Source organism: Anabaena azotica FACHB-119 (genome assembly GCF_014697625.1).
Classification (GTDB): Bacteria; Cyanobacteriota; Cyanobacteriia; order Cyanobacteriales; family Nostocaceae; genus Trichormus; species Trichormus azoticus_A.
In genome coordinates, this window is sequence record NZ_JACJSG010000059.1 from 1 (window position 1) to 45284 (window position 45284).

The 45284-nt window shown below is 41.0% G+C and carries 30 protein-coding genes and 2 pseudogenes; 11 read left to right on the forward strand and 21 right to left on the reverse strand.

Annotation, left to right across the window (positions count from 1 at the left end; translation table 11 throughout):
* The coding region (locus tag H6G83_RS35640) for a diguanylate cyclase domain-containing protein (RefSeq protein ID WP_313937401.1) at positions 1–234 on the reverse strand (234 nt) is incomplete at its 3' end.
* 431 nt (positions 235–665) lie between these two features.
* Here H6G83_RS35640 and hpsE point away from each other — a divergent pair.
* On the forward strand, positions 666–1628 hold the full coding sequence (gene hpsE / locus H6G83_RS29780; RefSeq protein ID WP_190478842.1) for a hormogonium polysaccharide biosynthesis glycosyltransferase HpsE: 963 nt from the start codon (positions 666–668) through the stop codon (positions 1626–1628).
* 173 nt (positions 1629–1801) lie between these two features.
* Positions 1802–2896 (forward strand): polysaccharide pyruvyl transferase family protein, encoded by a 1095-nt coding sequence (locus H6G83_RS29785; RefSeq protein ID WP_190478844.1) that lies wholly within the window; start codon positions 1802–1804, stop codon positions 2894–2896.
* A gap of 263 nt (positions 2897–3159) precedes the next feature.
* Here H6G83_RS29785 and H6G83_RS29790 read toward each other — a convergent pair.
* A pseudogene (locus tag H6G83_RS29790) lies at positions 3160–3567 on the reverse strand (fosfomycin resistance glutathione transferase); the annotation flags it as partial.
* A 371-nt stretch (positions 3568–3938) separates the two neighbouring features.
* On the opposite strand from H6G83_RS29790, the gene ppsA reads away from it, so the two are divergent.
* On the forward strand, positions 3939–6425 hold the full coding sequence (ppsA, locus tag H6G83_RS29795; protein WP_190478847.1) for a phosphoenolpyruvate synthase: 2487 nt from the start codon (positions 3939–3941) through the stop codon (positions 6423–6425).
* Between the two features lie 129 nt (positions 6426–6554).
* Here ppsA and H6G83_RS29800 read toward each other — a convergent pair whose 3' ends face one another.
* Complete coding sequence (locus H6G83_RS29800; RefSeq protein ID WP_190478850.1) at positions 6555–6881, reverse strand: hypothetical protein; 327 nt, start codon at positions 6879–6881, stop codon at positions 6555–6557.
* A gap of 149 nt (positions 6882–7030) precedes the next feature.
* Complete coding sequence (locus H6G83_RS29805; RefSeq protein WP_190478852.1) at positions 7031–7990, reverse strand: orange carotenoid-binding protein; 960 nt, start codon at positions 7988–7990, stop codon at positions 7031–7033.
* Positions 7991–8738: 748 nt separating this feature from the next.
* Here H6G83_RS29805 and H6G83_RS29810 point away from each other — a divergent pair.
* Entirely contained in the window at positions 8739–10193 is a 1455-nt protein-coding gene (locus H6G83_RS29810; RefSeq protein WP_190478853.1) for a dolichyl-phosphate-mannose--protein mannosyltransferase, read from the forward strand.
* Between the two features lie 186 nt (positions 10194–10379).
* Here H6G83_RS29810 and kdpC read toward each other — a convergent pair whose 3' ends face one another.
* The 4 genes from kdpC to kdpA all read right to left on the reverse strand — a co-directional run bounded on the left by kdpC (position 10380) and on the right by kdpA (position 15461).
* Entirely contained in the window at positions 10380–10988 is a 609-nt protein-coding gene (gene kdpC / locus H6G83_RS29815; protein WP_190478855.1) for a K(+)-transporting ATPase subunit C, read from the reverse strand.
* On the reverse strand, positions 10988–11200 hold the full coding sequence (locus H6G83_RS29820) for a potassium-transporting ATPase subunit F (RefSeq protein WP_190478857.1): 213 nt from the start codon (positions 11198–11200) through the stop codon (positions 10988–10990). The genes kdpC and H6G83_RS29820 overlap by 1 nt, the downstream gene beginning before the upstream one ends.
* Positions 11201–11515: 315 nt before the next feature.
* Positions 11516–13642 carry a potassium-transporting ATPase subunit KdpB gene (gene kdpB / locus H6G83_RS29825; protein ID WP_190478859.1) on the reverse strand — a complete coding sequence of 709 codons (2127 nt, stop codon included), beginning with the start codon at positions 13640–13642 and terminating at the stop codon, positions 11516–11518.
* Between the two features lie 82 nt (positions 13643–13724).
* Complete coding sequence (gene kdpA, locus H6G83_RS29830; protein ID WP_190478861.1) at positions 13725–15461, reverse strand: potassium-transporting ATPase subunit KdpA; 1737 nt, start codon at positions 15459–15461, stop codon at positions 13725–13727.
* A 678-nt stretch (positions 15462–16139) separates the two neighbouring features.
* Between kdpA and H6G83_RS29835 the strand changes: the two genes are divergently transcribed.
* The 5 genes from H6G83_RS29835 (at position 16140) to H6G83_RS29855 (ending at position 22119) form a co-directional block, all read left to right on the forward strand.
* The gene (locus H6G83_RS29835) at positions 16140–17255 is read left to right on the forward strand and encodes a sensor histidine kinase (RefSeq protein WP_190478896.1); all 1116 of its coding nucleotides are present in this window, start codon (positions 16140–16142) and stop codon (positions 17253–17255) included.
* Positions 17245–17931 (forward strand): response regulator transcription factor, encoded by a 687-nt coding sequence (locus tag H6G83_RS29840; protein WP_190478863.1) that lies wholly within the window; start codon positions 17245–17247, stop codon positions 17929–17931. The genes H6G83_RS29835 and H6G83_RS29840 overlap by 11 nt, the downstream gene beginning before the upstream one ends.
* A gap of 239 nt (positions 17932–18170) precedes the next feature.
* Complete coding sequence (locus tag H6G83_RS29845; protein ID WP_190478867.1) at positions 18171–20477, forward strand: sensor histidine kinase; 2307 nt, start codon at positions 18171–18173, stop codon at positions 20475–20477.
* Positions 20422–20868: a response regulator gene (locus tag H6G83_RS29850; RefSeq protein ID WP_190478869.1), complete on the forward strand. Its 447-nt coding sequence runs from the start codon at positions 20422–20424 to the stop codon at positions 20866–20868. Before H6G83_RS29845 ends, H6G83_RS29850 begins: the two co-directional genes overlap by 56 nt.
* A gap of 96 nt (positions 20869–20964) precedes the next feature.
* Positions 20965–22119 carry a hybrid sensor histidine kinase/response regulator gene (locus H6G83_RS29855; RefSeq protein WP_190478871.1) on the forward strand — a complete coding sequence of 385 codons (1155 nt, stop codon included), beginning with the start codon at positions 20965–20967 and terminating at the stop codon, positions 22117–22119.
* 295 nt (positions 22120–22414) lie between these two features.
* On the opposite strand, the gene H6G83_RS29860 is transcribed toward H6G83_RS29855, so the two are convergent.
* From H6G83_RS29860 to H6G83_RS29890, 7 genes are all read right to left on the reverse strand, one after another.
* Positions 22415–23239, reverse strand: coding sequence for a Uma2 family endonuclease (locus H6G83_RS29860; RefSeq protein WP_190478873.1), 825 nt, complete (start codon positions 23237–23239; stop codon positions 22415–22417).
* Between the two features lie 240 nt (positions 23240–23479).
* Positions 23480–23998 (reverse strand): P-loop NTPase family protein, encoded by a 519-nt coding sequence (locus H6G83_RS29865; protein ID WP_190478874.1) that lies wholly within the window; start codon positions 23996–23998, stop codon positions 23480–23482.
* Between the two features lie 611 nt (positions 23999–24609).
* Positions 24610–27273, reverse strand: coding sequence for a non-ribosomal peptide synthetase (locus H6G83_RS29870; protein ID WP_190478875.1), 2664 nt, complete (start codon positions 27271–27273; stop codon positions 24610–24612).
* 103 nt (positions 27274–27376) lie between these two features.
* The gene (locus H6G83_RS29875) at positions 27377–28753 is read right to left on the reverse strand and encodes an ATP-grasp domain-containing protein (protein WP_190478877.1); all 1377 of its coding nucleotides are present in this window, start codon (positions 28751–28753) and stop codon (positions 27377–27379) included.
* A gap of 109 nt (positions 28754–28862) precedes the next feature.
* Complete coding sequence (locus tag H6G83_RS29880) at positions 28863–29693, reverse strand: O-methyltransferase (RefSeq protein ID WP_190478879.1); 831 nt, start codon at positions 29691–29693, stop codon at positions 28863–28865.
* A 207-nt stretch (positions 29694–29900) separates the two neighbouring features.
* Positions 29901–31133, reverse strand: a complete 1233-nt coding sequence (locus tag H6G83_RS29885) for a sedoheptulose 7-phosphate cyclase (RefSeq protein ID WP_190478881.1) — start codon at positions 31131–31133, stop codon at positions 29901–29903.
* Between the two features lie 1569 nt (positions 31134–32702).
* Positions 32703–34625, reverse strand: coding sequence for a heavy metal translocating P-type ATPase (locus H6G83_RS29890; protein WP_190478898.1), 1923 nt, complete (start codon positions 34623–34625; stop codon positions 32703–32705).
* A gap of 162 nt (positions 34626–34787) precedes the next feature.
* On the opposite strand from H6G83_RS29890, the gene H6G83_RS29895 reads away from it, so the two are divergent.
* Positions 34788–35186, forward strand: a complete 399-nt coding sequence (locus H6G83_RS29895) for a DUF2141 domain-containing protein (protein ID WP_242044933.1) — start codon at positions 34788–34790, stop codon at positions 35184–35186.
* 729 nt (positions 35187–35915) lie between these two features.
* Here the strand turns inward: H6G83_RS29895 and H6G83_RS29900 are convergent.
* From H6G83_RS29900 to H6G83_RS29920, 5 genes and pseudogenes are all read right to left on the reverse strand, one after another.
* Positions 35916–36140 (reverse strand): annotated as a pseudogene (locus H6G83_RS29900) (KGG domain-containing protein); the annotation flags it as partial.
* A gap of 305 nt (positions 36141–36445) precedes the next feature.
* On the reverse strand, positions 36446–36976 hold the full coding sequence (locus tag H6G83_RS29905; RefSeq protein ID WP_190478888.1) for a hypothetical protein: 531 nt from the start codon (positions 36974–36976) through the stop codon (positions 36446–36448).
* 239 nt (positions 36977–37215) lie between these two features.
* The gene (locus H6G83_RS29910; RefSeq protein WP_190478890.1) at positions 37216–38487 is read right to left on the reverse strand and encodes an LbetaH domain-containing protein; all 1272 of its coding nucleotides are present in this window, start codon (positions 38485–38487) and stop codon (positions 37216–37218) included.
* Positions 38488–38673: 186 nt separating this feature from the next.
* Positions 38674–38922 (reverse strand): hypothetical protein, encoded by a 249-nt coding sequence (locus tag H6G83_RS29915; RefSeq protein WP_190478893.1) that lies wholly within the window; start codon positions 38920–38922, stop codon positions 38674–38676.
* A 682-nt stretch (positions 38923–39604) separates the two neighbouring features.
* Entirely contained in the window at positions 39605–40801 is a 1197-nt protein-coding gene (locus H6G83_RS29920; RefSeq protein WP_190478895.1) for an acyl-CoA dehydrogenase family protein, read from the reverse strand.
* Between the two features lie 491 nt (positions 40802–41292).
* Here H6G83_RS29920 and rpaB point away from each other — a divergent pair, with 491 nt between their 5' ends.
* Positions 41293–42027, forward strand: coding sequence for a response regulator transcription factor RpaB (gene rpaB / locus H6G83_RS29925; protein ID WP_190478900.1), 735 nt, complete (start codon positions 41293–41295; stop codon positions 42025–42027).
* A gap of 256 nt (positions 42028–42283) precedes the next feature.
* On the opposite strand, the gene H6G83_RS29930 is transcribed toward rpaB, so the two are convergent.
* A partial coding sequence (locus H6G83_RS29930) for a hybrid sensor histidine kinase/response regulator (protein ID WP_242044935.1) occupies positions 42284–45284 on the reverse strand: 3001 nt, incomplete at its 5' end.

The following is a 45284-nucleotide window of genomic DNA, read 5'->3' on the forward strand; positions in this document are numbered from 1 at the left end:
CCCACAGAGAGTATTTCTCTGGAAGAATAACTGTAAAAGGCGAAGAGGCACGGCTTTAGCCTGCCTCGTAGCAACAGTTTGAATCACCGTGGCTTTAGCCCGGTGAGAGTCAAGCCCAAACTGATTATTAATTTGTTTAAATTCGTCCACATCGACATAAGCTAATGTTAAAGGGTCTTGATGTCTCAGTGACTTTTCAATCTCATGATTGACTATATCTAAAAAAACTTCTATTGTTTAAACCTATTAGATCATCTGTTCTAGCTAATTTCTCTAAGTTTTTTTAATGTAGCTCTTAGTTGATAAAGCTGATGATTAACAAATAACAAGAAAGTTAACATTAGCAGTGCATTTCAATTATGGGGTGGGGAATATGGCGATCGCTATATTCACGACTTGGCAGGCTTCATCTTTTAATAGATATTTATGTATTTGCACGTATTTGGTCAAAAATTCACAATTCCTTTACCTAAATCAATAAATTTAATGAGAAGATATACTGAAAGCTAATTTGTGAAAAGGATATTAAGGATATACCATTACTTTACTTAGTAAGGTCTTAAGTCAGTGAATACTGATTTTTATTGACTAAAATCCTTAAAAACTTCATAAAACTATTAGTTTAGTTTATGAATTAGCTCTGAATTTTTACCTTTAAAAAAATAATGCTTGATTTTACTGTCGCTATATGCACTTACAACGGTGCTGCTCGTTTACCTCTGGTTTTAGATAAACTCAAAGAGCAAATTCATACAGAAAACTTTCAATGGGAAATTATTGTTATCGACAATAACAGTACAGATAACACATCACAAATTATATTTGACTATCAAGCCAATTGGCCATTATCCTGCTCTCTTAATTATTTCTTTGAGCCAAAGCAAGGGTTAGCCTATGCTCGACAATGTGCAGTAGAAAAAGCCACAGGAAAATTAATCGGATTTCTGGATGATGATAATCTACCAGATGCTAATTGGGTGGCATCTGCTTATGATTTTGGTTGTAAACATCCTCATGCTGGAGCATATGGTGGTCGCATCCTCGCTAACTTTGAAAAGAACCCTCCTAAAGACTTTAAAAGAATATCATTATTCCTGGCGTTGATTGATCGTGGAGGAAATGCTCATATTTATGAGCGTTCTAAAGGTGTACTGCCGCCAGCCGCAGGATTAGTAGTTCGTAGAGAAGTATGGTTAAAAAATGTACCCAGCAAACTATTTCTAGTAGGCAGAGTTAACAAATCTATGCTGGCTAGTGAAGATTTAGAAGCACTAGTATATATTCAAAATGCTGGTTGGGAAATTTGGTATAATCCCAATATGCTGATGTATCATCAAATACCAAATTGGCGATTAGAAAGACAATATCTCATATCCTTAGTACGTGGTATTGGATTAGCTAGACATCATATTCGGATGCTTCGTTTGCAAGTCTGGCAAAGACCTTTATTTAGCATTATCTATCTAATTAATGATATCAGGCGTTTACTAATTCATTTATGGAAGTATAAAGGAGACATCAAGAATAATCTAATTGCTAGTTGTGAATGGGAATTTCTCTTCAGTAGTCTTATTAGCCCATTTTACATTTTATGGATACATAAAAATCAGCAAGAAAGGTATTCTTAATCAAGTGTCTTGTTCAAATTACTGGCAGAATTTAAGATTGAGTAAAAAGACTGGTTGAATATATCAGTCTTACTTTTGACAGGCGAAAAATAGCGTATAATTTGAGTTAACATCTGCAAGGTGGGTGTCATCTACTATAGATACAAAATTAATCTAAGATCAAGGCTTAAAAGATGAAAACTGTCTCCAGCGCAGAACAAATTAGAGAGTCGCTACACCATGCTTTAGGAAAGATAGAAAGCTTTAAAACCTGTGCATTACTGGATTATCCTTCTCATCCTAATATTGGTGATCACTTAATATGGCTTGGCGGTGTAATCTATCTGACCAATGTCATGAAAACAGAAATTAAATATACTTGCAGTATGTATAACTTTTCTGCAAGCACCCTAGAAAAAAACATTGGTAAATCACCTATAGTGTTTCATGGAGGCGGCAATTTAGGAGATTTATGGAGCGAACAGCAGAAATTTAGAGAAAATGTCATATCTAAGTACCGCGATCGCCCAATCATTATCTTACCCCAAAGTATATATTTTAAAAATCAAAATAATTTAGAGAAAACGGCAGAAATATTTAATTCTCATCCTGATTTAACCATATTTGTTCGTGATGATTACAGCTATAAAATAGCTAGCGGAGCCTTTGATAAATGCCGAGTAATTAAAGCACCTGACATGGCTTTGCATATGACCGATTTACAAGATATTTTAGATATTAAAAATCCCCAAGAATCAATACTATATCTTTGTAGGAAAGATAGAGAAATTAATGAAACACAATTAGAAAATAGTTTTGATATACCTAATTTAGTAGTTGAAGATTGGATTACATATCAGTGGAAATTTGGTCATCATAAAAATAAAATGGCGCAGTATCTTGCTAATATGTATAGAGAGGTATGGCAAAGAGGATTAGCTACTCCTCATGAATGGATTTCTAGACAAAAATGGCAAAATTCCTATCCATACGAAGTTAATTTTAATCATGTATATCAACCCTCTATACATAAACTATCATGGGGTTTGATGCACAGTGGAGTTTATCAGTTAAAGCAGCATAAGCTGGTGATCACCAACCGCTTACACGCACATATCATCTGTGTACTTTTCAAGATACCTCATATCTTTTTACCAAACAGTTATTACAAAAATGAGGCTTTCTACGAGGCTTGGACAAAAGAAATTCCATATTGTAAATTTATTAAAGATATTTCTCAAGTAAAAGTTGCTGTACAAGAGCTATTACTATCTGCAAAAATACTTTGATACTCCTGTTCTAAAATCCATTTACCCATAGAAAAGGTAACAGCTTCTAATTCAAAATCTAAGGTTTATACATAATTTTTAAAATACTCACATCTTGCACCTTCTCAATAAGCAGGTGGTGGGCAATGCCCACCCTACGAAATAATAAGGTTTTTGGGCTTCGATTTTCGAGTGGAAGGTAATGGTGCAAGATATAAGAATAGAACCATTCTATCATTTGCGTTTAAATACGTATCATACTTTGGTGTTAAATTGCAATTTTTATCAAAAAACTCCATCCCTTCATAGGGTGCTTTTTTAGTAGCCGCAAGTCGAGATTGGAGATCACCCACATGAAGTTCTAACTTGTGGTTATCTGGGTCGAGAATATACATTGAATCGCCTTCACTCGTATTTGTTTTCCATTGTTTAACACCCAAATTTATCAGGCGATCGCTATATTCCTGAAATTTATCCTCTGGTACACTGAAAGCAATGTGACTATACTCTTGTAGCGGACTTGTACTTGTTTGTGGATCTAAAGATAGACACAACCAAATATTATCAGCTAGCAAATAAGCACCCCTTTGCCATTTAGCGATCGCTTTGCAACCTAAAATGTCTGTGTAAAATGCGAAAGATTTTTCTAGGTCGCAAACAGATAAGGTAATGTGGTTAATACCTGTAATCATTTTTTTATCCTATAAATAATACAAAACCTTAAATTATGTAACAAACTTTTAAAATAAACATCTCTCAGCAGAGGTAAATTTGTTGTAGCTGCCAGATGTTTACCACCGAAGAATCAGATATATCTTGAATTATTTACAACAGATTTACACAATTTCTATAATTTTGGTTTGTTGAGAATCATGAATAGATAGCATAAGAAACCAAAACCGAGTTTTTTTTGCTATCGTGATCCCAACGGAATTATTAAGTATACAGCGAAGATGAAAATACGAGTCTTAGCAGATATTTACCTGTGATTGGCAAAATAACAAAAATAAATCCCAAAAAGTTTAATTCTTAATAAACAGAGCATTAATAGGGGGTAATACTGATGGTGACAGTATCTCAAAACACTTTTACACAATTATCTAAAGAGAAATCGCTAGTTCTCTGGTTTGATGAGGTTGGTATTAAAGATATTGGCTTAGTGGGGGGGAAAAATGCTTCATTAGGAGAAATGATTCAGCAGTTGACACCAAAAGGCGTGAACGTACCGACAGGATTCGCCACAACAGCCTATGCTTATCGTTATTTCATCCAATCGGCTGGGTTAGAAGCCAAATTGCGGGAATTGTTTGCGGACTTGGATGTGGAAGATGTGACAAACTTGCAAGAACGGGGACTAAAAGCGCGATCGCTCCTCATGCACACCCCATTTCCCTTAGAATTACAAGCAGCGATCGCCACAGCCTACCGCAGCCTGTGTGACCAGTACAACCCCGATACAGATGTCGCCGTCCGTTCCAGCGCCACCGCCGAAGACCTCCCCGATGCAAGTTTTGCTGGACAGCAAGAAACCTATCTCAACGTAGTCGGTGTAGATGAAGTATTAACAGCTTGTCATAAATGCTTCGCTTCCCTATTTACAGACCGCGCCATTTCCTATCGTCACACCAAAGGGTTCGACCATTTTAGCGTCGCCTTAGCCGTAGGTGTACAGAAAATGGTACGTTCTGACCTCGCCACCTCTGGAGTCATGTTTTCCATTGACACAGAGACAGGCTTTAAAGATGCAGCATTAATTACAGCCGCCTATGGTTTAGGTGAAAACGTTGTTCAAGGTGCAGTAAATCCAGATGAATATTATGTTTTCAAACCAACATTAAAAGCAGGTTTTAAACCAATTCTTGATAAAAAATTGGGCAGCAAAGAATTAAGAATGGTCTATGACCAAGGTTCCCAATCAACTAAAAATGAACCTGTATCAATCCCAGAACAAAATAAATTTGCTCTCAGTGATGAAGAGATATTACAACTAGCCCATTGGGCTTGTTTAATAGAAGACCATTATTCCCAAGCCCACAATAGCTATACCCCAATGGATATTGAATGGGCAAAAGATGGGATTACTAACCAACTTTTTGTAGTCCAAGCACGTCCCGAAACCGTCCAGTCGCAGAAGAATGGTAACGTGTTGCGGAGTTATCGGTTAGGACAGGGGACAGGGGACAGGGAACAGGGGACAGGGAACTTACTTACTCCTCATTCCCTACTCCCCCTTGTGACTGGACGTGCTATTGGTGAAGCGATTAGCCAAGGGAAAGCAAGGGTCATTTTAGACCCTAAACAAATAGCACAATTCCAAGCTGGGGAAGTTTTGGTGACAGAGAGAACTGACCCCGACTGGGAACCAATTATGAAACGTGCTAGTGCCATTATTACTAATTCTGGTGGTCGTACCTGTCATGCCGCAATTATTGCACGGGAATTGGGTGTGCCGGCGATCGTTGGCTGTGGTAACGCTACGCAAGTGTTAACCACTGGTCAAGAGGTGACGGTTTCTTGTGCGGAAGGGGAAGAGGGGAAGGTTTATCCAGGGTTATTACCTTTCGAGGTCGAAGAAATAGCTTTGGAGAACTTACCCCGCACCCGTACCCAAATCTTGATGAACGTGGGAAATCCCCAAGAAGCCTTTAGTTTATCTGCTATTCCTAACGATGGTGTTGGTTTAGCACGTACAGAGTTTATCATTGCTAATCAAATCCAAGTTCATCCTTTGGCGTTGATACATTATGACAAATTGAAGGATGTAGAAGAAAAGGCTAAAGTTACGGCAATTACAGCCATGTATGATGATAAACCCCAGTATTTTGTCGATAAATTAGCCCAAGGTGTGGGGAGAATTGCGGCGGCTTTTTATCCCAGACCTGTGATTGTGCGAATGTCAGATTTTAAGAGTAATGAATATCGCAATCTTGCTGGCGGGTCACAGTTTGAACCAGAAGAGGAAAACCCGATGCTTGGTTGGCGGGGGGCTGCACGTTACTATGATGCTGGTTATAGAGAAGGCTTTGCTTTAGAATGTCATGCTATCAAGCGAGTACGGGATGAGATGGGTTTAACTAACGTCATTCCCATGATTCCTTTCTGTCGCACACCAGAGGAAGGACGCTTGGTTTTAGCCCAGATGGCGCAACATGGTTTGCAACAAGGTGTTAATGACTTACAGGTTTATGTCATGTGTGAGTTACCAAGTAATGTCATCTTAGCTGAACAGTTCGCTGAGGTGTTTGACGGCTTTTCCATTGGTTCCAATGACCTGACTCAGTTAACACTGGGGTTAGATAGAGATTCGGCTTTGGTAGCCAGATTATTTGACGAACGTAGCCCGGCTGTGAAACAAATGGTGAAAATGGCGATCGCATCTGCCAAAAAACAGCACCGCAAAATCGGTATCTGCGGACAAGCACCCAGCGATTATCCAGAATTTGCCCAGTTTTTAGTAGAAGAAGGCATCGACTCTATTAGTCTTAATCCTGACTCTGTATTAAAGACGATGTTGGAAATAGCCAAGGTAGAACAACAAATGTCAAGTTAACACACAATACAGTAGCGTCACCGGGCTAAAATATTGCACCAATAAACTATACATATCAACAGTATAAGAAATTCATGCAAGAAATTAGTCTGGTGACACTAACAAATTGTCTATAATGACAGTAAGAAACTACATCCTTGCCAAAGCTGCAACTTTGGATAGTTTGTCTTTACCTAAACCTTCAAGTTCTTGCAGATGCAGCCAACCATCTTTAACTAATCCAGCGAAGACGAACAGCAAAGCTGAGTATTGGTAATTATATTTACCCTCAATTTCGTGCCTTCTAGCACTTAAAAAATCATGTAATTGCCAAAGATCGTTCAACTCTTGGAGCGAACAAACCTCCTGTTGAACTTGTTTTAGTAAAGCCTCAATCTCTCGCTTATAGGCTTGATCAAAGGCAGTCTTGGCTATATTTTTCTCGATATCAGTCCACTCAGCTTCACTCACTTGCATGATCCAATCTAAAATTTGTTATTAATTGGTTAGGATTTTTTGCTTAGGATAATTGAGCGCCCTTGATTAAAAGAGCGCTCAGTGCGATGGGCTGCGCCCCGCCGTAGGCGATCGCTAGCTATTTAGTTACTGGAAATTACCTTATTTCCCTAACGAACCAAGTTCAACAGTTCTTTGGGAGAGGCTAGCAAGTCAATGGCTACAAAGAAGATTTTACCTTCAGGGTTGATCAGGAACCGCCAAGCCATGTTCATACCTACTGCAGCACCAAACCAAGGAGTCTGAACTTTACCTGTCACTTTCACCTGAGTGTAACCATCCTCGGCGGGTTCAGCTACACCGCGCTCTGGGAGCAAATTGAGGTTCTGACACTCTTCGCGGAAGAACCGCAGAATTGCATCTTTGCCAACAATTGGTCTTTGGAAAGGAGGTTGTAAAGCCCCGTCTTCCACAAACAACTTGATCAGTTCATCAAAGTCGTTAGCGTTCAAGTTGTTCATGTAATTCAACACGGTGGAATTGTTAATCCCCTCGATTTTGACTTGATTGCGCTGGGAAATATCTTTAGGTGCAACGACTGGTTCAGAAATTCTAGTGTAACCGCCTAATTTACCTGCATCATACCCCATATCTACAACAGAGCTTCTCAAGACGGTAATCTGTTGTCCTTGATCAAGAGTTTTCAATGTTTCTAATACTGCATTAGCATTGGCTGAAAGCTGATAACCAGCAGGAATTGGTGCAACAACGCCTTGCTCCATCCATTCACCAAGTTGATTCCAAAAGCCTAGTTTGATGTTAGCCGACCATGTAGCATAGGTACGACAAATAGGCGTATCTGTATGGTTTGCTAGATCGCACATCACCTGAGTTTGCTCCTCAAAGGTCATTTGCTTGATCTCATTCAGGATTGCTTCTGCAAACTGCATACTGGCTGCACCAGGAGCAGCCACTGTAACGGTTTTACCCATCTCTAAGAAAGCGAACCATGTCCACGCCAGTTGATCCTCAGCACTCAGTTGGTTGAATCGTGCAATCAAAGCTGGCACAGCATCCGCCTGTAGTGTGTTAGGAAAAATCCGACGAGCGGAATCGATACTAATTGCCATACAGAGGGCTACCTTGCGAAGTTTTTACCTGAGAAAAGGCGAAGCAAAAGGTCTTTGAAGATACATTTTTGCTCCTGTGTTTAAAGTATCACAAAAGTTTGCATAATTTAAACAAAGTTTACATTTTTCAGTAATTTGACTTTGTTAAGGGCTGTGATCCATTAGGAATCTACTTTACAGGGATAGTTCAAAATATGAGCGACATAGTAAATTATAAGAGTTTAGTTACATTTATTGACAGATGAAGGTAAATATTAAGCTGTAGGGTGTGTGACGCTACAGAAAATATTTGAACGTAGTCACCAGACTTGTAGCGTCACGCACCAACCACCAATTGTGACACTTGCGTAAGTCCTGTTATTGACAGATGAAGGTAAATATTAAGTTATCTCACGGTTAAAACAGTTATCAGTTATCAGTTATCAGTTATCAGCCTGACGGCGTATGGTGGGGGATAAACAAGGGCCATCCTACGCCTTCCACCAATTGATGTGGTGTTTCACCAACGTATTTAACTGATAACTGTTTACTGTTCACTGTTGAGGTGGCAAAGTGGGCAATAGAAGCATAACAAGCTATGGTGATATACGGATTTAATTGCTATCCTCTTTGTTGATCAATCTTTGCGGGAAGACCCCATGCGAAACTGAGTGGAGCTAGGCATGGGAGAGCAAAGCCAAAGTCTATGGCACTTAACTAATTGACTCGAATTGGATAAGTATTGTAACGCCGATAAAACTAATGACTAATGACTAAAAACCTTTATCGAATTGGCTTATTGACTATCTTTTTGCTGTCCCTGTCTTTACGGTTTTGGGGACTGTGGAGATTTAATACTCTGGTATTCGATGAAATTTACTACGCTAAATTCGGTCAAGACTATCTTAACCATTTACCCTTTTTTGATGGTCATCCACCTTTAGGTAAGTATATGATTGCTTTGGGGATGTGGCTGAGTAGCTATATTCCTTTTTGGCAAGAGGGAGTCAATGGGTTGACTGGTGCATTGCGATCGCCTTGGAGTTATCGTTGGATGAATGCCCTGTGTGGCTCATTTATTCCCATATTTACTGCTAATATTGCCTATCAAATCAGTAACCGTCCCGGATTTGCTTTACTTGCTGGTTTATTTACGGCTCTTGACGGTCTGTTTCTGGTTGAATCTCGTTACGCACTCATCAATATTTATATCGTCATATTTGGCTTATTAGGGCAATGGTTATTCTTATTAGCATTAGCTCATCAAAGACAAAAACGTAATTTGTATTTACTACTAGCTGGTGTGGCTTTTGGTGCTTCAATTGCCACAAAATGGAATGGATTATTTTATTTAGTCGGGATTTATTTAATTTGGGTTTTTGCTTGGATTTGGCAGTTAATTACAGGTAAGAATCAATCAACGGATGAGCAAATAGACAATACATCTAGTATATCATCCCTGCACAAACTTACACAAATAAATATTAGGCAAATTATCCTATTCTTAGGCATTATTCCTACTGTAATTTATAGTTTAATTTGGATTCCTCATCTACAAATAAATCCCAAATACAACTTTATCCAAGTTCATAAAGAAATTCTAGCTTTTCACGAACGCCTGGGTGGTAATACTGCACAAGTACATCCTTATTGTGCTGCTTGGTATAAATGGCCGTTGCTGACTAGACCAATGGCATATTATTATCAAACGGCTCAAAGTGTTAATGACCCATTACCCGTATTGGGGCCGCCTTTACCTAGCGGTGCAGGGAAAGTCATTTATGATGTTCATGCAATGGGTAATCCTTTTTTATGGTGGTTTAGCGTTGCAGCTTTATTATTTCTGTTGGGGATGCTAATAGCAAAAGTGGCGATTCCTTTAAGCAAACAACAGCCTCTGACTTTGCCAAGAAAACTTTCTCTTGATACTTGGATTGCTATATATATAGTGTTGAATTATGCTGTTAATTTATTACCTTGGACTAGGGTATCGCGGTGTGCGTTTATTTATCATTATATGACGGCTGTAGTGTTTGCATTTTTAGCGATCGCTTGGTTTGTGGATCAATGTCTCCGTAGTTATCATCGCCCATTGCGGATTGCAGGTGTGACGATTTCCTTTATAATTATCGCTGCGTTTATTTTTTGGCTACCTGTTTATTTAGGTTTACCGATTTCTCCTGAAGGTTATAACATAAGGATGTGGTTTAGGTCTTGGGTGTAGAAGAAAATCCCCAACTTGTTAAAAGGTTTTGGTAATGGGTAATAGTGGATAGATAATTGCTTTGTGCCATTACCAATTACCAATTACCAATTACCAATTACCCATTACCCATTCCCAATTACCAATTACCAATTACCAACCCCCAAGATATAGTCAGTGTTTAAGCGGAAATGATATAAATAAGAATTATTTAGGCTTCAAGCTATCCAAAGCTAAATTTAATTGCAAAACATTGACTCCAGGTTCACCAAAAATGCCCAGAAAGCGGCTATCAGTATTTTGAGTAATTAAAGTTTCTAGCTGTTGGGGTGGGAGTCCGCGCACTTTGGCGATGCGGGAAACTTGCGCTCTGGCAGCTTGTGGGGTAATGTGGGGGTCAAGACTGGAAGCAGATGTGTAGACTAAATCAGCAGTTGGCTGGATACCAGATGTTTGTAAACGGTTTAAATCTTCAGCTTTGATGCGTTCTGTTAATTGGGGATTACTAGGAGCCAAATTACTAGCACCAGAAACCCCTGTTTGTAAAACTAGATTATCATCTTTGTTGGGGTTAGCTGTGCTGTAGGCAGTTGTGCTGGGGCGGGAGTTAAAATAGCGATCGCTACTAAATGGTTGACCAATTAAAGCAGAACCCAAAACTTGACCCCGACTATCCCTAATTAAACTACCATTTGCCTGATGAGGAAATACAAACTGCCCAACAGTAATCATCAAAAAAGGATAAATCACAGCAGCAATTACCCAGAGTACAAAAGTAGAACGAATTGCTCTGCTAGCTTCGCGTGCAAAACTCATTAGAATTTCTCCGGTATAAACATCACAAAAAATAGATAAATAGAAACACCCAACGTTGCTATTCCTAAAAGCCCCAAAGCCCAAGCCTGTGTCCGGGAAAACTCATCACCAGTAGCTGCATAAACAACAGGCGCAACCACAAGATTAAAACACATCCCCAAAAATATATACAAAGGCAACCGATACCTACCAAAAACCAAATACCTGCTCATATTTTTATTCCTCAAATCAGTTATCAGTTATCAGTTATCAGTTTGGTATGGTGTTTCACCAACCTATTTAACTGATAAATGTTCACTGTTCACTGTAAAAAAACGTGAGTTCGACAAGTTTTTTTGACCTCTCCCCCAACCCCTCTCCGACGCGGAGAGGGGAGTATGGAGTATGAGATATCAACGAAAAATTAGGCTTTTAAAGCCTCTCTCCTTGTAGGGGAGAGGTTTGGAGAGGGGTTTTTTCCAGCCGTCGAACTCACGTTAAAAAAACTCCGCGCTAACCTCTGCGTCCCTCTGCGTTTCCACACCCTATTAAGAAAAAGGCAAAATTACATCAATCAACTTAATCGCAATAAAAGGCGCAACCACACCACCAAGCCCATAGATAAAGATGTTCCTTCTCAATAATTGGTCTGCTGTTAGAGGTCGAAATTTCACACCCCTAAGTGCTAACGGAATCAATACCGGAATGATTAAAGCGTTATAAATCAACGCCGAAATAATGGCAGATTGAGCGCTTTTTAAACCCATAATATTCAGTGCGCTAATACCAGCCGCCCCAAAGATAGTAGGCAAAATCGCAAAATATTTAGCGATATCATTAGCAATAGAAAAAGTTGTCAAAGCACCACGAGTAATTAACAATTGTTTACCAATTGTCACTAAATCAATTAACTTAGTAGGGTCAGAATCTAAATCCACCATATTAGCCGCCTCTTTAGCAGCTTGCGTTCCAGAGTTCATCGCCACACCAACATTAGCTTGAGCCAGGGCTGGTGCATCATTCGTACCATCGCCAGTCATGGCGACTAACTTACCCTGAGATTGTTCTTTACGAATAACATCAATCTTGTCTTCCGGTGTGGCTTCGGCGATGAAATCATCAACTCCTGCTTCTTTGGCTATGACTTCCGCCGTAATGCGGTTGTCACCTGTCAGCATAATGGTCTTCACACCCATACGTCGCAATTGATCAAACCTTTCTCGCAAACCGGGTTTGACAATATCTTTGAGATAGATTACCCCAAAAATTTGGTTATCTTGACAGACAGCTAAAGGTGTGCCTCCTAACCGGGAAACACGCTCATAGGCTGCATCCAGGTCAGGAGGAACCGCACCACCACGAGAACGGACAAAACCCTTAATCGCATCTACTGCACCCTTGCGGACTTCCTTCCCGTTGGGTAAATTTGTGCCACTCATGCGAGTTTTGGCGGAAAATTCCACACCTTCGGCTTGGCTGAGGTGAAAATCTGCGGTAATTTCATATCTTTGTGCAAGTTTGATAATTGATTTACCTTCGGGTGTTTCATCAAACACACTAGCAAATTGTGCAACTCTGGCTACATCTTCCACTGTATAGCTATTTACAGGGATAAACTCATCAGCCATACGGTTGCCCAAGGTGATAGTACCTGTTTTATCTAATACTAGACTATTGATATCACCGCAGGCTTCTACTGCTCGTCCAGAAGTGGCGATGACGTTAAATTGCGCGACTCTATCCATACCGGCGATGCCAATGGCACTCAGCAAACCGCCGATGGTTGTGGGAATCAAAGCTACTAATAGAGAAATCAGTATAGCTATACTTGCACCTGCGCGTAAACTATTTGCCGCCTCTACCCCGAAGACAGTGCTGATGAAGTTAGCAATGTAGTTGACAAAAGAGGGCATAGTTGCAACTACGATTAAGAAAACCTGCGTTAGTACGGCTAACAATACTGTTAAAGCAATCTCATTGGGCGTTTTAGAACGTTCTGCGCCTTCTACAAGGGAAATCATCCGGTCAATAAAACCCTGACCAGGGTCAGCCGTAATGCGAATGATTAATTCATCGGAAAGTAGGCGTGTTCCTCCCGTGACAGAACTGGCAATATCTGTACCTGGTTGCTTAAGAACAGGGGCAGATTCGCCTGTAATGGCTGACTCATCCACCGCACCAATACCTTGTATGACTTCTCCATCGGCGGGAATCAGATTATTAGCAACTACTTTGACTAAATCGCCTCGTCGCAGTTGGGTAGAATTGACTTGTTCTATAGAACCATTGGGTAAGACTTTGTGGGCGAGGGTATCAGAACGTGTAGCCCTTAAGGTATCTGCTTGGGCTTTACCGCGTCCTTCGGCTACGGCTTCTGCGAAGTTAGCAAATAGGACTGTGAAAAATAAAATTAGGGTAATCAACCCGTTAAGTAGACGTTGTTGGTTGATATTTGCCTGTACTGTGCCGAATAAATTGGGGTTGAGAGTGACTAGAAAGGTGACAATTGTCCCTAGCCAGACAACAAACATCACGGGGTTTTTGACGGCTATTTGGGGATGGAGTTTGACAAATGACTCTTTAATCGCTCTTTGATAGAGTCCGCGCATATCTGCTTTTGGAGTATGTTTGCGCGAGTCACGAGTTCCATGAGGGAGATGAGATAGCGATCGCATAAAATTAGTTGACAGTTGACAGTTGACAGTTGACAGTTGACAGTTAACAGTTAACAGTTAACAGTTAACAGTTAACAGTTGACTATTTCCCAATCCAAAAAGCTTCACCGATGGGGCCGAATGCTAATACAGGGAAGAATGTTAGTGCGCCGAGGATTAAAATTACCCCGGCTGTTACGCCTGTAAATAGTCCTGTGTCGGTTCGCAATGTTCCAGTTGTCAAGGGGACTGGTTGTTTACGGGATATACTATCAGCAAGGAATAGTAAGCCGATGATGGGGATATAACGCCCGGCTAGGATACTAAAGCAGGTGCTGAGGTTCCACCATAAGGCGGTGATTGTTGGTTGTGCGCCAGATGCTACTGCTATTGGTGATGGTTGACTATCTCCTAGTCCTTCAAATCCTGAACCGTTGTTGGCGGCGGCGGAAGCATATTCATAAATGACTTGGGCAAAACCGTGAAAGCCTGGGTTACTAATTCCTGCTAACTGTTGGCTGAAGGCGAAGGTGATAGCTGAGGGAATCATGATGGCTATGGGGTGAACTAATAGAATCAGAAAGCTTGCTAGCACTACCTCGCGCTTTTCTATTTTGCGTCCGAGAAATTCCGGTGTGCGTCCAACCATTAAACCTGTGACAAATACTGCTAAAATCAGGTATGCAAACAAGTAAGCTGTTCCGGTTCCTTGTCCACCCCAAACAATTTGTAGGAACATATTAGATAGGGTGACAAAACCCCCGTTGGGCATAAATGAGTCATGCAAACTGTTGACAGCACCGCACATGGTGGCGGTTGTACTCACGGCAAATAGTGCAGACTGCGCCCAACCAAACCTGACTTCTTTACCTTCTAGGTTGGGTTGTGTACTTCCCAGTAGGGCGTTTACGGCTGGGTTGCCGTGATATTCACCAATGGCAGTGATGATAATAAAAGCTATATAGATGACACCTAGCATGCCATAGACTAACCAAGCTTGTTTGATGTTGTTGGCAAATAAGCCGTAGGTGTAAATCAAGGATGTGGGAATTGACAACATCGCCACAATTTCAATTAAATTGGAAAACCCGTTAGGATTTTCCAAGGGATGTGCTGAGTTGATGGCGAAAAAGCCGCCGCCGTTTTCTCCTAATTGTTTGATGATTTCGTAATGGGCAACAGGGCCAAGTGCGATCGCCTGACTAATGTTAGAATTTTCTAAAGTGGGTATGACAACTGGCCCGGCTAATGTTTCCGGTACACCCGCAGCCATGAGCGCCACACCACCCACAATACAAATAGGTAACAAAATTCTGGTGATGGTGCGGGTTAAATCTACATAGAAATTACCTAATGCTTTACCTGTTAACCCACGAATAAAGGCAATGGCTACGGCTAACCCTGTGGCGGCTGAGGTAAACATATGATATCCCAGTCCGAACATTTGGCTACCATAGCTCAAATAGGTTTCGCCTGAATAGTGTTGTTGGTCGGTATTGGTAATAAAGGATATAACTGTATGCAGTGCTGTATCCCAAGTTGGTGCGCCTATTTTTGTGGGATTGAAGGGCAACCATGCTTGATTTATAATCAGCAAAAATACTAACGATGCCATGACGAAGTTGCTATACAAAATTGCTCTTGCATACTGCCAACCTGTCATGTTTTCTCTAGTTTGAACACCAATTAAGACGTAAATTAATCGCTCAACTGGATTTAGAATTGGGTCAAGTATGGTGCGTTGTTCTTGATAAACCCGCGCCATGTATCGTCCGAAAACAGGTGTAATTGCTACTACAATCAGTAGCGTTAAGGCGATTTGTATCCAGCCTTGTAACATTGGTATTTGTGATTTATGACGTAATGTTAATTACATCATGTCCGGCTAATTACTTATAATATGGTTGCTAGGGTCGGTAATGGGTAATGGGTAATGGGAGAACACAATTACCAATTACCCATTACCAATGACCAACCCTGACGATATGATAAGTATTTAAGCGGACATGATATTACATCATTGTTTGATTTGCTGGGGAAAGCAAGGGATAGATGGATATAAAATTTACTTAATTTTTGATATACCGTGTTTAGTTGTTAATCTATATCTGTGTTTATATCTTTCTAAACGCTGAGTATTATATGATGAATGATATCGAGTCTGGTTAATTACTAAGGATATGGTTGGTTTAGTCGGTAATTGGTAATTGGTAATTGGTGATAGGCTTCTACCATTACCCATTACCCATTACCAACCACCAAGATATGTTGAGTGTTTAAGTAGACATGATATATAGTTTTTATCGTAAATAAAAGGGTTTAAGACCCCTACGTCTATACGTAGTATCATTTTCAGTCGGGGTTTAAATCCCCGACTGTTCGCGTAGCGTGCCGTAGGCAAAATGTCTTTAATGCGCGAATTTTGAATTGTTAATACCCCAGTCAGGTTGATACAAGAATAAGAGAACGCAGATGCACGCAGATGCACGCAGATAAATTTTTATTTCAGCAGATGTCAATGCTACTCCGGCAAAACAAATTACTATCTCAAAAGTCACTTTTGGTAAAAGCCTCTATCATTTTCGGGCTATTTATCGCTGTATTATCTATGGAGTTGGCTACGCCTACAGAATATGTGTTTGGCTATCTTTATACTGGGGCAATTCTGTTAGCAAATTACTGGTTTGGACGCATCGCCACTTTAGTGACGACATTGATAGCTGTATTTTTGACAATTCTGAATCTCTGGGTTCCTGGGGATGAAGTAATTAAGTTTTCTACTGTTGCTAGTCGGACGATCGCTTCTATGTCCTTGATTGTAACGGGAATTTTAAGCGATCGCCTGCGTCGTTCTCAAGAGGCGATCGCTCTCACTCGTGCTAAACTGGAATCACAAGCAGATTTAGTCAGACTGCGGGAAGATTTTGCTTCGACACTCACCCACGATTTAAAAACGCCGCTTTTGGGTGCGATTGAAACTCTCAAAGCTTTTCAACAAGAAAAATTTGGGGTGGTATCATCAGCACAGCAGCCAGTGTTAGCCACGATGATCCGCAGCCATCAAACTTCGCTACAACTCCTAGAAACTTTATTAGATATCTACCGCAATGATACAGAAGGTTTGCAGTTAGATTTAATGACTGTAGATTTAACTACCTTAGCAGAAGAAGCAGCAAGTACGCTGATTGATTTGGCAGCCAGTCGGCGAGTTCACATATCGTTTAATTATGATAACTCTGATTGGCGGCGATCGCTGTGGGTGAAAGGTGATCCTCTGCAACTGCAACGAGTGTTGTATAATCTGTTGGTGAATGCGATTAATCATTCACGAAGAGGCGATCGTATAGAGGTTGTGTTAGAAACTCAGGCTGCTTATCAGGTAGTGAAAATTGCCGATACAGGCGCAGGTATCCAACCAGAAGAGTTTCCCTATTTATTTGAACGATTTTATCAAGGGCATAGTCAACGCCAAGCTAAAGGTTCAGGTTTAGGACTTTATTTATCTCGGCAGATTATCGCCGCACATAAGGGTATAATTTGGGCAGAGAACAGAACGCCTACTGGTGCAATGTTTGCATTCAAATTGCCTGTTTTACCCTTTGATTCCTCTTTACCCACCTCAGATGGCTTCTAACCCTGTAAAAATTCTGTTGGTTGAAGATGATGAACTCTTTCGCTTGGGTTTACTTGTGCGCTTGCAACAAGAAACAGGTTTAGAAATTATTGCTGAGGCTGAAGATGGGGAAACAGCCCTAGATTTTATCAAGCAAAAGTCAGTAGATGTGGTGTTATTAGATGTAGGATTACCTGGGTTGGGGGGAATAGAAACTTGTAAGCAAATTAAACAGCAAAATCCACAACTACCTATTTTAATTTTAACATCTCATTCCCAAAAACCTTTAATTTCTAAATTAATTGCCGCAGGCGCACAAGGATACTGTCTTAAAGGAATTGCCGCCGAAAAATTAGTATTGGCACTGCGTTCTGTAGCGGCTGGGGCTTCTTGGTGGGATGAAACTGCAACTAGAGAAATTCGTTCTTCCATTGCTGCTAGCGAGTCTCAACCGTCAGTAGAGAATTTGACAAAATCTGATCATCATTTAACTGGGCGGGAATTAGAAATTTTATCTCTATTAGCCCTGGGTAAAACTAATCAAGAAATTGCTACAACACTTTACATTACCCCTGGAACAGTGAGAGTTCATGTCCATGCTATTTTACACAAGTTAGAAGTTAGCGATCGCCATCAAGCTGTAGTAGTTGCTTTACAGAAAAGTTTGATTAAAAATCATGCGGTCGTAGAAGAGTAGGGAAGACGTTGACGATATTTACTATTATATTTTGTTTACATAGCTAAATATATACGGTTTAATCAATCACCGTTTTTTCACATTTCTTATCTCTATGTATCTTTGCTGACTGTTAGACTGTTAGCGCAAGCAATCAGTAATGTGTAATTTATATTTTAAGGAATGTAAATATTTAATTCCTTAGCTTAATAATATACAACTCTAATGTTAATGATTCGAGAGAATCAAAGAGGATAGTGATGAAAATAGACCTAGAATCACACACAATTAATATAACTAGCTTAAAAGAAGCACCTATTCATCTTTCTGCACAAATTCAACCGCATGGGTTACTTCTGGTATTAGAAGAACCTGAGTTAAAGATATTACAAGTTAGTAATAATACCTGGAATATTCTAGGCATCACTGCTGAAAATATATTACAGAAAAAGTTAGAAGACTTACTCGATTCCTTCCAAATAGAAAGGATTCAAGCAGGCTTATCTTCTGGAAATCTGGAATTTATTAATCCGACAAAAATTTGGATACGCAAAAAGGGCGATGATTATGCAGTATTTGATGCTGTGTTTCATCGCAATGCAGAAGGCTTTCTGATTGTCGAGTTAGAACCGACGATTACACAAGAAAATATTCCCTTTCTCAGCTTTTATCATCTAGCTAAAGCTTCTATCAGTCAATTGCAGGAAACAGCTAATCTCCGGGATTTTTGCCAGATAATTGTCCAAGAAGTGCGGAAAGTCACTGACTTTGACCGGGTAATGTTATATAAATTTGATGATGATGGACATGGTTCAGTCATCGCGGAAGATAAGCTAGATAATTTAGAACCATATTTAGGATTGCATTATCCAGAATCGGATATTCCTAAACCTGCAAGAAAATTATTTACTTCTAATTCTATCCGGGTAATTCCTAACGCTCATGCTCAAGCTGTACAGATGATACCATCTGTAAATCCAGTGAGCGATCGCCCGGTTGATTTAACTAACTCAATTCTCAGAAGTGCGGCTACTTGTCACCTGGAATATTTACATAATATGGGTGTTGGTGCTTCCCTAACTATCTCATTAATTAAAGACAATAAACTCTGGGGATTAATAGCTTGTCATCACCAAACACCGAAATTGATTTCCTATGAATTGCGGAAAGCCTGCGAATTTTTAGGACGAGTAATATTCAGCGAAATTTCCGCCAGAGAAGAAACGGAAGATTACGATTATCGGATGAATCTGACCCATATTCAATCATTGTTGATTGAATATATGTCGCAAGAAGATAACTTTGTCGATGGTTTAGTCAAACATCAGCCGAATATTTTGGATTTAACAGGCGCACATGGTGCGGCTGTATGTTTTGGTGAGGATTTTACATTAATAGGTGAAACTCCCAAAGAAGAAGATTTAATTTTCTTAGTCCAATGGTTAAAGAATCATCTTGAGGAAGAGGTTTTCTACACTGATTCTTTACCACAAATTTATCCAGATGCGGAAAGATATAAAAATGTCGCTAGTGGTTTATTAGCAATTCCTATTTCCCGACGCAATTACGTTTTGTGGTTTCGACCGGAAGTAATTCAAACTGTAAATTGGGGTGGTGATCCTCACAAAGCTTTTGAAGTTAATCAGTCAGATGGAAATGTCCGTCTGTGTCCCCGCAAATCTTTTGAATTGTGGAAAGAAACGGTACGTCTGACATCTTTACCTTGGAAATATGTAGAAATTAAAGCTGCTTTAGAATTACGCAAAGCTATTGTGAATATTGTTCTACGTCAAGCTGATGAATTGGCTCAATTAGCGCATGATTTAGAAAGTTCTAACGCCGAACTGAAAAAGTTTGCTTACGTTGCATCCCACGACTTACAAGAACCGCTTAATCAAGTGGCGAATTATGTACAGTTGTTAGAGATGCGCTATCAAGAAGAACTAGATGAAGATGCGAATGAGTTTATCACCTTTGCGGTTGAGGGTGTGAGCTTGATGCAGACCTTGATAGATGATGTGCTGGCATATTCTAAAGTAGATACACAGGCGATCGCATTTCAACTCACCGAAGTAGAAACAGCCTTAGAAAAAGCCTTGGGTAACTTGCGCCAACGCATCGCCGAAACAGGCGCAACCATAACTCACGACCCCTTACCAACGGTAATGGCTGGTAGCACCCAACTCATGCAGCTATTCCAGAACCTGATAGCCAACGCCATCAAATTCCGCAGTGAGGAAGCACCACAAATTCATATCGGTGCAGAAAGATTAGAAGATGAATGGCTATTTTCCGTTAAGGATAACGGAATTGGCATTGAGCCGCAATTTAGCGATCGCATTTTCGTCATCTTCCAACGCCTACACACGCGGGACGAGTATCATGGTACAGGCATGGGTTTAGCAATTTGTAAAAAAATTATCGAATGCCACCGTGGGCGAATTTGGGTAGAATCTCAACTTGGTCAAGGTGCTACCTTCTACTTTACAATACCAGTTGGAGGTCGAGAGCGTGAGCGTAGAAACGGAAGAAAAACACAAAACCATCTTTTTAGTCGAGGACAATAAAGCCGACATCCGCCTCATCCAAGAAGCATTCAAAAATAGCCAACTACCGCACGAAGTGGTAACAGTTAGGGATGGGGTGGATGCAATGGCTTATCTGCGCCAACAAGGAGATTACACCCATGCACCACGTCCAGACCTGATTCTGTTGGATTTGAATTTACCCAGAAAAGACGGTAGAGAAGTGCTAGCGGAAATTAAAGCTGACCCCGTGCTTAAACGGATACCAGTAGTAGTGTTAACAACATCCAGAAACGAAGACGACATCTTTCACAGCTACGACCTACACGTTAACTGCTACATCACCAAATCCCGCAACCTCACTCAACTCTTCCAAATCGTCAAAGGAATTGAAGATTTCTGGCTGTCTACCGTCACTTTACCACCGGAGTAATCAGTTATCAGTTATCAGTTATCAGGTGATTTTCACTGTTCACTGATAACTGTTAACTGACACACCCAGTCCCCAGTCCCCAAAAACCAGAAAACTATGGTTGGACACTCAGTCAGGATTTTACTAATTGAAGATAGCCTTGCAGAAGCTCGGTTATTGCAGGAATATTTACATCAAGCTGAGTCCAAGCAATTTGTTCTGGTTCATGTGAAGCGATTACAGGAAGCACTCAATGAACTAAGACAGAACAGCTATGATGTAATTTTGTTAGACCTTACCTTACCTGATAGTCAAGGGTTATCATCCTTACCCTTATTGATAGCTTGCGCTCCTAGTATACCGATTGTGGTGCTGACAAATACTAACGATGAAGATTTAGCGATCGCCGCAGTTAGACAGGGAGCGCAAGATTATCTCGTCAAGCGACAGGTAAATGTGAATGTATTGGTGCGTGCTGTCTGTTATGCGATCGAGCGTAAACAAGCATTGGAAAGTTTACGCTCACTCAATACAACGTTAGAACACCGAGTGGAAGAACGCACTGCGGAACTAGTGAAAGCGCAAGAAATCAACCAGTTTAAATCTGAGTTCGTCTCCATGCTTTCCCATGACATCCGTAACCCTTTAAATACTATTTTGTTAGCTGCTGGTTTATTACAAAACAACGAAGACAAATTAACCCAAGAAAAGAAACGTTCTCATTTACAAATGATTCGCGTTGCTATCAAAAATATGGCACAAATATTAGATGAAGTGTCATTAATAGGTAAAGCCGATTCTGGTAAACTTGAGTGTGAACTCATCTCCATAGATTTAGAAGCATTCTGCCGCCAACTATTACAAGAAGCGCAATTAACTATCAATGAAAAGCAACTAAATGTAATTTTTACCTCTAATAAAACCATAGACGAAGCTTTATTAGACGAAAGCTTATTGCGACACATTTTAGCTAATGTGCTAGGCAACGCCATTAAATATTCCCTACCCGGTGGTACAATCAAATTTGAATTAACTGCTCAAAATCATGCAGTTATGTTTAAAATTCAAGATTCGGGAATTGGTATTTCTCAAGAAGACCAAAAGCAACTATTTCAGCCTTTTCATCGCGGAGAAAATGTCGGAGGAATTGCAGGTACAGGCTTAGGACTAGCTATTGTCAAAAAATGTGTTGATGCTCACGGCGGCGAAATTATCGTCAGCAGCGAAGTTGGCGTAGGTACAACCTTTACTGTCATCCTGCCATTAATATAACATTTAATATACAATGTTAGTTTAGTTTGGGAACTTAATCATATCCTAAATATTGGTAATAGGTAATAGCGAATAATATCCAGTTCGGCTAATTACTTATAATATGGTTGTTTTGTTCGGTAATTGGTAATAGCTAATAGGTAATTGTTGTGAGCCATTACCGATTACCGATTACCGATTACCAGCCCCCAATATATGATAAGTATTTAAGCAGACATGATATAAGTAATTGTGTTTGATGATGACCAATTACCAATTACCGATTACCAATCACCAAATTTACACTTCTCCCATCCTAAATATACAATGCCTCTATTTCAGATGCAGTTAAACCTGTAATGCTAGCTACCTGTTCTACAGTCATACCTGTTTGCAGTAAATTACGTACAGTTTGTTGTAATTGTAACTCTGCTCTTTGAGCGCGTTGACGTTCCTGTTCAGCCCGTTGACGTTCCTGTTCAGCCCGTTGACGTTCTTGTTCCGTGAATGAACGTTCTTTTTCCTCCGCCGTGGGTAACAACTCTCCTGTCAAAGTAGCCCAGCGTAACCAAGTTGTCTCAACGCCTTTGTAATTTCCTTGCCAACGTAACAAAGCTAAACCTAACGCTTGACTGACTAAGAGATTTTCGGCATTCGGTGCGATCGCCTGATAAACTCCACCAACCAGAGAAAAACCTGCCCAATCATCAGGGTTAAAAGGATCATACCAGAAATAGTCCGGGACGCGCATCTGATTTTGATAAATCAGCTTTTTCTCATTTTTATCATTAGCAGCCGTCCGGGGCGAGAGTAATTCAATCACAACATCAGGCCCTTTACCTTCTTCCCAAACAACCCAACTGCGACGTTCACCTTTAGGAACTCCCAACACAGCAAAAAAATCAGGGCCTCTAAAGTCTTGGTTTTTTAGTTGCGCCAGACTGAAGTAGACCAACATATTCCCACTTGCATAACCATCTTCTCGGTCTTCCAACCATGTACCAAAGGTATCAATTAACAATTCCATCTGCATTTTATGCCGTTGGCTTTCCATTGGTACACCGTCATCATAAGGTAGTTCTGCTTGGGTGGGAGGTGCGTTGACCTCTGTTGCTGGTGGGGTAGTTTCTAAGGTTGACATAATGTCTACTCTCTGGGGATTGTAAATTAATTTTTTGCCAGAATGAATTGATTATAGCGATCGCTCATCGATTAACAAATTTCCTGTGCTGTAAGTAGAACGGTCTAAATAAATCAAGGTTCGTAGTAAGGACTTTAGTCCTGAAAAAAGGACTAAAGTCCTTACTACGAACCAAATTGTAATAAATTTACATTATTTAACATACTTTGATTTATTTTTGACGACTTACTTATCTGTTGCTTAATTTTGCACAATTGATGTCAAAAATTGGGCAATCTCTTGAGTTGAGCGCAGGTGATAAACGCTCTTGGTGTTTTGCGCCTGCTTGACATACTCCCGATATCTTGGGGTCAAAAGTTTGTCACATAACCAAAGCACACGGTAGCTTCTCAGCGAACCCTCCAAGATAGGACTATTTTCCGGCCACCCTTCAGGCAGTTTAAAGTAACCTGTAATTAGTCGTTTAGTTACCTGCCAGAAATGCACATATAATGGTAAATCGATATATATTAGTGTATCCGCCTCGTCCAGTCTTGGCCAGAGAGTTTCCATACTACCGAACCCATCAATAATCCATTGGTCAGTAGCTAAGATTTGCTGATGGGTACGCTGATATTCTACCTGGGAAACCTCAGCACCCCCTGGTTGATATTTAATCTTGTCCAAGGGGTAAAGTGGTAAACCAGTAATTTGGGATAGTCTCTTGCTTAATGTTGATTTACCGCCTCCAGCATTGCCAAACACTGCTACTTTTTTCATTGCTAATCTCCTTAACAATGGCAAACCACTCAGGGTAACTAATACGCTGAAACCCTCATAACCAATTACTACAATAGGTAATTGAATATTTCCGAGATAGTTGGCATTTATTAATAGAGCAATAGGGTATAACTATATTTTGCTTGACGATGGTTTGCGTTAGTAAATATTAAGTAGTAGCGCGACCGGACTAAAATGCGGCATTAGATGGGGAAAAAATCGAACGCAGATGAACGCAGATAAACGCAGATAAACGCAGATGAACAAGATGATAGATTGTTTGCTAATGCACAAAATTAGTCCGGTCACGCCAGTAGTAGCGCGACCGGACTAAATTAGTGCAATAAAAATAAATCTTGTAGTGTGGGCATCTTGCCCGCACCGGACGGGCAAGATGCCCATCCTACAACAAAGGAATAATGCAACATTTTAAGCTTGCCACGCCAGTAGTGGACTGGCAAGGCTAAAATGTGGCAATAGGTTTGGATAAATTTGAACGCAGATGAACGCAGATGAACGCAGATGAACGCAGATGAACAAGATGATAGATTTTTCGCTAATGCACAAGTTTAGGCTTGCCACGCCACTAGCTAGTGGCTGTTGCAGATTAATTACGAATTAATCAAGCATTCTTTTAAACGTTGTGCTAACACCTGTACATGAGGTTCTAATACAAACGAATAATGGTGTCCGGGTACATCAATAATGTTAATTTCCTCAGCCGCCATCACAGAAAATAACTCTACCCAAACTAAAGTCGGATCAGGAGCCATGATATGTTTTTCTCTAGCTCTAAATACAGTAACTTTTCCTGGGTATGGTTTTCTTGTGTAGGAATAAGTTGCTTTGAGAGTCCCAACTAAAACATCAAGAATGCGGCGATTATTTTGACGTTCTACCCCTGGAGGAAATATCCCGGCTTTTCTCGCTTTATTAATAATGTAATCGATTTTTTCTTCTAACTCTAAATCTTCTATTTCTTCAGGTGTTACTAAGTTATCTAAACCAAACATTCCCCCAAACACTCTAGAAAGCACACCCACCAAATAAACATCATCAATTGGCTTTTGTTTATCTAGTAATATGGGGACATAAGAATCTAATATCGCCAGCAAAGACACCTCTTGTCCTTGTCTACGCAACTGCTGTGCAACTTCATAAGCGACAACTCCACCAAATGACCAACCACCAAGACGATAAGGCCCTTGAGGCTGAAATTCTCTGATAGTTTTGACGTAGAGACTAGCCATATCTTCAACTCGCGTCAAAGGTTCTTCATCACCATAAAAACCTTGAGCTTGTAAGCCGTAAAATGGTTGGTCATTGCCTATATAATGAGCGAGTTTAAAATAACATAAAACATGACCACCAGCAGGATGTACACAGAAGAAAGGTTGTTGTGTGCCTTGTGGTTGAATTGGGACTAAAGGTGTGTTATGAATTTGCTCGTTTGCTTGAATAACTTTCGCTAAATCTTCAATTACAGGATTTGTTAAAACTGTCGCTAATGGTATCTCTCTATCAAACACCTGCTCAATTTTAGCAGTTAAATGTAGCGCCTTTAGGGAATCACCACCAATCGCAAAGAAGTTTTCTCTTACACCTATCTTCGGTAAATGCAAAATATCCGACCAAATTTGTACTAACTTTGCTTCTACCTCATTGCGAGGCGCGACATAAGCAACCGTTTCCACAAAGCTAGATAAATCTGGTTTTGGTAATGCTTTTCTGTCTACTTTCCCACTAGGAGTTAAAGGTAGGTTTTCCAGCATGACAAAAGCGGCTGGAATCATAAAATCTGGTAGCTTTGTTTTTAGGAAATCACGCAGGCTATTAATTGTAGGTTTTGACTCATCATAGGTAATGTAAGCGACAAGCTGCTTTTCTTCTGCATTATCATCACGCGCAATTACTACAGCTTCTCTTACCTCTGGATGAGAGAATAAAACATTTTCAATCTCACCGATTTCGATTCTATAACCACGAATTTTGACTTGAAAATCGGCTCGTCCAATATATTCAATGTTACCATCAGGTAAATAACGAGCTAAATCACCTGTTTTATAAAGTCGCTGAGAGCTTGAATTGGTAAAAGGATTAATGATAAACTTTTCTTTAGTTAATTCTTCTTTGTTTAAATAACCACGAGCGACACCCACACCCCCAATATAAATTTCACCAGTGTCACCTACAGAAACTGGTCTTAAATCGGCATCAAGAATATAAATCTGAGTGTTAGCAATGGGACGACCGATAGGTACAGTTTTTAAGTTACTATTTTTTTGACATTGCCAGAAAGTAACATCGATCGCTGCTTCTGTAGGGCCATATAAATTATGTAATTCGCATTGCAAACGTTGGAAAAACCTATCTTGTAAATCTACAGGTAAGGCTTCACCACTACAAATAACTCTTTTCAGGGAAGTACATTTTTCTACATGGCGATTTTGTAAAAACGCTTGCAGCATTGAGGGGACAAAATGTAAGGTGGTGATTTGCTGTTGAGTAATTAAATCAATGAGGTAATCACTATCTTTATGTCCACCAGGTTTAGCTATTACCAAACTTGCGCCAGTAATTAAAGTCCAGAAAAATTCCCAAACGGAAACATCAAAGCTAAAGGGTGTTTTTTGTAAGACTCTATCGGTAAAATTTAATTGATAAGCTTCCTGCATCCACAACAGGCGGTTACATATACCTTTGTGGGTGTTCATCGCACCCTTTGGTTTACCTGTGGAACCAGATGTGTAAATTACATAAGCTAAATTATCTGGTTGAATATTGCTGTTAGGATTAGTATTTGCTTGTGTAGAAATTTTGTCCCATTCTGCATCTACACAGATAGTTTGTGCTTGATATGGGGGAATTTGATTTAATAATTTTTCTTGCGTTAATAGTACCTTTACCTGAGAATCTTCTAGCATATAAGCTATACGTTCTTGGGGATATTCAGGGTCAATGGGTACATAGGCTCCCCCAGCTTTGAGGATGCCTAAAAGACATATCACCATTTCTAGGGAACGTTCCAGACAAACACCCACCAGTGTTTCTGGTTTAACTCCTAGTGTTTGTAGATAATGTCCTAGTTGGTTGGCTCTATGATTTAACTGTTGATAAGTCAGTTGTTGTTGTGCGAAAGTGATAGCGATCGCATCCGGTGTTTTCTCTACCTGCGCTGCAAATAACTCATGTAAACCTTGAGAAAGGTCGTAATCTCTCTCTGTAGCGTTCCACTCTGCAAGTAATTTATGTATATTTAAATCTATAGTCTGCATATCTTCTCACTTTGCTTAAGAAATAAAGAATTAGCTCACGCAAAGGCGCAAAAACGCAAAGAGGAAACCTCCGCGTACCTCTGCGTACCTCTGCGTTTAAAGGTTAATCTCCTCCTAATTCCACTAGCTTACCGATGTTGAAATCTATCCGCGTCCAACCCTTCAACCGACGCAAATTATTCAACAGCAGTAGCGGAATTTGCCAATGATGTACCATCAAAAAAGGTAGAGGATCATGAGGGTGGTAAATCGCATCTGTCCCCCGCCATATATTCCTCAACCATCTCCCCAACTGACCAAAAGAACGAATCCCCGTCAAACGCCAAACTTCGTGATAAGTCCAATAAGTAGGCTGACTTGTCACCAATGGCTGTAAGGTTTCCGTCGTCGCTTCCTGACTCAGATATGCCTCTGCTACCTGGGGATGGTCGTAAAATGTAGTAATCGCTGAGTGGGTGCGCGGGTTACACTCAATGGCGTAAACTGTCCCGTCCTCTGCTTGGATGAAGTCAAAGGAAATTTGTCCTGTCAGCTTGAGTTCTTTGACAAAACGCTTTACCCATTCCCGAATTTGCGGGTTGTCTACATTCTCATAGTTGACTTGAAACGCTGAAGATTCACAACAGCAATGTAGCCTTAATTCCCCATCCCGGACTGTGCTGTGGGTGCAAAATTCTTTACCGGGAATAAATTCCTGCATAATCCAGGGTTTTTCTGGACTAATTGGCAAACTTCTCACGAAAGCTGCTGTTTCCTCTGGGGTAGCGCAGGGGAGTTTAGTTAAGTCCAACCGCCGCACTGAGTCGTAGGGTATGCTTTTGAGGATGTATTTGTGAGACTCGCCGGAAAAATCGAAGTTGATAACTTGTTCTGGCGAGGTGATTTTAAAGGATTTGGGTACTGATAAACCGAGCGATCGCGCCTTCTCTACCAACGCAAATTTATCATCCAACATTTGGGTAACATCTGCGTCAAAGTGAAACACTTCGCAATAACGCGATAATTCCGGTTTAGCTAAGGAGTCATAATAGCTACCTACCGGACTTGTTACAGGAACGTAAACGTCTATATTTTCTCGTTTGACAATATCTACCAAAGCCTGAATATAAGCTTGGGGATTTTCCTGGGGTGCAGGAACTGTATAAAACTTATCTACCGACGTAGAAAAACGATGACCAGTCAACCAATATTTATGAGTTTCCAACAAGATAACTCTGTGTCCAGCCGCGTGAAATGACCTAGCTAATTGTAAAGCCTTGGTCATTTTCCCACCACTGATAAGAATGTTTTGTGGATGCGCCGCTTTAACTTTTTGCGGTCGAAAGATGAGCCAGGATATAAAAACTATAGTGGCATTAATTGGCAATGCTAACAATAGCAAAGTCAAAGTACCGATATTTTGAAAAATAACCGCTATTCTTGTCTGCCAAGGAATAGAAGGTGTAGCAGGTGAGGAGGAAAGAGAAAGGGATTGTGCCATGATATCAATTCAAAATTCAAAATTCAAAATACCCTTCGGGAACGCCAAAGGCGAACAAAATTAAGGAAATCAGACTCTATAAAAGTTCTGGAGTCTGAACAATTACGAATTACGAATTACGAATTATTGTCAACCCATCTCTTAACGGCAATAATACTTGTTCCACACGGGGGTCATTGGCTACGGTACGATTAAATTGAGCGATCGCTTCACCATTCACACTGCGTTCACCAGCAGATAAATAAACTTCCCCTTGCAATAAGGTATTATCCACACAAATAAACCCACCCGCAGCTAACAAACCGCTATCTAGCAACTTATGAAAATAAGCTACATACTCTTTTTTATCTGCGTCGATAAACACTAAGTCAAAAGATTCCCCCGCTTGCGCCAACCTATCAAGAGTTTCCAAAGCTCCACCCAATTCTACACGAATCTTTGCACCGTGGGGTGATTGCTGGAAAGCCTTTTGTCCAATTTCCGCCGCATAGGGATCAACCTCACAAGCCACCAAAACCCCATCCTCTGGTAATGCTTCCGCCATCGCCAGCGCCGAATAGCCAGTAAACATCCCAATTTCCAACACTCTTTTAGCCTTGGTCATGTGAACAAACATCTTTAAAGTTTGTCCTTCGATATGACCAGAAAGCATTTCCTGTTCCAGAGGACGGACAGTCGTCCCCCCGCTAAAATGTGCATCCCAGGTTTCTGTGGCTGTTGTTTTCGCCAACGCCGCCAGTTCAGCCGATTCTGCTGTGGTACATTCTTCTAAATAAGGGTCTAAACCTGCGGCTAAACGCCAAGCATGATTAATTTCTGCTACCAATTGTGCAGGTAAATCTGCACGTTGGTTAACCTCTTTAACTATAGCCTCTAGCTTTTTAGCTAAAATCCCCAATGGTGTGACAGGTCTTGCTGTCGGGACAATTACGTTGGTCATATCAGTTATCAGTTATCAGTTGTTAGTTGTCAGTTGTTAGTTATCAGTTGTTAGTTATCAGTTGTTAGTTATCAGTTGTTAGTTATCAGTTGTTAGTTATCAGTTGTTAGTTGTCAGTTGTCAGGTTATTTCCACTGTTCACTGATAACTGTTCACTGATAACTGATAACTGTTAACTGATAACTGTTAACTGTTCACTGATAACTGTTAACTGAGACTTCCTATCAACTCTTTCTCATAAAGGGGATACACGTCTACACCTTCACCACCACGGGGATAACTGGTACAAAGTTCTTTATGGTCAACTAATGCTGCGGCTAATTCTTCTCTGCTTAGGTCATTGACGAAGAAACAACTACCGATAGGTCTTGGCATGGCGGCTCTTAGTAAACCATCACGAGTTAATGTGATAGATTCAGTAGCACGCCACAATAGTTCTTCATCTAACATGGGATGGTCGAGGGATAGACCAACGCGACTCATCAATCCTAAAATGCGATCGCGTTCTGCTATTGTAATGTAACCTCTGCGGGCGGCGATCGTTGCCGATAAAGCCATATCCACATTCACAGCGTGTCCGTGGAACATGGGTACACGCGGCGCAAGTTCCAATGTAGGACTCCAAGTGTGACCGTAAGCAATTACCCTATCAAGGTCTAACTCGTGCAAGTTGGTAACTTCAAACTCCAGCATCTTTTGAATTGCTTTGTAGGTCAAACGATGAGCTATTTCTTTAATCTCTGGATCTGCATCTATATTGCCAAAATGAGTCCGTAGCAACTCTTCGCCATACTCCTCCAACAATTCAAACACTTCTTGATGACCAACTACAGCGATTTTTACCAATTCCGCCATCCCGTTACGTACTTGGTCTGTGGGTAGAGTACGTAGCAAGGAAAAGTCTAAGAATACTTTGCGAGAAGCATGATAAGCACCCAAACGGTTTTTCAGCTTGCGATGATTAACTGCTACTTTAATAGCCACGCTAGCATCAATTAATCCAATTAAGGTGGTAGGAATACGGATGTAATTGCTGCTGCGACGGTATGCAGAGCAAGCAAAACCGACAACATCCGTAATTAAACCGCCACCCACTACTAATACAGGTTCTTTGCGGACTAATTTGAAATCTGCGAAGACATCTATAACTTTCTCGAAAGTTTGAATAGTCTTGTCTGTTTCGGTAATGGTAATAGGAAATAGCCTCAGTTCAATCCCGTAATACTGGAAATATTGCTGAATTTGCTTACCATATAACTGACTGACGTTAGCATCAACAATCGCCAAGCATCGTCCAAAACTTTTATATACGTCCGCTAATTCGGAATTTCTGATTTCAAAAATCCCATCTACGTACACCAAATCATACTCAATCTTTTCATAACCTTCTACATGAAAAGATGATTCTTTAGCTTCAAACTTGGTTTGGACGATACTCATAATCTTTTATCTCTTCAGTGCGATACATGAACGTCAGGTTGGGCTAGAAGTGGCAAATCAAATTCAACTTCTAGCTAAGAATTTATTTGCAGCAAGAATGTCTCTAATTTCTTGATGAAAAAAGAGTTATCACACAGCAACATCGATATAATTACCAAAACTTAATCATGCCGAATCACCGCGCCAAAAAAATTATTATTGCGCTTGTATTCTAGGCATACAAAGGATTTGTGAGTTTTGGTTAAACCTCAGAAACACAGCTTTTGCAGAGGGAAAAATATTTCCGGGTGCGGACTGATAGTTCTAGGTGTGTTAAATGAGTGACGGAATAATCGCAGGCAAAAATTAAACACAACTAGCGCCAATAGTTTTACTAGCTGAAGTTGCTTAATATTTGCTTAACATTTTCAAACATATCATTATTTGTCAAATTTGCACATATTTTTTCCCAATTTTTCTCAAATTTCCTCCTTAAACTATTCATAATCCTTAGTTAAAGAACCTAAGATTTATGGCATCACAAAACCCAACAATTAAATTTCATTACTAAATCAATAGTAAAAAAATTTAATTGCTGTCAAATCAGCAGAATTTATCAAAATTTTCAGCACAAATTAGACTCTATTTTTTAATAAAAAATAGACTTGTGCTAAGAGAGCAGCCGTTAATCACCCACGCAAAGGTAGAGGTTCAAATTTAGGAAAACATTTCCTCTGATGAATGCGGCAAAAATATCATGAACAGTTGCTACTCCTTAAAGTTCTATAAACTTAAGCAACAAAGTTTCATAATATCACTCTTATTGTTCCTTGAGGAAAATTCAACAAATTCCTTGTAAATAGGGGATTTGCTGAATAATATAGCAAAAATAAACCTACAGCAGTTATTTTTACTGCCTTGATAGCTTAATTTTACTTTACATTTCTCAATGTAACACTGTTTGTAAAACATTGCACTTAGCCAAAAGATACATTTCATTAGTCCAAAGGTAAGTATAGAAATTTTCTATGATTCTGATATTTTTTTAAGTAAAATTACTCATTGACAAAGTAAATATAATATTTTTGCTGAAACAAATGTGAGTTCGACCAGTGGGGTTTTGACCTCACCCCCAACCCCTCTCCTACGAGGAGAGGGGCTAGGGGTGAGGATGAGATATCAACGATAAATTAGGCTTTAAAAGCCTCTTTCCTTTTAGGGGAGAGGAATGGAAGTGGGGTTTTTCAGTCGTCGAACTCAGGTTAAACAATTATCATATGTTGGTAATTGGTAATGAGAGTGGGTAGGGTACGCACCCTACATTTTGGGTATAGGGGTGAATATTTTTGTTTTAATACCCTTACACCCGAATGGCACTAAGATAAGCGTAAATCTTTAAAGTACAAGGCTTTTGGGGTGTAAGGGTGTAAGGGTGTAAGGGAAAGAATTAATAATTAAATCAAAATGCCTAATAAATACTGTTTTTCTTCTAACCCCTACACCCCTACACCCCTACACCCCTACACCCGGTCACAGCGAGAGTTTCACGTTAACAAGCGTGCCATTCACCCTTACACCCTTACACCCAGCCTACTTCAGCAATCGTAAACCACTCAAGGTAACTAATACAGTCGAACCCTCATGACCAATTACGCCGATGGGTAGGTTAATATTTCCCAGGAAATTGCCAATTAACAATAGACCAATAAACCCCAAGGCTATAACTATATTTTGCTTGACGATCGCTTGCGATCGCCTGCCCAATTTCATCGCCACATCAATTTTCTCTAACCTATCCGCCATCAATACTATATCTGCGGTTTCCAAAGCCACATCACTACCAGCCACACCCATCGCAATACCTACCGATGCTTGTGCTAGGGCTGGTGCATCATTAATTCCATCCCCCACCATCGCCACTGTGTGATACTTTGCTTGCAACTGGCGAATTACATCTAACTTATCTTCCGGTAAAAGTGAGGCAAATACCTGATCAATTCCCACCGCTTGCGCCACACTCTCGGCGGTGCGTTGATTATCTCCCGTAATCATCACAATTTGTTCTAATCCCAACTTCCGCAAGCGAGCAATAGTTGCAGGAGCCTCTGGTCTGATCATATCTGCGATCGCAATTATCCCAATGACGTTATACTCCTCCTTACTTCCTGCTTGCGCCACCCAAACAACTGTTTTCCCCTGATGTTCCAGTGATGGCGCTGCTTCTACCAACTCCTGTGGTAACTTATTCGTATACTGCTGAACAAAAGCTGCCTTCCCAACAATTATTTGTTGATTATTCGCAGTCCCGACAATACCCTGTCCTGGTATCGCTTGTACCTCAACAGCCCGTACCCAGTCTAAGTCCTTAGCCGCCTGAACGATAGCTTGAGCAATGGGATGTTCTGAAGATGACTCTAAGGCTGCTGCTACTTTTAACACATCATCTTCTGTATAATTACTAGTGGCAATCACTTGAGAAACCTGCACTTGTCCTGTGGTGAGAGTACCAGTTTTATCGAAAGCGATCGCCCGGACTTTACCAATCTTCTCCAACTGTGCGCCATTCTTAAACAAAATCCCCTGTCTTGCACCATTGGCAATCCCCGATAATAAAGTCGGCATAATCGCCGCCATCAGCGCACAGGGAGAAGCCACCACCAAAAAAGTCAAAGCACGGTAAATAGTTGTTTCCCAGTCCCAAACCCAAATCAACGGCGGTAAAGTCGCCAATAACACCCCAGCAATGACAATCACCTTTGCATATCCCTTCTCAAAACCCTCGATAAACTCTTGAGAAGGCGGCGCTTCGGTTTGTGCTTGTTCCACCAAACGAATTACCCGTTGAATCAAACTACTGGCGGCTGGTTTATGTACCTTCAACCTCAGCGCTCCATAACCATTGATTGTCCCTGCAAATACCTCTTCCCCTACCGTCTTTTCCACAGGTAGAGACTCACCTGTAATTGCCGCTTGATTAATAGTGCTGTAACCAGAGACAATAATACCATCGGTGGGGATTAGCTCACCCGGCTTAACCACAATCTCATCCCCCACTTGCAACTGGCTGATGGGAATATTTTTTTCTCCAGTTTGGTTGACAATTGTGGCTGTATCTGGTGTCAAGCTCATCAAACTGCGGATATTCTTCTCCGTGCGGCGCATAGCGTAGCCTTCCAACGCCCCACTGATGGCAAAAATCAGAATTAAAATCGCCCCATCAATAATTAAATGGTATTCCCTACGCCACAAACCCAAAGCAGCAGCACCAAGGGCGGCGACAATCATCAACAAATCTACATCCAGTTCCTTCTCCTTAATCAGCGTCGTTAACCCCTCACGGGCGCTTTCATAACCACCAATCACATAAGCAGCAGGTAACAGCAGCAATGCCAACCCCAACCATCCCAAAGACAAAGCGAACCAGCCGAAAAATAACAGCACCCCACAAACCAGGGCGGCTATGGTATCAGCGTGTTCTTGAGTGAATTGATGAAAACGTTGTGGGTAAAGCATGGAATTTGTCCCAGTCAGCAATACCTTTACCTTAAACCTTGACATTGATGTTAAGGTCAATCCCCAACTTTGCCTAACAACACTGAAGTAAGTTGAAAAATGTGCTATCCGAAGGAGAGAATGAAAAAAGAATGCTGATATGGGTGTGTAGGAGGATAGATGATGTCATCGTCGGCAAATGTGGCTTTAAATAGTCGTTTAACTGTGGAAATTAAGGGATTGAAGAACCAAAAAGGCAGCTTACGCTTGAGTTTGTTCTCCAATGAGCAAGGCTTTCCCCATCGGAGCGATCGCGCCGTTGCTTATCGTTGCGTTGAAGCCAAAGAAGCACCCGTTTCCGTGACATTCGATCAACTCGCTCCCGGTCGTTACGCAGTTGCGGTAATCCACGATGCCAACAATGATGGTAAGCTGAATACAGGGATTTTGGGCATTCCCAAAGAAGGGTTTGGATTTTCGCGCAATCCCAGAATTGGCATAGGTGCGCCCAGCTTTCAAGATACAGCCATCTCAGTTATGGGAGAAAGCACTATTCAAATTAAGCTGAATTATTTACTGTAATTTTCTGTCTTGAAAGTGGGGAGGGAAGAAAAACCACTTTCATGATTAGTTGTAAATTTTTTTCGTTGTAACTGTCTGGAAAGTCTGTTATTGTTTCTAATTGATGAACTTGATATTTCAGAAATATAAAATTCTGATCTGTAGGGTGGGCATTGCATCGGCATATTATCTTTCGGCTAATTTATACTCAATATAAACAGGACTTAAGCAATTGGCACATGGGGTAGGGTGCGTCAGATGTGGAAAATCCTTAAATGTGTACGAAATTATTGGGGCTGACGCACCCTACAGTTACTTTGATTATGACACTTGCGTAAGTCCTAATAAAGAAGAATTCGCTAGAAGTTAATAACAAAAACACAAGCAAACATATAATATAAAACTGCTCCAAGTTAAGTAAACCCAGAACAGCTTTATATAGTAATAGATACCTGACTTTTCACGGCATCTAGAAGACCTCTCTCCTTGTAGGAGAGAGGCTTTGATTTCTCCCCCTTCCCTGCCTTTGGCACGCTACGCGAACGTAGGGAAGGGGGCTGGGGGGTTAGGTCTGACGTTGGCTTTTCCACATAACGTGAAAAGTTAGAATAGATACAAGATTTAGACATTGAAAAAACCTAAATCTTAGCAGCTATTTTCTGTGGTATTGTTGCAATTTTTAGGCAATCAGGTGACAATTATACAAGTAGGAAAACCGTTAAATTTTTCACCCTACTAACCTTGTGAGCTTCCGCCCTTGCGACCAGCTTCACGAGCTTCTTCAGAAGTGAACTCATGAGCAGTACCTTTTTCATGAGCAGCTTTGCCACCCTTATGTCCAGCTTCACGAGCTTCTTCAGAAGTGAACTCATGGGCAGTACCTTTTTCATGAGCAGCTTTGCCACCTTGGCTGGCGATTTCGCGTTGCTTGTCCTCATCCATAGAGGCAAAACCACGGTTGCTAGTATCTGACATAGTATGACTCCTTGTACTTTATTAAAGCTGTTTAATTGTTAGAACAGTCACAGCTTTAAAGTGATTGACATTCAGAACCATTAATGTATCTAAGTTAGCTAGATTAACCGTTGATATTCATTATTCTTTAGGTATAAATATTAATAATCAAGCCTTAACTTCAGAGGGGTGTTGAGGTGCTATTTCAGGTTCATGAAAACGAAAAGTCACGAGTTTGGAAAGGCATAAACCTATAAGAGTGTAGATGTTCAAAACCCCTACACCCCTATATCCTTATATTCAAACTTGTGCGTAAGTCGTGACTATCAAGGATTGACACTGATGGGAGTGCCATTCAATTCAGACTCAGTAGTTGCACCAACTGCCATTGGTGGAGACCATTCACTGACGCGGTTATCATCTAGGACGGCTCGGACTCGATAAGCAAGCTGAGTTTTATGTACCAACAGAATTAAATCACGGTTGAGTAAACCTTGTGATTTTTTGTTTTCGTTGGATGCAGCTTGGAGACGAAAACAGCGATCGCTTTGACGTTGTAACTTTGGCGACTTACCCTCCACCAGCACCTTTTGCAATTCGTATTCTTTAGCCCCTGGATAAGCATCCCAGCAAAGTTGCCAGTAGGTTGACCAGCTAATTAAATCTGTTGTTGATTCCTTAACCTCATCCGACAAAGTAGAAACAAGTCCAGTGACTGGAGGCTGTACAACTTGGGGCTGCTGTGCAGCTATGGATGAACCGACATCAATACCTAGCATCAGTCCGAATATCAAACTTAGCAGCACAATCAATCTTAGTCCTCGTAATGCCGCAACCCGTAGGATTTTCAAATTCATAGTCATGCAAAAAATTGCTTAAACCCATTCTCCAAAATTAGGCAACAGATGCAGCAAAGGAAAATCTTGCTACATCTAAGCTTCATTAATAGGACTTACGCAAATGTCATAATCAAACTAACTGTAGGGTGCGTCAGCCCCAATAATTTCGTACAGATTCAAGGATTTTCCACATCTGACGCACCCTACAATTGTGCCAGTTGCGTAAGTCCTGATTAATTGTAAATTGCCAATTAGTCTTACCACTCCACCCGTGAAATCAAGCTGCCGTTATCGGCATAGATAGTTTTCGAACGGATATACGTTCTCGCAGGTAGTGTGGAATTGAAGACCGCGCTTTTTTCTCCCACGGCTGATTTGTTGCCGATGACTGCACGGAATATCACAGCGTTAGGTGCTAAACCTACGTTATCACCAACGCTAGTTTCCGGGCCAGTAGCAGCACCATTCACAACCTGCCTACCCCCATGAACTAGAACACGAGGCCCATAACCATTCCCATTACCAACAGTCAAACTAGTTGTCTCTAAAGCATGAAAGACAACATCGTTTGCTAGACCAACAAGTGTGCCAATGTTAAAAGGTTGACCCTCATCAGCACGAATGGCAATTCTATTACCTAGTTTGTAGTCTAAAGCGGCAAGAGAATCTTGCAGAACCACATTGCCGATGATGCGGTTACGGTAGTTTGGATCTTGAGTGACAACCCCACCTATGGTTGGCAAACCACCAGGGTTAAAAGCGGTGACTGGAGCTAGATTTATCCCTGTTACGTTTGACAAGCTAGCTTGGGCTAATTCTGTATAACCTTTGGCAAATGCCTCATTGACTTCAATGACACCTTCCTGCAATGCAACGTCGGCTTGTGTCAGGTTAGCTACCTTCCCCAAACTGTTATCAGTAGCTTGTGCGTTAGTAGTCACATTTTTCCCTGGGAGGACAACTTTACCAGAAGGTAAGGTCACACCAGGGCCAACCCGCGAGTGAAAATTGACTACAGTGTTGTATTGTATGGTTGCACCGTCTATTTCTGCGTTGAAGGCGATGAATGTCTCTGGCTGAGTGTTACTAAAGGAAGTACCAGTACCGGAGTCAGTGAAAGGCCCGGTTGAGCCACTAACACCGATTGTGGCTGCACCTTTGACAGTGGCCAAGTGTGCCAGAATTACTCGCTTACCAATAGTTGCTCCTGCTCCTGAAGCTGTAATGCTCACTTGGTCTTGGGCGTTGGAATCATCGCCGATGGAAATAGGGCCATTGGTAGCATTTAACCTAGCAAATGGGCCGACGTAGACTTTTTCCCCCAAGGTAATATTTGTGGGATTGGTGATTATCGCAGTTGGATCAAGAAAACTAGCTGACGTTGAGGCTGCTGTACTCGGACATACAGGTAAATTCAACGTCGTGGGATTACAAGAAGCAAAGGCTGGTTGTGCATCTACCTGTATAACTGTTACCAGCGCTAGGATAATTGCAGTCAAGGCACTAAAAATTGTGCGAGGTTTGAACATTGAAATAAGGCTCCTCACGAGCTATGGAGTATTTATTTGCAGAATAATTTGTGTTAACGAGGAAGAGATACTATTCAGCGTCTCTACGGTGAGCGAAACGCCAGGCCAATCGCAGGAATTAGCAAAAAATCATATTGCCATAATTCCCCTTTTCAACTCTTTCCTACTTGCTTATAAGATAGAGAATTAACCGCCCCAAAATCCGTTCAACAAGTTATAAACATTGAGAAATGTGACCAAGTCATCTATCAGACCAGTAACAATACCAAGAAGTGATATTTGTGGAATTGTCGTTGTTGCGGAGGCAACTGCATTATTATATACAGTCTCCCAAGCATCCGGCCCAGTAGCCGTTGTTCCATAAACTTGTGTACTGACAGCCAAAGTAAAGCCAAGCGCAGCTAAACCGGCTAGTATTGTGCGACGTTTTAACATTATTATTTGATACCTGATAGTTTGCCAAATTTGTTTGACAGGGTAAACCGAAAAGGTAAGGAAAAGTAGAAACTTTTCAATTTACCTAAGCTAATGACTCACAATTATTACAAGCAGCGATTAGCATCTCACTGTTAGAGTATTTTAATATTATTTAGTAATTTAAGCTAGATATTTTGATATTAATAAAATTTATATTTATAATAAAAATGCGTTTCAACATATCGTTGAAAACTTGTTAAATTACATAAGTATTGGCTACAAAAAATATCTGCCTGAAGATGGATTTTGAATTTTACTGGTATGAAAATATCTTCTACAAGAAGATACTAGACATAGGTACGACAGAAAAAAACTATTAATATAAAAGGCTTACAGCCCTTTATATTAATAGTTTTATAACTGTTTATGCGCTCATTTATCTGGCAAAGGTAGTAACTGACATGATGTTTTGTAAGTATCCCTTGTGTGAATATATGGTGGATGGAATTTGCATATTAAAATATCTATGACTAAATTATTTTGGTTCTTGCGGTAATTTTATTAGCGGCAAAGAGGAAAGTTAAAACCAACCAAAGGCGCAACATGATTTTGTCAGATCAGCAAAAGCGAGCGATCGCATTCATAAACAAGTCGCTATTAACGTATAATAAATGACTTGATATCCAGAATTTACTGACACCTATAAAAAGTTGACAATACCCAGGCGCAACACTTCTCTGGTAAAATCACAAGAATATCCGATAGTTGCATCAGCCAGAAACTTGCCAGCCAAAGATTCCTTAGTCACCCCATAGCCCCCAAGAATTTCCACGGCTGTTTGTGCGTTTTTGATGGCCACATCGACAGCAAAAGTCTTAGCTGCTGGTGCTTTTACAGTAGCTGCAAGTTGGGGAGAAGTTTCTGCTGTGCTTGCTGCATCCCAAACTATAAGCCTTGCAGCTTGGGTGTTAATCATCATATCCGCTAGTTTTAGCGCCACTGCTTGATGTTCAATAATCGGACGACCCCAACTAATTCTGTGCTTGGCATAATTCAACGCATACTCATAAGCAGCACGAGCCAAACCCACATAAGAAGCAGCCAGTCCAATAGCTACTTCTGGAAGTAACATCAATAATTTTGCTGCTTCCCCCTCTTGTCCAATGAGATTTTCTACGGGAACGGCGACGTTATCTAGACAAATTTCCCCATGATGAGAAGCTTTCCAACCAATCATTTGAGCCTTTTTGCCAAACTTAATTCCTGGTCTATCAGCCTCGACGTAGAAGATAGACAAACTTTCATGCAATGGTTTAGCGATCGCAGTCCGAGCAATGATAAAGTAGGCATCGGCAATTCCTCCATTTGTAACTAACGAAGACTTTGTGCCATTAAGAATGTATACATCACCATTGCGGACAGCAGAAGTTTTTATGCCGATATTGGAGTCGGGAATTGGGCAGAACAAATCAGAAGTAGCGACATTAGGTTCACTTTCTGCGGCGCTAAACAGATGGGGTGTTTCAGAATTCACAAACGATAGTATACGTTTTTGTTGTTCCTGGGTTGCTACCCTAGTCACAAACAGCGACATAGCAGCGTTGAGATTGAAATAACTACAAGCAATACTGGCATCAACAGCCCCTATCTCTTCCAGAACTATAGCCAAATCTATGCACTTACGCCCCCTACCCCCTAACTCTTTTGGTAGCATCAAGGATGTGAATCCCAAACCTGAACCTTTATAGAAAAGAGATTTACAAAATTCCCAAGGTTCGATTTCAGGATTGTTAGACTCTTCGATGATGCGAACAATAGGCGCAATTTCATTTTGAGCAAAGTCACGAGCTTGGTTCTGCAAAATCTGCTGTTCTTGAGTCAGGCTAAAGTCAATCATATTTATCCTTAGTTGATTTACATACTTAACTTCGTCTGAGGTATTAAAGCTGACTGTGGCAAAATTTACTATTATTTATTAAGTCTCTCAATTAAGTCGCTATCAGGACTGACGCTGGCACTTGGGGTAGGGTGCGTCAGATGTGGAAAATCCTTGAATCTGTACGAAATTATTGTGGTTGACGCACCCTACAGTTAGTTTGATGATGACACTTACGTAAGTCCTAACTATTTAATCCATTTAACAGAAGAGATAGATGATATTTCTGTTAATTTACAAGTGGATAAAAGTATGCTTTATACCTTTACAATTTAAAATATTCAAAATTTATCAGCAATGAATAATATTTTGATTCGCTTAACATTTTTTTACTTTCCACCGAGAGTAATGAAAGAGCGATAAGAAATATTGCAGCACTAGTGGCAAAATGCGCCGACTCAGACATGATAGGTATGAGTAAAAATTTTCATCTCCCAGGAGCGCCGAGTAAATTGGAAAGTCGTATGGAAAAAATCTTGGTGGTAGACGACGAAGCAAGCATTCGCCGGATTTTAGAAACGCGCCTTTCGATGATTGGTTACGATGTGATTACAGCTGGTGACGGCGAAGAAGCGTTGACTACTTTTCGCAAAGCTGATCCTGATTTAGTGGTTTTAGATGTGATGATGCCAAAGCTAGACGGCTACGGTGTTTGTCAAGAAATACGCAAAGAATCAGATGTTCCGATTATCATGCTGACAGCTTTAGCCGATGTTGCCGACAGAATTACAGGTCTGGAATTAGGTGCTGATGATTATATTGCCAAACCCTTTTCTCCGAAAGAGTTAGAATCGAGGATTCGTTCAATACTGCGGCGGCGCTTGAGTAAAACTAGTGCTGAAGGCATTCCCCGTTCAGGGATAATTGAAATAGACAATCTGAAAATTTACACAAACAAGCGCCAAGTCTACAAAGGAAACGAGCGGATTCGTTTAACAGGTGTAGAATACAGTTTGCTAGAGTTACTGGTAAGCCACAGTGGAAAATCATTTTCTCGTGGAGAGATTTTGCAACAGGTGTGGGGTTACAGTGCAGAACAACACGCGGATACTCGTGTGGTAGATGTGCATATCTCAAGGTTGCGATCGAAGTTAGAAAACGACCCTGAAAATCCAGAATTTATTTTGACAGCTAGAGGGACGGGCTATCTTTTTCAACGCATTACTGAATCAGAGCATGAGCTATGAGAGAAGTATAGCAGTAGCCACATAGGTTATGACAAGGATGAATCATAAAATCTTTATGACAAGCGGCTTTTGAGCCTATCACCCTCCGGGTTCGCCAGTTCCCAGGGCGCGGGAAACCCGCCTACAGGACTGGACTCACCTGTCCCCTGTCACCTGTCCCCTGCTATAAATGTCCTTGACTTTTCACGGCATTTGCAATATTGGTTTACTTGCAAATAGGGTATGGAAAATTCTTCCATACCCTATTTGTTAACCGTTAAGCGTGACCTACTAGTTTTTCTCCTTTCAACATCCGCACTGCGGCTTCTAATAAAGCCTCTTCTAGATAAGGCTTGGTAAAGTAACCGCTAGCACCGAGTTGTATTGCCATTTGTCTGTGTTTATCCGCACCTCTTGAGGTAAGCATGGCTATGGGTAAGTGGTTGAGGTTGGAGTCTTTCTGAATGCGTGACAGTAACTCCAGACCGTCGCAACGGGGCATTTCTATATCGCAGAAGACGATATCGCAAGGCAGACCGGAGCGGAGTTTGTCCCAAGCTTCCTGACCATCACGGGCTTGTTCAACGCGATACCCAGCTTTGTTAAAGGTGAGGGATAGCAACTCTCGGACTGTGATTGAGTCATCGACAATGAGGACAGTTGGGTCAATCTTCTCAGCCGGGGTTTCCACGGCAGCAGGTGGTGTTGCTTGTTGCCAAAGTGTGCCGCCACTGTGTTTGGACATCCGTCCTTGGAAGATATCGATAATTTCCAGTACGTCAGCAATGGGCATGATGCGACCATCACCCAAGACTGTAGCACCTGCTACACCTATTGGTTTAGGTGCTGGGCCTTCAAATTGTTTAATAACAATTTCTTGTTCACTCAATACTTGGTCAATTTGCAGGGCGATTAAGGTACTACCCGATCGCGCTACCACGACGGAAATCATATCATCATCTCTGGTTCCGCCGTAGACGTTACCCCGACTGAGTTGACGATTGAAGGTTAACAAGTCTTTCAAAGGTCGGAATGGTAAGACTGTATCGCGCCAGGAAATGAAGGACTGTCCATCGGGACTTTGATGAACGTTTTTCGCTGGTATATCTAAGGTATCTTCTACACCATCCATTGGGAAAGCAATCCGTGCTTTATCGGAGACGCAGCACAGCGCTTTACAAATACTCAAGGTGAGTGGTAGACGAATTGTAAAGGTAGTTCCTTTGCCGACGGTAGAATCTGTATTTACCGCACCGCGAATTTCGCTAATTTCGGAACGTACCACATCCATTCCTACGCCTCGACCGGCGATTTCATCGGCTTCGTCTTTGGTACTAAAACCTGCTTGGAACAGCAAGTCATAAACTTCGATGCGGGACATACTTCGCGCCTGTGCTGGTGTCATCATTCCCAACTTCACGGCTTTGGCTTTGATGCGTTCGGTATCAATTCCTGCACCATCATCACCCACGGAAATTACCGTTTGGTTTCCTTGGTGAAAGGCGCGGATGGTAATGGTTCCCACTGGTGGTTTGTTGGCGGCTTGCCGAATTTCTGGGGTTTCGATACCGTGGGCGATCGCATTATTCAACATATGCGTCAGTGGGTCATTGAGATGATCCAAAATCATCTTGTCAATTAAGGTATCCCCACCTTCAATGACTAACTCTACCTGTTTACCAAACTTAATCGCATTGTCGCGTACCCCCCGCCGCAAACGGTCAATTGTCTGCGAAAATGGAACCATGCGGGCGCGTGTCAGTCCCTCTTGCAGTTGGGTGGTAACTTGGCGGAATTGTCTGGCGACTCGCTCAGTTTCCTCGGTGACGAAATCGATGTCGCTTGCTGACTCCCGCACCCTGACGATGAGTTCGATCATTTCTTGAGACAGGGTGTGGAAGGGAGTGAAACGATCCAATTCGAGTGGACTCAAATTGCGATCGCTATTTGTATCCGGTTCATGGTAGATAACTTCCCTAGTTTTGCGACTGGCTAACAAAGAAGCTTCTAATAGCGATCGCTCATACAACTCCTGCATCCTCGCGCCTACATCTGATAGCTGTTGCACCTGAATCAGCAAGTTATCTAATGATTGTCGCAACCGTTCTTGATCCTGTTCTAAGGTGTTGCGATTAACCACCAATTCACCAACCAAATTGCTCATTTCATCCAACTGCTTCACCGGCACTTTCATCGTTTCTTCAAATCTTGCAGTCCGCCGATTTGAACCACGTGCAGTTTTGCCTACAGTTTGTTTGATTGGCGATGAGTGAGATATGGTTTGGTCTGCTTCCGCTAGCAGTTTTTCCAAATCACTAAATTCATCTCCTAAGTCCGGTGACGCTGGAGGAGTAATAGGAGTAATTGGCGTAACTTTGGCTACAACAGGTTGCGGTTGCTGCGGTGCTTCCGTATTGTCTCCACCCAACAAAGCTTCTAACGCAGCAAAATCATCCGTTGCTATAGCGTCATTATCATTGCTGGGTGTAGATTCTACTGCCAACAATGCTTCTAAATCTGCAAATTCATCTTGAATATGAGTATCTTCGCTTACCGGGGGTGCGTTTTCCTCCTCATCCTGTGTGACAGCTTCCCCTAAAAGCGCTGATAAATCTGCAAATGCGTCTGCGGCTTCAGAATCGGTAGCTTCTGGGCTATCGCCAGTTATCATTAACTCCAATTCATCAAATTCTGAGGTAGATATATCCTCAACAGCAACATCTGTTAAACCATGAGTTTCCGTAATTGATTCATCTAGGGTTAACTCTGATGAATCAGCATCTGTAATTAGTAAATCATCACCTAATTCAAGTTCACTGCTTTGTTCAGATGAAGGCGTTTCTAGAATACCTAAATCATCTGTAGACTCAAAAGTGATATCTGTCAGTTCACCAATTAACTCTGATTCATCAGCATCTGTGATTAGTAAATCAGCACCTAAATCAATTTCACTGCTTTGCTCAGATGAAGGCGTTTCTAGAATACCTAAATCATCTGTAGAGTCAAAACTGATATCTGTCAGTTCACCAATTAACTCTGATGAATCAGCATCTGTAATTAGTAAATCATCACCTAATTCAAGTTCACTGCTTTGTTCAGATGAAGGCGTTTCTAGAATACCTAAATCATCTGTAGAGTCAAAAGTGATATCTGTCAGTTCACCAATTAACTCTGATTCATCAGCATCTGTGATTAGTAAATCAGCACCTAAATCAATTTCACTGCTTTGCTCAGATGAAGGCGTTTCTAGAATACCTAAATCATCTGTAGAGTCAAAA

What these genes read in the sequence shown, in the direction of transcription:
- H6G83_RS29905 (WP_190478888.1), bottom strand. Translation starts at nt 36,976, where the DNA reads ATGAATTTGAAAATCCTACGGGTTGCGGCATTACGAGGACTAAGATTG.
- H6G83_RS29835 (WP_190478896.1), top strand. Translation starts at nt 16,140, where the DNA reads ATGCTACTCCGGCAAAACAAATTACTATCTCAAAAGTCACTTTTGGTA.
- H6G83_RS29870 (WP_190478875.1), bottom strand. Translation starts at nt 27,273, where the DNA reads ATGCAGACTATAGATTTAAATATACATAAATTACTTGCAGAGTGGAAC.
- ppsA (WP_190478847.1), top strand. Translation starts at nt 3,939, where the DNA reads ATGGTGACAGTATCTCAAAACACTTTTACACAATTATCTAAAGAGAAA.
- H6G83_RS29810 (WP_190478853.1), top strand. Translation starts at nt 8,739, where the DNA reads ATGACTAAAAACCTTTATCGAATTGGCTTATTGACTATCTTTTTGCTG.
- H6G83_RS29885 (WP_190478881.1), bottom strand. Translation starts at nt 31,133, where the DNA reads ATGAGTATCGTCCAAACCAAGTTTGAAGCTAAAGAATCATCTTTTCAT.
- H6G83_RS29785 (WP_190478844.1), top strand. Translation starts at nt 1,802, where the DNA reads ATGAAAACTGTCTCCAGCGCAGAACAAATTAGAGAGTCGCTACACCAT.
- kdpB (WP_190478859.1), bottom strand. Translation starts at nt 13,642, where the DNA reads ATGCGATCGCTATCTCATCTCCCTCATGGAACTCGTGACTCGCGCAAA.
- H6G83_RS29865 (WP_190478874.1), bottom strand. Translation starts at nt 23,998, where the DNA reads ATGAAAAAAGTAGCAGTGTTTGGCAATGCTGGAGGCGGTAAATCAACA.
- H6G83_RS29840 (WP_190478863.1), top strand. Translation starts at nt 17,245, where the DNA reads ATGGCTTCTAACCCTGTAAAAATTCTGTTGGTTGAAGATGATGAACTC.
- H6G83_RS29910 (WP_190478890.1), bottom strand. Translation starts at nt 38,487, where the DNA reads ATGTTCAAACCTCGCACAATTTTTAGTGCCTTGACTGCAATTATCCTA.
- H6G83_RS29915 (WP_190478893.1), bottom strand. Translation starts at nt 38,922, where the DNA reads ATGTTAAAACGTCGCACAATACTAGCCGGTTTAGCTGCGCTTGGCTTT.
- H6G83_RS29820 (WP_190478857.1), bottom strand. Translation starts at nt 11,200, where the DNA reads ATGAGCAGGTATTTGGTTTTTGGTAGGTATCGGTTGCCTTTGTATATA.
- H6G83_RS29880 (WP_190478879.1), bottom strand. Translation starts at nt 29,693, where the DNA reads ATGACCAACGTAATTGTCCCGACAGCAAGACCTGTCACACCATTGGGG.
- H6G83_RS29805 (WP_190478852.1), bottom strand. Translation starts at nt 7,990, where the DNA reads ATGGCAATTAGTATCGATTCCGCTCGTCGGATTTTTCCTAACACACTA.
- H6G83_RS29895 (WP_242044933.1), top strand. Translation starts at nt 34,788, where the DNA reads ATGTCATCGTCGGCAAATGTGGCTTTAAATAGTCGTTTAACTGTGGAA.
- kdpA (WP_190478861.1), bottom strand. Translation starts at nt 15,461, where the DNA reads ATGTTACAAGGCTGGATACAAATCGCCTTAACGCTACTGATTGTAGTA.
- hpsE (WP_190478842.1), top strand. Translation starts at nt 666, where the DNA reads ATGCTTGATTTTACTGTCGCTATATGCACTTACAACGGTGCTGCTCGT.
- H6G83_RS29845 (WP_190478867.1), top strand. Translation starts at nt 18,171, where the DNA reads ATGAAAATAGACCTAGAATCACACACAATTAATATAACTAGCTTAAAA.
- H6G83_RS29890 (WP_190478898.1), bottom strand. Translation starts at nt 34,625, where the DNA reads ATGCTTTACCCACAACGTTTTCATCAATTCACTCAAGAACACGCTGAT.
- H6G83_RS29875 (WP_190478877.1), bottom strand. Translation starts at nt 28,753, where the DNA reads ATGGCACAATCCCTTTCTCTTTCCTCCTCACCTGCTACACCTTCTATT.
- H6G83_RS29860 (WP_190478873.1), bottom strand. Translation starts at nt 23,239, where the DNA reads ATGTCAACCTTAGAAACTACCCCACCAGCAACAGAGGTCAACGCACCT.
- kdpC (WP_190478855.1), bottom strand. Translation starts at nt 10,988, where the DNA reads ATGAGTTTTGCACGCGAAGCTAGCAGAGCAATTCGTTCTACTTTTGTA.
- H6G83_RS29800 (WP_190478850.1), bottom strand. Translation starts at nt 6,881, where the DNA reads ATGCAAGTGAGTGAAGCTGAGTGGACTGATATCGAGAAAAATATAGCC.
- H6G83_RS29920 (WP_190478895.1), bottom strand. Translation starts at nt 40,801, where the DNA reads ATGATTGACTTTAGCCTGACTCAAGAACAGCAGATTTTGCAGAACCAA.
- H6G83_RS29855 (WP_190478871.1), top strand. Translation starts at nt 20,965, where the DNA reads ATGGTTGGACACTCAGTCAGGATTTTACTAATTGAAGATAGCCTTGCA.